46 protein-coding genes (1 of these 46 running past the window's edge) are annotated in these 57,671 nt (G+C 46.6%); 16 read left to right on the forward strand and 30 right to left on the reverse strand.

Annotated elements, in window-relative coordinates; all coding sequences use genetic code 11:
* Window positions 1–697: 697 nt before the first annotated feature.
* Together infC and ACEW9O_RS19160 are read right to left on the reverse strand one after the other, a co-directional pair.
* On the reverse strand, window positions 698–1,357 hold the full coding sequence (gene infC, locus ACEW9O_RS19155) for a translation initiation factor IF-3 (protein WP_373551803.1): 660 nt from the start codon (window positions 1,355–1,357) through the stop codon (window positions 698–700).
* Between the two features lie 123 nt (window positions 1,358–1,480).
* A complete protein-coding gene (locus ACEW9O_RS19160) occupies window positions 1,481–4,072 on the reverse strand; it encodes an ATP-dependent Clp protease ATP-binding subunit (protein WP_373551804.1) in 2,592 nt (863 codons plus the stop codon).
* Between the two features lie 517 nt (window positions 4,073–4,589).
* Here ACEW9O_RS19160 and ACEW9O_RS19165 point away from each other — a divergent pair.
* On the forward strand, window positions 4,590–4,982 hold the full coding sequence (locus ACEW9O_RS19165) for an STAS domain-containing protein (protein ID WP_373551805.1): 393 nt from the start codon (window positions 4,590–4,592) through the stop codon (window positions 4,980–4,982).
* Window positions 4,983–5,047: 65 nt separating this feature from the next.
* Here the strand turns inward: ACEW9O_RS19165 and ACEW9O_RS19170 are convergent, their stop codons facing one another.
* The gene (locus ACEW9O_RS19170) at window positions 5,048–5,737 is read right to left on the reverse strand and encodes a Crp/Fnr family transcriptional regulator (protein WP_373551806.1); all 690 of its coding nucleotides are present in this window, start codon (window positions 5,735–5,737) and stop codon (window positions 5,048–5,050) included.
* Window positions 5,738–6,048: 311 nt separating this feature from the next.
* Window positions 6,049–8,400, reverse strand: coding sequence for a carboxypeptidase-like regulatory domain-containing protein (locus tag ACEW9O_RS19175; RefSeq protein ID WP_373551807.1), 2,352 nt, complete (start codon window positions 8,398–8,400; stop codon window positions 6,049–6,051).
* A 459-nt stretch (window positions 8,401–8,859) separates the two neighbouring features.
* Here ACEW9O_RS19175 and ACEW9O_RS19180 point away from each other — a divergent pair, with 459 nt between their 5' ends.
* The 6 genes from ACEW9O_RS19180 (at window position 8,860) to ACEW9O_RS19205 (ending at window position 17,981) form a co-directional block, all read left to right on the forward strand.
* A complete protein-coding gene (locus ACEW9O_RS19180) occupies window positions 8,860–10,998 on the forward strand; it encodes a sigma 54-interacting transcriptional regulator (protein ID WP_373551808.1) in 2,139 nt (712 codons plus the stop codon).
* 912 nt (window positions 10,999–11,910) lie between these two features.
* A complete protein-coding gene (locus ACEW9O_RS19185; RefSeq protein ID WP_373551809.1) occupies window positions 11,911–12,639 on the forward strand; it encodes a GntR family transcriptional regulator in 729 nt (242 codons plus the stop codon).
* Complete coding sequence (locus tag ACEW9O_RS19190; RefSeq protein WP_373551810.1) at window positions 12,636–14,111, forward strand: CoA-acylating methylmalonate-semialdehyde dehydrogenase; 1,476 nt, start codon at window positions 12,636–12,638, stop codon at window positions 14,109–14,111. The genes ACEW9O_RS19185 and ACEW9O_RS19190 overlap by 4 nt, the downstream gene beginning before the upstream one ends.
* 323 nt (window positions 14,112–14,434) lie before the next feature.
* Window positions 14,435–15,481 (forward strand): alcohol dehydrogenase catalytic domain-containing protein, encoded by a 1,047-nt coding sequence (locus ACEW9O_RS19195; RefSeq protein WP_373551811.1) that lies wholly within the window; start codon window positions 14,435–14,437, stop codon window positions 15,479–15,481.
* Window positions 15,482–15,485: 4 nt separating this feature from the next.
* Window positions 15,486–16,955, forward strand: coding sequence for an aldehyde dehydrogenase (locus ACEW9O_RS19200; RefSeq protein WP_373551812.1), 1,470 nt, complete (start codon window positions 15,486–15,488; stop codon window positions 16,953–16,955).
* Between the two features lie 27 nt (window positions 16,956–16,982).
* The gene (locus ACEW9O_RS19205; RefSeq protein ID WP_373551813.1) at window positions 16,983–17,981 is read left to right on the forward strand and encodes a class II fructose-bisphosphate aldolase; all 999 of its coding nucleotides are present in this window, start codon (window positions 16,983–16,985) and stop codon (window positions 17,979–17,981) included.
* On the opposite strand, the gene ACEW9O_RS19210 is transcribed toward ACEW9O_RS19205, so the two are convergent.
* Both ACEW9O_RS19210 and ACEW9O_RS19215 read right to left on the reverse strand, forming a co-directional pair.
* Window positions 17,971–19,347 carry a hypothetical protein gene (locus tag ACEW9O_RS19210; protein WP_373551814.1) on the reverse strand — a complete coding sequence of 459 codons (1,377 nt, stop codon included), beginning with the start codon at window positions 19,345–19,347 and terminating at the stop codon, window positions 17,971–17,973. The genes ACEW9O_RS19205 and ACEW9O_RS19210 overlap by 11 nt on opposite strands.
* A 173-nt stretch (window positions 19,348–19,520) precedes the next feature.
* The gene (locus ACEW9O_RS19215; protein WP_373551815.1) at window positions 19,521–21,008 is read right to left on the reverse strand and encodes a sodium:solute symporter; all 1,488 of its coding nucleotides are present in this window, start codon (window positions 21,006–21,008) and stop codon (window positions 19,521–19,523) included.
* A 298-nt stretch (window positions 21,009–21,306) separates the two neighbouring features.
* On the opposite strand from ACEW9O_RS19215, the gene ACEW9O_RS19220 reads away from it, so the two are divergent.
* Window positions 21,307–22,302, forward strand: coding sequence for a GRP family sugar transporter (locus tag ACEW9O_RS19220; protein ID WP_373551816.1), 996 nt, complete (start codon window positions 21,307–21,309; stop codon window positions 22,300–22,302).
* A gap of 12 nt (window positions 22,303–22,314) precedes the next feature.
* A complete protein-coding gene (rbsK, locus tag ACEW9O_RS19225; protein WP_373551817.1) occupies window positions 22,315–23,211 on the forward strand; it encodes a ribokinase in 897 nt (298 codons plus the stop codon).
* A gap of 59 nt (window positions 23,212–23,270) precedes the next feature.
* Here rbsK and ACEW9O_RS19230 read toward each other — a convergent pair whose 3' ends face one another.
* The 8 genes from ACEW9O_RS19230 to ACEW9O_RS19265 form a co-directional block, all read right to left on the reverse strand.
* Window positions 23,271–23,726 carry a 3-oxoacyl-ACP synthase gene (locus ACEW9O_RS19230; protein WP_373551818.1) on the reverse strand — a complete coding sequence of 152 codons (456 nt, stop codon included), beginning with the start codon at window positions 23,724–23,726 and terminating at the stop codon, window positions 23,271–23,273.
* Window positions 23,727–23,742: 16 nt separating this feature from the next.
* Window positions 23,743–24,960 carry a proline dehydrogenase family protein gene (locus ACEW9O_RS19235; protein ID WP_373551819.1) on the reverse strand — a complete coding sequence of 406 codons (1,218 nt, stop codon included), beginning with the start codon at window positions 24,958–24,960 and terminating at the stop codon, window positions 23,743–23,745.
* Window positions 24,961–24,965: 5 nt separating this feature from the next.
* Window positions 24,966–25,763, reverse strand: coding sequence for a shikimate dehydrogenase (locus tag ACEW9O_RS19240; RefSeq protein ID WP_373551820.1), 798 nt, complete (start codon window positions 25,761–25,763; stop codon window positions 24,966–24,968).
* Window positions 25,764–25,824: 61 nt separating this feature from the next.
* Window positions 25,825–27,012 carry a nitric oxide synthase oxygenase gene (locus ACEW9O_RS19245; protein ID WP_373551821.1) on the reverse strand — a complete coding sequence of 396 codons (1,188 nt, stop codon included), beginning with the start codon at window positions 27,010–27,012 and terminating at the stop codon, window positions 25,825–25,827.
* 75 nt (window positions 27,013–27,087) lie between these two features.
* Window positions 27,088–27,786 carry a DUF1080 domain-containing protein gene (locus ACEW9O_RS19250; RefSeq protein WP_373551822.1) on the reverse strand — a complete coding sequence of 233 codons (699 nt, stop codon included), beginning with the start codon at window positions 27,784–27,786 and terminating at the stop codon, window positions 27,088–27,090.
* A 49-nt stretch (window positions 27,787–27,835) separates the two neighbouring features.
* Window positions 27,836–28,735: a DUF4097 family beta strand repeat-containing protein gene (locus tag ACEW9O_RS19255; RefSeq protein ID WP_373551823.1), complete on the reverse strand. Its 900-nt coding sequence runs from the start codon at window positions 28,733–28,735 to the stop codon at window positions 27,836–27,838.
* 30 nt (window positions 28,736–28,765) lie between these two features.
* Window positions 28,766–29,377, reverse strand: a complete 612-nt coding sequence (locus tag ACEW9O_RS19260) for a hypothetical protein (RefSeq protein ID WP_373551824.1) — start codon at window positions 29,375–29,377, stop codon at window positions 28,766–28,768.
* A 2-nt stretch (window positions 29,378–29,379) separates the two neighbouring features.
* Window positions 29,380–29,910 (reverse strand): RNA polymerase sigma factor, encoded by a 531-nt coding sequence (locus tag ACEW9O_RS19265; RefSeq protein WP_373551825.1) that lies wholly within the window; start codon window positions 29,908–29,910, stop codon window positions 29,380–29,382.
* A gap of 298 nt (window positions 29,911–30,208) precedes the next feature.
* Here ACEW9O_RS19265 and ACEW9O_RS19270 point away from each other — a divergent pair, with 298 nt between their 5' ends.
* A complete protein-coding gene (locus tag ACEW9O_RS19270; protein WP_373551826.1) occupies window positions 30,209–32,134 on the forward strand; it encodes a carboxypeptidase regulatory-like domain-containing protein in 1,926 nt (641 codons plus the stop codon).
* Window positions 32,135–32,251: 117 nt separating this feature from the next.
* On the opposite strand, the gene ACEW9O_RS19275 is transcribed toward ACEW9O_RS19270, so the two are convergent.
* On the reverse strand, window positions 32,252–33,913 hold the full coding sequence (locus tag ACEW9O_RS19275) for a choice-of-anchor B family protein (protein ID WP_373551827.1): 1,662 nt from the start codon (window positions 33,911–33,913) through the stop codon (window positions 32,252–32,254).
* Window positions 33,913–34,560 carry a YigZ family protein gene (locus ACEW9O_RS19280; protein ID WP_373551828.1) on the reverse strand — a complete coding sequence of 216 codons (648 nt, stop codon included), beginning with the start codon at window positions 34,558–34,560 and terminating at the stop codon, window positions 33,913–33,915. The genes ACEW9O_RS19275 and ACEW9O_RS19280 overlap by 1 nt, the downstream gene beginning before the upstream one ends.
* 344 nt (window positions 34,561–34,904) lie before the next feature.
* On the opposite strand from ACEW9O_RS19280, the gene ACEW9O_RS19285 reads away from it, so the two are divergent.
* Window positions 34,905–35,471, forward strand: coding sequence for a DUF1599 domain-containing protein (locus ACEW9O_RS19285; RefSeq protein WP_373551829.1), 567 nt, complete (start codon window positions 34,905–34,907; stop codon window positions 35,469–35,471).
* A 106-nt stretch (window positions 35,472–35,577) separates the two neighbouring features.
* Window positions 35,578–37,035, forward strand: coding sequence for a MauE/DoxX family redox-associated membrane protein (locus tag ACEW9O_RS19290; RefSeq protein ID WP_373551830.1), 1,458 nt, complete (start codon window positions 35,578–35,580; stop codon window positions 37,033–37,035).
* A 90-nt stretch (window positions 37,036–37,125) separates the two neighbouring features.
* Here the strand turns inward: ACEW9O_RS19290 and ACEW9O_RS19295 are convergent, their stop codons facing one another.
* The 7 genes from ACEW9O_RS19295 to ACEW9O_RS19325 form a co-directional block, all read right to left on the reverse strand.
* Window positions 37,126–40,041: an SDR family NAD(P)-dependent oxidoreductase gene (locus ACEW9O_RS19295; protein ID WP_373551831.1), complete on the reverse strand. Its 2,916-nt coding sequence runs from the start codon at window positions 40,039–40,041 to the stop codon at window positions 37,126–37,128.
* Window positions 40,042–40,101: 60 nt separating this feature from the next.
* Complete coding sequence (locus tag ACEW9O_RS19300) at window positions 40,102–41,448, reverse strand: TlpA disulfide reductase family protein (protein ID WP_373551832.1); 1,347 nt, start codon at window positions 41,446–41,448, stop codon at window positions 40,102–40,104.
* 2 nt (window positions 41,449–41,450) lie between these two features.
* On the reverse strand, window positions 41,451–41,984 hold the full coding sequence (locus tag ACEW9O_RS19305; protein ID WP_373551833.1) for a hypothetical protein: 534 nt from the start codon (window positions 41,982–41,984) through the stop codon (window positions 41,451–41,453).
* A 104-nt stretch (window positions 41,985–42,088) separates the two neighbouring features.
* Entirely contained in the window at window positions 42,089–43,669 is a 1,581-nt protein-coding gene (locus ACEW9O_RS19310; protein ID WP_373551834.1) for a YdiU family protein, read from the reverse strand.
* Between the two features lie 81 nt (window positions 43,670–43,750).
* Window positions 43,751–44,629, reverse strand: a complete 879-nt coding sequence (locus tag ACEW9O_RS19315; protein ID WP_373551835.1) for a family 16 glycosylhydrolase — start codon at window positions 44,627–44,629, stop codon at window positions 43,751–43,753.
* 46 nt (window positions 44,630–44,675) lie between these two features.
* Complete coding sequence (locus ACEW9O_RS19320) at window positions 44,676–47,819, reverse strand: glycoside hydrolase family 2 TIM barrel-domain containing protein (protein ID WP_373551836.1); 3,144 nt, start codon at window positions 47,817–47,819, stop codon at window positions 44,676–44,678.
* A gap of 47 nt (window positions 47,820–47,866) precedes the next feature.
* On the reverse strand, window positions 47,867–49,138 hold the full coding sequence (locus ACEW9O_RS19325; protein WP_373551837.1) for a DUF2264 domain-containing protein: 1,272 nt from the start codon (window positions 49,136–49,138) through the stop codon (window positions 47,867–47,869).
* A gap of 143 nt (window positions 49,139–49,281) precedes the next feature.
* Between ACEW9O_RS19325 and ACEW9O_RS19330 the strand changes: the two genes are divergently transcribed.
* On the forward strand, window positions 49,282–49,974 hold the full coding sequence (locus ACEW9O_RS19330) for a hypothetical protein (protein ID WP_373551838.1): 693 nt from the start codon (window positions 49,282–49,284) through the stop codon (window positions 49,972–49,974).
* Here ACEW9O_RS19330 and ACEW9O_RS19335 read toward each other — a convergent pair.
* Entirely contained in the window at window positions 49,971–50,855 is an 885-nt protein-coding gene (locus ACEW9O_RS19335; protein WP_373551839.1) for a nucleoside phosphorylase, read from the reverse strand. The two genes, ACEW9O_RS19330 and ACEW9O_RS19335, sit on opposite strands and share 4 nt — an antisense overlap.
* 111 nt (window positions 50,856–50,966) lie before the next feature.
* On the opposite strand from ACEW9O_RS19335, the gene hemF reads away from it, so the two are divergent.
* Genes hemF through selD form a run of 3 tightly spaced genes read left to right on the forward strand, consistent with a single transcriptional unit; the run spans window position 50,967 to window position 53,975 of the window.
* Window positions 50,967–51,890 carry an oxygen-dependent coproporphyrinogen oxidase gene (hemF, locus tag ACEW9O_RS19340; protein WP_373551840.1) on the forward strand — a complete coding sequence of 308 codons (924 nt, stop codon included), beginning with the start codon at window positions 50,967–50,969 and terminating at the stop codon, window positions 51,888–51,890.
* 26 nt (window positions 51,891–51,916) lie between these two features.
* Window positions 51,917–52,948, forward strand: a complete 1,032-nt coding sequence (mnmH, locus tag ACEW9O_RS19345) for a tRNA 2-selenouridine(34) synthase MnmH (RefSeq protein WP_373551841.1) — start codon at window positions 51,917–51,919, stop codon at window positions 52,946–52,948.
* On the forward strand, window positions 52,932–53,975 hold the full coding sequence (selD, locus tag ACEW9O_RS19350; RefSeq protein ID WP_373551842.1) for a selenide, water dikinase SelD: 1,044 nt from the start codon (window positions 52,932–52,934) through the stop codon (window positions 53,973–53,975). Before mnmH ends, selD begins: the two co-directional genes overlap by 17 nt.
* Before the next feature lie 56 nt (window positions 53,976–54,031).
* Here selD and ACEW9O_RS19355 read toward each other — a convergent pair whose 3' ends face one another.
* The 6 genes from ACEW9O_RS19355 to ACEW9O_RS19380 form a co-directional block, all read right to left on the reverse strand.
* Window positions 54,032–54,685 carry a hypothetical protein gene (locus tag ACEW9O_RS19355; protein ID WP_373551843.1) on the reverse strand — a complete coding sequence of 218 codons (654 nt, stop codon included), beginning with the start codon at window positions 54,683–54,685 and terminating at the stop codon, window positions 54,032–54,034.
* Between the two features lie 165 nt (window positions 54,686–54,850).
* Complete coding sequence (locus ACEW9O_RS19360) at window positions 54,851–55,345, reverse strand: nuclear transport factor 2 family protein (RefSeq protein ID WP_373551844.1); 495 nt, start codon at window positions 55,343–55,345, stop codon at window positions 54,851–54,853.
* A 54-nt stretch (window positions 55,346–55,399) separates the two neighbouring features.
* Window positions 55,400–55,789: a nuclear transport factor 2 family protein gene (locus ACEW9O_RS19365; RefSeq protein WP_373551845.1), complete on the reverse strand. Its 390-nt coding sequence runs from the start codon at window positions 55,787–55,789 to the stop codon at window positions 55,400–55,402.
* Window positions 55,790–55,930: 141 nt separating this feature from the next.
* On the reverse strand, window positions 55,931–56,344 hold the full coding sequence (locus tag ACEW9O_RS19370; RefSeq protein ID WP_373551846.1) for an RNA-binding S4 domain-containing protein: 414 nt from the start codon (window positions 56,342–56,344) through the stop codon (window positions 55,931–55,933).
* A 3-nt stretch (window positions 56,345–56,347) separates the two neighbouring features.
* Entirely contained in the window at window positions 56,348–57,085 is a 738-nt protein-coding gene (locus ACEW9O_RS19375) for a PPK2 family polyphosphate kinase (protein WP_373551847.1), read from the reverse strand.
* Between the two features lie 104 nt (window positions 57,086–57,189).
* On the reverse strand, window positions 57,190–57,671 hold the 3' portion of the coding sequence (locus ACEW9O_RS19380; protein WP_373551848.1) for a DUF58 domain-containing protein. 445 nt of this gene lie beyond the right edge of the window; only the last 482 of its 927 coding nucleotides appear in the window; its start codon lies off the right edge, out of view; the stop codon is at window positions 57,190–57,192.

Consider the following 57,671-nt stretch of genomic DNA (forward strand, 5'->3'; position numbering starts at 1 on the left):
AGTCGTTCTAGTGCATTAACTCATGAGTTGAAGTACACTAAAGCGCAGCTATTTTGCAGTAAGAAGAGGCGTTAAAAAACGCGCATAGCCTAAGCTCTGTAAGTTTTTTACAACGAAGTCTTACTGTAAAAGAGCAAGCTAGAGTGTGGTGAAACTTATGAGTTAATGCACTAGTTTTAAGGAGTTTTGCCACCTGCGGTGGCGGGAGTTCGTAGGCTGTTAAAATTAGATTGTTTCGTACTGACGCTTATTCAATGCGGCCTCTGGGTACTCTTCACCACCGAAGGTGGTTCATACTCCGTGAAACTCCGTGTGTACTCTGCGAAACTCTGCGGTAAAAAAATTGAGCATAAAGGCAACTGTTAATAACTCAAGAAGCATTATAGCACTGGATATGATTTTATTGCGCAAATTAATTTTGGGCATCGATACAAAGTTTGCGAACAATCGCTCTTGGCGCTTTGTCGATGCAGCTTATGTTTTTTCAAACCCTACTAAGCCCTGGCAGGTTAGCTTTCCAGAATCTTCTTCAATCGCATCCTGGAGACCTACAGCGTCAAGCAACTTTGTAGCCATCAAAATCGGTGACATCAACGCTAGCGCCAAAGTTACAACTTCCGAGTAGGAGAAGCGCACCACGAAAAAGGGAGATACTGGCGCACCAGCATCTCCCTTTTTTATCTTCCAAAAGAAAAAATTACTTCTTCTTCTTCGGTGCAATCATTACAATCATCCGGCGACCTTCCAACTTGGGCAGGGATTCAGGTGATCCGAACTCTTCCAGTTCTTTCAAAAACTTCAGCAACAACAATTCCCCCCGATCCTTAAACACGATGGTCCGGCCCCGGAAGTTAACGTAAGCTTTTACTTTGGCGTTTTCTTCGAGGAAGGTTTTGGCGTGGCGTACTTTGAATTCAAAGTCGTGATCATCCGTATTGGGCCCAAAACGGATTTCTTTGATCACCGTTTTAGCCGCTTTGGCTTTGATTTCCTTCTCTTTCTTCTTCTTCTCGTACAGGAACTTGTTGTAGTCGATGATGCGGACTACGGGAGGGACTGCATTAGGTGAAATTTCTACCAGATCTAGTTCTGACTTTTCAGCCCATTGCAATGCATCGCGGGTGTTGTACACCTCCCCCGATTTAATTTCTGTTCCAACCAATTCACTGATTTGTTCCATGTTGTCACCTACCAAGCGAATTTGGGGTACCCGAATTTGATCATTGAGGCGGAACTGACCTTTGTCATCCTCACTGGGGTACCTTGAGTCTCTGCGATTGTTGCGGTTGCCACCACCACCGAAGGGAGGTCTGCTCCCACCACCGGGACGATTGCCGCCAAATTGATTCTTTGCCAAATGAAATTTATTTTGTTAAAAAAATGAATGCCCAGAAAGGCAATTTAGTTCCACAAACATAAAAAAAATAGAGACGCATAGTAATACGTCTCTATGGATTGAAACAAAAATACGAATATTTTTTTATTCTTGAGAACCTGAATTCAATTTTGGCATATCTGGATTGGGATCTTCTGCTTCAGTACCCAGCACAGTTGTAGCCAAGACAACCCGCAAGTTGTCTTTTTCATCGGTCAAAATGGCCTCCAAGAGGGAACCTTCCTGTGGTTGGTCATTCAAAATGAACTCTGCAAGGGGATCTTCCAGGTACTTTTGAATGGCGCGATTCAAGGGGCGGGCACCAAATTGGGGGTCAAAACCTTTTTCTGCGACAAAACTCTTTGCTTCATCGCTGATGACCAGTTTGAAGTTCATGGTCGCCAAACGGCGGTGTAAATCCTTTAAGGTAATGTCGATGATCTTGTAGATTTCTTCTTTACCCAGGCTGTTGAACACCACTACATCGTCGATCCGGTTGAGGAATTCGGGCGAAAAGGTACGTTTCAGCGCGTTTTGAATAACCGCCTTAGTGGTATCTTCTGCTGCTTCCTGCCGTGATTTGGTAGCAAATCCCACGCCCTGACCGAAGTCTTTCAACTGACGAACCCCAATGTTGGAGGTCATGATGATCAAGGTGTTTTTGAAGTCGACTCTACGACCCAAACCATCCGTCAATTGACCATCATCCAGCACTTGGAGCAGGATGTTGTACACATCGGGGTGGGCTTTTTCAATTTCGTCGAGCAAAACTACAGAGTAAGGCTTGCGTCGTACTTTTTCCGTCAACTGACCACCTTCTTCATAACCAACGTATCCTGGAGGCGCACCAATGAGGCGGCTGACCGAGAATTTTTCCATGTATTCACTCATGTCGATGCGGATCAGGGCATCTTCCGAGTCGAAGAGGTAACGCGCCAGGGCTTTGACCAACTCCGTTTTACCTACGCCGGTTGGGCCCAGAAAAATGAAAGAGCCAATGGGTTTGGTGGGGTCTTTCAAACCTACCCGGTTGCGCTGGATGGCTTTAGTAATCTTTTTCAGTGCTTCATCCTGGCCGATGATGGTTCCTTGCATGTCTTTCTCCATGCTCACCAGTTTCCGGTTTTCACTTTGAGCCACCCGCATTACCGGGATATTGGTCATCATGGATACGACTTCAGCAATGTCTTCTTCGCCGACCGGGTAACGTTTGGTTTTGGAGTCTTCCTCCCACTGAACTTTTGCAAACTCCAGTTGGCGTACCAGTTTGGATTCCCGATCGCGCAAATCGGCAGCTCTTTCGTACTGCTGATTTTTGACGGCCTGGTTTTTCTGTTCTTTCAGCTCTTCGATTTGTTTTTCCAAATCTTCGATGTGCTTGGGAACGTGGATGTTTTTCAAGTGAACACGGGCTCCCACTTCGTCCAATACGTCGATGGCCTTGTCGGGCAAGAAGCGGTCGGTGATGTATCGGTCGCTCAAGCGTACACAAGCTTTGATCGCATCATCGTCGTAAATCACGTTGTGGAACTCCTCGTATTTGGACTTGATGTTGTGCAGGATGTGGATCGCTTCTTCCGCAGAAGGTGGATCTACCATTACTTTTTGGAAGCGACGATCCAGGGCACCATCTTTTTCGATGTGCTGACGGTATTCATCCAGCGTGGAGGCACCAATACATTGCAATTCACCACGCGCCAGGGCGGGTTTGAAAATATTGGAAGCATCCAGGGAGCCGGTTGCGCCACCTGCACCAACGATGGTATGGATTTCGTCGATGAACAAAATGACATCGCGCGATTTTTCCAATTCATTCATAATGGCTTTCATGCGCTCTTCAAACTGGCCGCGGTACTTGGTACCAGCTACCAAAGCAGCTAGGTCAAGCATCACGATGCGTTTGTTGAAGAGGGTACGGGATACCTTGCGCTGCATGATGCGCAGGGCTAGCCCTTCCACGATAGCCGTTTTACCCACCCCAGGCTCTCCAATCAGAATGGGGTTGTTCTTTTTGCGGCGGCTAAGGATTTGGGATACCCGTTCGATTTCATTTTCCCGGCCGATGATGGGGTCTAATTTGCCCTCTTCGGCGAGCTTGGTAATGTCGCGGCCAAAGTTGTCCAACACGGGAGTGCGGGATTTGGCGCTACCTTTACGTTGCTGGAAACCACCCTGACGGTCGTCGTCATAAGGGTCGTCACTATCTTGCGGTGCCTGATTATAAGGCGGCTCTATGCTGGAGAAATCTTGCTCCTGCTTGACGTACTCGAGCTCAGCTTTGTAAATTTCGTAGTCCACGTCGAATTGGTTGAGAATTTTGGAAGCTGGATTCTCCTTGTGCTTCAAGATGGAGAGGACCAGATGTTCTGGGCTGATCTCTTCACTTTTGAGCATTTTGGCTTCCAAAAAGGTGACTTTGAGTACTTTTTCAGCCTGTTTGTTCAATGGTAAGGTACCTACGCTCAAGCTGGTGTTGCTGGCAGGAATCTTTTGCACTGAATCTTCCAGGGTTTGTTTTAATTCAGCGAAGTCTACATCCAAGGATTCCAGGACGCGAACTGCCAAACTGTCTTTTTCGGATACAATCCCCAAAAGAAGATGCTCTGTACCGATAAAGTCATGACCTAAGCGGAAAGCTTCTTCCCGGCTTTTTTTAATGACTTCCTTTACCTTAGGTGAAAATCTTCGGTTATTCATAGTGTAGAGAAATTCTAAAGTGCTGACAGAACTACCAATTTTGCTGCAAGAATCGAGCCATCTTTTGACGCTGTCTGGTGTAGAAAGTCATCGCGGATCGTTCGTTTAATTCATTTGAGCAATAATAAGCTTTCTGTTCAAAGTGTCCAAATCAAAAATCTGGCAAAATTTAACCCTATTTGGGCTAAAAAACAAGTTCTCTTTTGGACAAAATGTGAAATTCAAAAACATTAACGTTGTAGTGGGGCAAAAACAAGTGCTCATTTTTCTTGAGCCTAAGGATTAGACAAGACACTTGAAATAAAGCGTTTACTCATCTAATCCTTTCGCAAAATGAGCACTTGTTTTTTTCGTCCTATAGCTAACAGCAAAGGAGGGAATCTGGTTTAAAGACTTGTAGTGAGCAAGCGAAACTTTTATTTATGGCCCTCCTGTTGGATAAATTCCAAATAACGGCTGATGCTTTCGCAGGTAATGCTTATATTTGCCGGGAAAATAGATCAACTACCCTTAGCACATGAAATATTCAGTTGATAAACAAGACCGTTATACGGTTTTTCAGTTGGAGGAGGAAAACTTGAATTCAGTTGTTGCTCCAGACTTGAAGTCAGAGATTGTTATCCTGCACAATGAAGGTGTAAATAATTTAATTTTTGACCTCTCCAAAGTCAAATATGTCGATTCTTCAGGTTTAAGTGCCATTCTGACAGCCGACCGATTGTGGAAAAGCAACGGTAGCTTCGTTTTGACAGGTATCGACCAAGTAGCAGTGAAAAAATTATTCGAGATTTCTCGCTTGGATAGCGTTTTGTCCATGGCTCCTACCAAACAAGAAGCGGTAGAATTCGTCTTCATGGAAGAGTTGCAGCGGGAATTGGAAGCAGAAGGAGACGGGGACGAGGAAGAATAACTTTAAGGTTCCAAGGTTCCACAGTTCCAAGGTTAACCGAACCCTGGAACTGTGGAACCTTGAAGTTAGCTTAAGCGCTCCAGGTCCCGAATCAAAATACTTCTGCGATTGAAGTAAATGAGGTTGGATTTGCGCAATTCATTCAATACCGAGGTAACCGTTTGTCGGGAGGTTCCGGTGTAATTGGCTATATCCTGCTGGGTCATGCTGTGTTTGATCAGCAATTCAAACCCGATTTTTTTCCCTTGGTGTTCTGCCGAGTCTTTCAAAAAATCAATAATCCTTTCGCGGGCATCTTTAAACATCAGGGCTTCCAAACGAGCTTCGGTACGCCGCAAGCGGCTGCCCAGCCAATCTACAATGTCCATCGACAATGCGGTGTGTTTGCGAATCAACTTGCGAAAAGCTTCATTGGGAATGCGCAACATTTGCACATCATCCTGCATTGTAAACGCGTTTTCCTGGCGTTCTTTTTCGCCCACCAGGCCCAAGTCTCCGAATAGGGTAACCGGGCCCAACATTTCTTTAATGATCTCTCGGCCATCGTCAGAAAAAGAACAAACCTTCACCGAACCGCGCAACAATAAAAACAAATGGCTGGATACCTCCCCTTTGTGGTAAATGGGGCTGTTGCGTTGAATTTGCTCTGACTGGCAGAGCATCGCCAACTCAGTCAGGTCAGAAAGAGGAAGCGATCCCAAAAAAGGAATTTGCCTTAAAAAAGCCAGTGCTGATGTTTCCCGAGTCGTTGTCATTGGCTTGAATTGGTTTTATTGCTAGCTAAATATTACTTGAGCCAAAATCCTAGAGCAGTGTTAAGGCTATAAAGTAAATAATGCAAGCAAATAAATTGTTCACTTTTCCAAAGCACTGAATGCCAGACTACGGAACTTCGAAGGTATACGCCGTTTTTTTGATGCCAAATAAACTTAAGCAAGCGCCTAAATATGACGCAAAAAATTACTTCCCGATTTTTTTTGAGGCTTTTGAATAGGAAGCTCACTTGAAATGAACCGTTCGACTTCCTATTCAAAACCCAAATCGGGAAGTTAGTTTTTCTGCGTTACTAGAATTCTACCCGATAACTCAGAATAGGAATGATTCCTAACTGTTTTTTCTCCAAAATCTGCTTTTGCAGGTGATCGTAGTAGAAAAAACCGGCGTTTTCTTGGTTGCTGGCATTCTGGATATCCAGGGCAAAAGTGTTGTTTCGACCTGCGGTATTCCACTTGAAATACAAACGGGTATCCAAACGGAAATAAGTACTGCTCTTTACAGAAAATGCAGGATCAACCTGTTCATTGCCATCCAGGCTAGTGTAGAGCGGTACAGTGATGCCTTCGCTTTGGGAGAGGCTAGCATCGATGGGGGTTTGGCGCAAATTGCCCATCACGACTACCCGACCATTCAATCCCCATAGTTTGACCTTACCCGGTTTGCGTTCTTTGCGCCATTCCTTACCTGCAGTGGTGTTGAATACATAGCGGCCATTGAAATGGCTGTCACGCCAATCGTTGTTGCCAAAAGTTTGTAGATAAGCACTGCTGTTGTTGCGGTATTCGGATTGGTAAATGGAGCTGTTGGCCAGTAGGTAAAATCCTTTTTCCAGATAACGGCGCAAGTTGAGCTCTAGGCCATAATTCCGGGCTTCGCCATCCGCGTTGATGGTTTCGGGATTGTTGAAGTCGCTAAGTAAAACGGGAACCCGCTCATTGCTAAAATTGCTAGACAAGAGCTGGAAAGAGTAGGGGAGTACTGCTACATTTTTTTGTTTTTGATAGTAGGCTTGTACTTCTACACTCGTGGATGGGCTGGTTTGAATTTGAAACCCGATGCTACTTTGCTGACTTTGGACCAAGGCAGTTGGTAGTTGTTCGCCACCGTAAATCGGCAGGATCGGTTTTTGGCTAAATTCACCAAAGGATAAAGTCAGTTTTTTATTGGCATCCAGGCGGTAAGCGAAGTTTAAGCGTGGCTCAAGATTGTTAATTTGACCACCCTCCAGGGCAACAACATTGATCAATTTAATGTAATGTAACCCAAGCTCTAACTCCAGGTTGCCAAAGTCCAATTTGGTAGAGGTATATGGTTGGATCAAATCTCCTCCATTGTAAATTACCCCTGCCTTGAAAGTTTGCCGTGGATTCGGTTTGATGTACCAGTAGGAATGCAAACTACGACGTGATTGCCCGATTTGGTCCGCCAAAGTAGGCCCTGCTCCGCTGAAATAAGTCGAAAGTCGGGCACTTTTATAGCTGGAATAAGCAAACGCAGTATGCCACATGCCTTTTTTACCCGTAGGCAAGCGGAAAGTACCACCCAAAACCTGGGTCGAAGATTCAAAATCGATATCCTGCCGATCTTTGTCAAATTCCCAGGTGGTAGAATCGCGATCCCCGGTAAATACATTAGAGCTATTGCCCGCCATGCCGAACAAAGTAAATTTCCCACCTTTGGCAAAAGGAAAAACCAGATTTACGGCCAAGTCTTTAAAACCAATGGTTTCACCCCCTACATCTACCCCCAAATCACTCAACAAACCGAGCGTAGAATAACGGGCATTGACCAGATAAGAAGCGCCCCCAGCTTTCCCAATGGGGCCTTCCGCAGCAACATCCAAGCCCAATAAACTAGCTTGTAAAGTATATTCCTGTTGTTCATTGTTTCCTGTGCGCAAACGCATATCAAAAATCCCCCCCAGCGCATTGCCATAACCAGCCGCATAATCTCCGGACAAAAACGCCGAGTTGCCCAACATTTGAGTACTCAACATGTTGACTCCACCCCCGGTAAAAGTGGGCAAGTCACTTTGTGAACCCGCATTGGGGGTATGGTTGGGGTTGAGAATGTCTACGCCTTCCAAACGCCAGAGGTTGGCATTGGGCGTATTGCCGCGTACCGACAAAAAATTGGCTTGATCATTGGTGTTGACGACTCCAGGGAAAGCACTGGCAGTACGCGCCGGATCAAAAAATACCCCAGGGAAACGCAAGGTCGTTTCATTGCTGATGCTGCGTACAGACGGGTTGAGTGATTCTATTTCCAGCGGTGCAGCGGTGATGTTGAGCTCGCTCAAGGTCGTATAGGCGATATTGAGGGGCAATTGCAAGACCGTTTCACGACCTGCTTCCAGCAGCACCTCCGGTACCACCAAGGTATCATAACCCACAAAAGAAACCCGCAAACGGTACCTACCTACCGGAAGGTTTTCAAAGCGAAATTTTCCATTTTCATCCGTACTCGTTCCCGAGGTACTTCCTTCCAAAAGCACGGTTGCTCCCGATAGTGCTTTTTGCGCCACTGCATCAAATACCTGACCTCGTAGCGTTTGCTGAGGGTTTTGAGCATGTGCTACACCGAAATTAAGTACAATACAGGTGAAAAAAAATAAATTTTTGATGGTAGTATTGCTTCTCATCTAGCTCCTGATTTTGGCGAAGAACATCTCCGCGGGCCAAATATACAGGACTACAACGAAAAAAACAGGGGATGCTTAAAGTGTATTAAATAAAGGAAATATGCATGTGTCGATTTGAGGGCATCAAAAAAACATACAATTGTTAATTTTGCTGAAATATCAGAAAAAAAAAGTAGGATACCTTGCTTTTTTGGAAAATCTTGCTAAATTTGAGCGTCTCGTCATGATGGAGTTTTTGATCACTTACCTATAAACAGCTGTGAGAGCACTGAGCCAAATTTCCCCCGGCTCCATACCAAGTGGTAATCTTGCTTTTTTTACAAAAATGTGAACCTGTGTTTGTGTGCTCAAAGGCCTGCTTCAGCTAGCAAGTTGAATGGAATCGGCATGTCGATTGTACACAACCGAAAAAAATTACTTAGGGTATTTGTTTCATCTATTCATTAAGAATTATTTTCTATGAATGAAACTAAAATGCTGGAGGTTTATTTGAGTGCCTCTGAACTTTTGCAAGCCGCAGCGGTATGGTTGGCTTCAGATGGACGAATTCTGGGTGTAAACACTTTGTTTTCCAAAGAACTGGGCTATTCTCAAGAGGCATTAAAGGGAAAATCCATTTTCCAAATTAATCCACACATCAACCTGATGGATTGGAAAAAAATTTGGAAATCGTTGGAGGCTACTGGCTCCTCCGATATCGAATCGGATCACATCACCGCTGATGGAAAGCTTTACCCCATCAAAATGACCGCAGTAATGGTGGACATTGGTGAGGAAAAAGTTTGTATCGGGATCGTCAAAAACCTGCTGGAACTCACCCGCTACAAAGACATGTTGGAATTGGTGACCAGCATGACGAAAATTGGTTCCTATGAATTGGATTTGGTGGCGGATGAGCTCATTACCACTAAGGAATTTTACCGAGTATTGGAAATGGATGAGGCTACTCAACCATTGTCCCGAGAATGCTTTCGAGCCTTGATAAAAGCCCAAATCAGCCCGGATGAGCTCTCTAATCTGGATGAAATCACCGATACTGCGATCAGAGATGGTGTCCCTGTCGAAACGGAATTTGCCGTCATTGGTAAAAATGGCATAGACAAGCATCTTAGATTTTATGTATACCCGCTTACAAAAGAGGGAGTTACCTACAAAATATACGGCGCCATTCAAGACATTACCCAGCAAAAAGCCACCGCCCAGCCTCTTGAATTGACGAAATATTTGATTGACAATGCTTCCGAAATGATTTATTGGGTAAAGGAGGATGGACGGATTCGGTACTCCAACCAGGCATTCTTCTCTCGAATGGGCTACACTGAAGAAGAGATCACCCAATTGCACATTGTTGATTTGGTTCCAGATGTGCTGGAAATTGGTTGGGACAATGTATTTGCGCTCATAAAAGAAAACAAAACTTTGGTCTTAGAGCGCAATAAGCAATGCAAGGACGGATCTTTGTTTCCAGCTCAGGTTTTTGCCAATTTTGTGGAGTTCCACGGAGATGCTTTTATTTGTAAATATGTACGGGATTTAAGCGAGATTAGGCAAGCAGAGTCGGAATTGCGCCGTGCTTTTGATGAAATCTCAGCATTGAAAGGGCGGCTGGAGTTGGAAAACAGCTATTTGCAAAGTGAAATAGAGGTTGAGTACAATTTTAATAATATTGTCACGACTAGTGAATCCTATAAGTCTGTTTTACAGCAGGTTCATAAAGTAGCCAATACGGATGCCACGGTTTTGATCACCGGAGAAACGGGAACAGGCAAAGAATTGCTGGCTCGAGCTATCCATAGCAATAGCAATCGCGGCAAAAGGCAAATGATCAAAGTAAACTGTGCAGCTTTGCCAGAGAATTTGATTGAAAGTGAATTGTTCGGGCACGAAAAAGGTGCATTTACTGGAGCAATACAGAGAAAGCCAGGGCGATTTGAGCTGGCTCACCGCAGCACCATTTTTTTGGATGAAATTGGGGAGATGCCTTTGGAATTACAAACGAAACTACTTCGGGTGCTCCAGGAAGGAGAGTTTGAACGAGTGGGTGGCTCCGAAACCTTACATTGCGACGTACGGGTCATTGCTGCGACCAACCGGAATCTGGAGCAGATGGTTCAAGAAGGAAAATTCAGGCAGGACCTTTACTACCGGATTAGTGTTTTTCCCATCCACAATATTCCCCTGCGGGAAAGAAAAGAAGACATCGCCTTGTTGATTCGGCATTTCGTGAAAAAGTTCTCCATCAAAACGGGTAAAAACATCGATAAAATACCACGCAGGGCATTCGAAATCCTGGAAGAATACTCCTTTCCAGGTAATATTCGGGAACTAGAAAACATCATTGAGCGTTCGGTGATCCTTAGTCATCAGGATGTATTGAATTTTGATGCCATTCCTTTTAAGGCCAAAGAAAAGATACATCTCGAAGGTAACGGCAATGGTCATTTCAAATCGCTGGAGGAAATCCAACGCGAACACATCCTGAATGCGCTCAAAAAAACTCAGGGCCGGGTTAGTGGTCCCGCAGGAGCTGCTCGATTGTTGGGTTTGAACGATAAAACCTTGTTTTCAAAAATGGCAAAACTGGGGATTCACGAATAAGCAACGCAGAAAAATTAACTTCCCGATTTTGGGTTTTGAATAGGAAGTCGAACGGTTCATTTCAAGTGAGCTTCCTATTCAAAAGCCTCAAAAAAAATCGGGAAGTAATTTTTTGCGTCATACAGAATAAAATTTCCTTCATGTAATCATTTTCTCGTATTTAGGAAAAAGCAACACTTAGTCAGTGTTGCTTTTTTTGTTGTAATGGTTTGATTTTCAGATAAATAAAAATAAAAAAGAATTTGGCACGCGGATTGCAATAGATAGAGTAGCACTATTTTTTCGATGGTGCCATAAGAATCAAATAATCACTTTCCTAGGTATTGGAGACATTACTTAGATTACCTTGTTGTGTAATCATACAAGATAATCAGTGTTTCTAATCTCGAAATCACATTTTCACAACCCTCAATAGAGGCACTACCAATTGTTGCGATGGCTGTGGGAGCTGTGCACAATACCTGTTGGAAAGAGATGATGTTTGATGCAAAATCTAAAAAAATGGGTATAAAATGTACAGATACCGCTAGCCGCCTTGATGTAAAAACGGTGGGAGCCAACAGAACTGTAATACTGTATTGTTATTGACACTGAACACTCGCCATGGACATCCATGAGCAAAGATTATGCCAAAAGAGGGCATTTCAGAACACTATGTAATTGCACGCAACTCCACCACGTATTTTTTAGGTACGTGGTGGAAGTTCTTTCCATTACTAGGTTCAATCTAATTTGACAATTCATGTTCTAACCGATAATCTGTAAAAAGACGCATTTTAGTTTATTTATAAGGTTCACATTTTCTTATGAGGTTGTCTAGTAGGTCTTTGACAGCCTCTTTTTTTTATTCTAAAATAAACTTGTACGTACAAGTTGAGTTTTGTAACTTTGTCTTACGAACAATCCAATCGTATGGAAAGCAGTACACAATATCAACTTTTATACCATCGACTCAAAAAAGAAATCCTAGCAGATGTATACCCAATTGGAAGCATTTTGCCATCGGAGAATGACCTTTGTTTTGCTGCAAACCTTTCAAGATCAACGGTTAGACAAGCTTTAAGTCAATTGGAAACCGAAGGTTACATCACCAAGCTGAAAGGCAAAGGCAGCATTGTCAAATCTAAAAGCCGATCCTTAAATTTACTTTCCTTTCATGGTTTTTCCGCAATGGTCGACAAAACGAAAATGTCGACCTTGTCCGTACAAGAGCCGATGTTTATGCCATGGCCGGAAGAATTTCCTTTTGAACTTAGCGAGCTTGAAAAAGGGGCGGGCTGTATCCATTTTGCCAGGGTACGTGCTGTAGAAAGACGCCCGGTGATGTATGAACTTACTTTTGTGCCCAATCTCAATTTGCCCCGTTTTGTACGTCAATTTAAACTGAATCAATCCTTTTTTGAATTCCTAGCAAAAGAATACCAACTTGAAATCACGGGCATGGAACAACAAATCTGGGCTGTTGCAGCCAATTCCTTGCACACCCAACATTTGCAAGTTGAATCCAACACTCCCTTGCTAAAAATCAATCGAAAATACCACAGCAACCGCAGCCACCTCAATTTGTACAGCACCCTTTATTGCAATACCGAAAAGTATGCACTAGGCAATACGAGTGGTATTTTAAATCAGTCCATATGACCAGCAAACCCATTCCCGTACCCCAAATTCGTGGACATTACACGGGAGGCCACGAATGGATTCCTGCCGGGGAATCCAACCTTGAAGTATATTCTCCACTGGATGGCACCCGCTTGGGAGGGGTACCTATCGCTATTCCTTCAACCATCGATGAGGTGGTAAAAAATGCCAATACCGCTTTCAAAACCTGGTCAACGACACCCTTAAAAGACAGAGTGCAAGTCCTTTTTCGCTTTAAAACCTTGCTCGAAAAGCATCATGCTGAATTGGCAGATTTGATTCAGGTCGAAAACGGCAAAACCTGGACAGAGGCCAAAGCGGAAATAGATAAGGGCATTGAAGTATTGGAGTTTGCCTGTTCTTTACCCCAAATTTGGGATCAGGGCCTACTGGAAGTCAGCACCGGGGTAAGTTGTCAATACGAACGCTACCCGCTTGGGGTGGTTTTGTCCATTGTACCCTTCAACTTCCCGGCCATGGTGCCCATGTGGACAATTCCGATCGCCATTGGTTGTGGCAACACGTTTATCCTCAAACCTTCGGAGTTGGTTCCCTTGACTGCCGTCCGCCTGGCCGAATTGTTTAACGAAGCTGGCCTGCCTCCCGGCGTATTTAACGTGGTACATGGCACCCGAGAAACCACGGAATACCTCATCGATCATCCAGGCATCACTGCCCTGAGTTTTGTAGGCTCCACCAAAGTGGCACGTATGGTCTATCAACGCGCCGCAAATCTGGGCAAAAGAGCACTAACCTTAGGTGGCGCAAAAAACCACCTGGTAGTAGTACCCGACGCCGACCCCGAAATCACCGCTAAAAATGTGGTCGCATCGGCAATGGGCTGCGCTGGCCAACGCTGCATGGCGGCTAGTGTCCTTATTTTGGTAGGTGACACCGGAACCATCCTGGATCAAATTGTTGAAGAGGCCAAAAAAATCAAGGTTGGGGAGGACTTAGGTGCGGTGATCAGCGCTGCGGCCAAAGAGCGGATTGAAGGCTACATCAATCGTGCCGAAGGTGCCGGGTATACCATTTTGCTAGATGGCCGAGGCGCTTCTGTAAAGGGTAAAGAAGCTGGCACCTACGTAGGGCCAACCTTGATTGAAGGAGTTCTCCCCGGTGATGAGTGCGCCTGCGATGAAATTTTCGGCCCGGTACTCTCCATCATCCACACCCAAACCCTGGATGAAGCCATTGCCATCGAAAACAGCAATCCCTATGGCAACGCCGCTTCCATTTACACCAGCTCCGGCGCAGTAGCCCGCTATTTCAGCGAAAGAGCCAATGCTGGCATGGTAGGAATCAACATCGGAGTCCCGGTTCCCCGCGAACCCTTTTCTTTCGGGGGCTGGAACGACTCCAAATTTGGCCACGGCGACATCACCGGCATGGACGGCGTCCGCTTTTGGACCAAGCTCAAAAAAATCACCACCAAATGGACAGCCTCCGCATCCCAAAACTGGATGAGCTAGATAGTGTTTGGGTGTGAGGTGTGATAGTGTGAGTGTGTTGGCCTTCCACCGCCTGAAAGTTACCGCCAACCCACAAGAAAGGGTGTGAGTGTGAAGTGTGATAGTGTGAGTGTGTTGTCGCCAGTGCGCAAAACCTTACTTAAGCTTAAACAAAAAATCCTGCGTTACCCGCCAACCCACGGAGTTATCCGTGGGAGGCCACCCATAGACTCAACCCACGGATTTATCCGTGGGATGTATATCCGTGGGCGATATATCTGTGAGAGATATATCCGTGGGCGATATATCTGTGAGAGGTATATCTTGGGAGACATACAAACATCATGAAAGCAGCCATCTACCACGGCAAAGAAGACCTCCGCGTCGAAAACATCGCCGACCCCAGCCTAGCCGAAGGCGAAATCCTCCTCGCCATCGAGGCATGCAGCGTCTGTGGCACGGACCTGCGCACCTACCGCAATGGCGATAAAAAAATCACTCCGCCTCGGGTCCTAGGCCACGAGTTTTGTGGCAAAGTCATCGAATCCCGCAACCCCAGCGCCAATGTCCAGGTCGGCGACCGAGTAGTCATGTACATTGTACTCTCTTGTGGCGAGTGCAAATATTGCCGTGCCGGGCGCGAAAACCTCTGCATCAGCCGCACCACCATGTCCTACCACTACGATGGTGCCTTTGCACCTTATGTGAAGGTTCCGGCTCGGGCAGTGCAGCGGGGTAGCCTCTTTAAAGTCACCACAGACCAAAGCTCCCAACAGATGAGTCTAGCGGAACCATTGGGTTGTGTGACCAATGCCCACACCCACCTGGGCATTGGTTTACAAGATCGGGTAGCCGTTATTGGTGCTGGCCCGATTGGTGCCATGCACGCTGTGTTGGCTCGCCTCCAGGGTGCCCAATCGGTGCATCTATTCGACATCAATCAGAAGCGCCTGGATATGATGACCCGTTTTGACATAGACGGTACCATCCTGAGTGATCAGGAAGGCTCTCATCTTGCTGAGGCATTGGAACTTACCGCAGGAGAAGGTTTTGACGTGGTCATTGTCGCCGTCAGTAGTGCCTTGGCCCAGGCTGATGCTTTGGAAATTGCGGGCAAGGGCGCTCGGGTGGAATTTTTTGGCGGCTTACCCAAATCCAATCCTACTGCGCTGTTGAACACCAACCACCTGCACTACAAAGAATTGATGGTTAGTGGTTCTTACTCTGAAAAAATCAGTGATTTCCGCACAGCTTATCACTTGATCCAAAGTGGTCGTTTTCCCGCTGATCGCTTCATCACGCACGAACTGCCCCTAGACCGTATTCACGAAGCCTTCACCATGATGGAATCCGGTGAAGCCCTCAAAGTATGCATCAACCCTCAATTGTAATCCCATGAACCAAACTACGATCGATTCCTTAGTAGGTAAAGAATGGGGGCTTTTCATCGATGGCCAGGTTGTATCTGCTTCCAACGATGAATTGGATGCTGTTTATTCCCCTGCCAATGGCAAGTTGATTGCCCAGGTCGCTGTCGCCAGCCCCGGTGATGTGAATACAGCTGTACAAAGCGCTAAACTCGCTTTTAAAAGCTGGTCAGCACTGCCTGCTCAGGAACGGGAAAAAATCATGCGTCAGGCAAGTGCCTATGTGCGCACCCAGGCGGATCGCATTGGTGCCTTGATGGCTTTGGAGCAAGGCAAACCCTTTGCCCAAAGTCGTAGTGAAGTCCTCTCTTCTTGTGATCTTTTGGACTATTATGCTGCTGAAGCAGTACGTGTAGAAGGTTACGTCAACCCTACCGAAAAAAACAGCTTATATTCCTGGGTAACCTATCAACCCGTCGGGGTATGTGGCCTGATTACGCCTTGGAACTACCCGGTCAGTTTACTTAGTTGGAAATTGGGGCCTGCCCTGGCTACGGGCTGTACGGTTGTGGTGAAACCAACGGAAGTAACTCCACTATCGCCTTGGGCTTTTTGTCAGGCTTTGACGGAGGGTGGAATCCCGGCTGGCGTCATCAACGTCATCGCGGGTGCTGGGCAGGTAGGTGCTGTTTTGATAGACCATCCCGACGTGGCCAAAATTGCCATGACTGGCTCGACTGAAACCGGGAAAAAGATCATGCAGGTTGCGGCCAGGCAACTCAAAAAAGTCTCTCTGGAATTGGGCGGCCACTGCCCAGCCATTGTTTGTGCAGATGCCGATTTAAATCTTGCTGCGGAAGTGATTTCCTACAAGGGCTTTCGCAACATGGGGCAGTCTTGTAGTAGCGTCAATCGGGTGTATGCCCATCAATCCATCCACGATGAATTATTGGAAAAAATTTGTGCCAAAGCCCGGCAGTTCAGCATTGGTGATGGCATCAGCGAACCCAACTGCGACCTTGGCCCGATGACTACTGCTGCAACGCTCGAAAAAGTGGAACGGCATGTTGCTGACGCCCTGGCTAAAGGGGCAGTATTGCACGAAGGTGGGAAACCCCCTGAAGGAGAACAATATCAAAAGGGCCATTATTACTTGCCCACTGTGCTCAGCAAGGTTAGCCCTAAAATGTTGTTGATGCAGGAAGAAACTTTTGGGCCAGTGGTACCTCTAGATACCTTTGATACCCTGGACGTAGCCATCCAAAAAGCCAACGACAGCGCCTACGGCCTTTGCGCCTACCTGTTTACCCGGGATTTTGCCACTACGATGAAAATGAGTCAAGCCCTTGAATCCGGCACAGTCTGCGTCAACAATGGTGCCGTCAATACGCCATATGCCCCTTACGAAGGTTGGAAAGATAGCGGCTTTGGCTCTGAGCTTTCCCGTAAGGCCATTTTTGAGTACCTGAAAACCAAACACGTTAAAGTAGCTTTTTAAAAGGCTGTGAACCCAAAAAACAGAACCATGCTCCTTTCTCCTACCCAATCCCGGCAATTGCTCAACCATGCTTTTGAACACAATTACGCCATCCTAGCCATCAACGCCGATAGCCACGCAGCAGTGACCGACTGCCTGGAAGCCGCCCGCCTGGCCGATGCGCCAGTGATTATCGAAACCAGCCTTTGGCAAATCAAGGGGCACAGTTACGGTTTTGGTGATCCAATCCTGGGCGTAGCCCGCTATTTGGCCGATTTGATGGTCTTGGCCAACAGTGAACGGTATCAACACATCCCGGTGATTTACCATACCGACCACATCAAAGGGCCGGAGACGATTGGGATACTTCAGGCCGCCATTCAAGGCATCGAAGTAGGCCTGCATGGTCAAAGTTTGAAACTCTGTGCTTCGACCATTTCCCTGGATGCTTCGGATATGAGCGAGGAGCAGAACATTCGATACATGTTGCAATTGTGCCAACTCGCTGAGGAAGCAGGGGTGGATGTGACCCTAGAAATGGAATCGGCAGTAGATGATCGAATCACACCCGCTGATGAAACAGAGCGATTGATCGGTGCGGTAGAGGCAAAATATCCCGGCAAAATTGTCCTGTGGGCACCGGGCGTAGGCACTCAACACGGCTTTACTTCGGATGATGGGTATGCAGGTTTTCAAACCAAAACCATCGAGACCAATGTGCGTTTATTGCAACAACTGACTGGCCGGAACATTGGCATCGCCCTGCATGGATCTACCGGACTGTCTGCCGAAAAATTGAGCGCCGCGGCCAAATGTGGGGTGACCAAAGTGAACTGGTCCTCGGAGTCTTTGTTCCTGCGTTCAATGGCCGCGAAGCAATATTACCTGGAAAATGCGGATAAACTAGAACGTAAACACCCGGACTGGAAAAATACGGTGATGGACAATGGGGTGAGTGGGTTTGTGTCGGAGCGTTATGTACCGAAGGTGGTGGAGCGGATTCAAATATTAGGTGCTCAGGGTAAGGCCAGTTTCCTTAAGTTTTAATTAAAACATCCGTTTCCGTTTCATTATTTTCGTTATAGGGCGAAATACATGAAAAATCACTACCATGAAAAAGTCCAATTAACAAAAATAAGGTGGAGAAACTCAACAGTCGGGAATCAAACTCAAGATCATGGATAAAGCCTAACGCTGCGAAAACAATGTTTAGACAGATCCAGCCCAATAAACCCCAAAGTACCTTCGGGCGGACTAAGTAAAAGATTACCAGGATGCTATATGTGAGTTTGTCAAGCAGGATAAAATTTGTCAACTCTTTTTTTGCTGGATTAGTTACCAAGTAGACTATGGCTAAAATTTGGAAAACCACCATGAGACCTCGGATAATTTTTACATCGTTCGCACTCTCTTCATTGTGGTAAAGAAAGACTTGATACTTGTCTTCATCATCTCTTTTTTTGAGGAAAATCACCATAAAAGTAAAAATCACAACCTCTACAAAAGGTATCTGTAGCAGCCAATAGCCCCATGAAGGTCGCTCGCCTCTTTCAAATAAAAACTCCATTAAAAAACGACGATAATACCACAAGGCAGCAATTAACGCAGTCATTGCAGAAATAAGGTATAGGAAATATACAAGTTGGAGATTGAGTTTGCCCAAAGCATCATTTGCAAATCGGGTAGGATTGAAAATTTCAGTTATGGTACTGTTTACGCCCAGAATACAGGAATAAATGCTGAGGCGCAAGAAAATAAACAAAAAAGCAGCCCCCAATCGGGAGTAGGGCATAGTTAGGTCGACAACTGATGGATTAAACCTGCTTTTTTGAGCAAATAGAAGCGAAATCTCGGCAAGAAAAACGTAATAAACCATGGGTGCAATCAAACCAGACAACTTAAATTCATCACCCAGCGGCTCCAAATAATTTTCCCCACCTAATTCATTGTAAAAAAGGCTGATAAAAAAATTAAAATCCTGGCTGAATAATTTATTCGCCATCTCCAAGGGGGAATCTAAAAAAATGGGAACAATCATCAGTATCCAAATCCACAGTCGTTTTGGGCCAAATGCTAAAAAACCAAAGACAAAAAAAGGTGCTAAAGTGATGGGCAAGTGAAGCAGGAAAAAAGGTAGCCTGATATTTATAAGCGTAAAAAACAATACAAAAAACAGATTAACTGAAATGGCAATTAAAGCTTCTTTTCTTTTGTTAAAAACGAATCCAACGAAAAGAAAGGCTAACCAATCAGGAAAAGCTTTAGCCAGCCTAAGAATTAAACCTTGAATGGTTGATAGCTCCAGGATGGAGCCACTTTTACTCAGTATGTTTTGAAAATAACTATCCCACAATAAAAGAGGAATAACTGCTAAAACCATGAAAGGTAAGAAACGTAGGTATTTAGTCCGCATAAACTAATTTGTTAAAAGCAATTGATTTGGCTATGGCATAAAAATAATGTTATTTAATATTATTTAGGCATGGATCATATTGCTTTTTTTAAAAAGCAGCTTTGCTTCTACTTGTAATTTACTTTGCTAAGCATACTTTAAAGCCTCTAAATCTATTTTTTGCAAAAAAACACTCACTTTTTTTGTTTCCTAGTCAACCCATACCCCAGCAAGCCCACCCCCAGCGCCCCCAAAATCCCAAAGGTCGACGCCACTGCCGGGTTCCTCACCGTCCCTTGCAAATACGGACTAATCCCCCCAAAATAAGTCCCAAAATGCAGTACAAAAGCCGTTAAAGCCGCCATCACCACCACCCAGCGGGGGACATCCTTCAAAAAAATCCCAAACAGCACCGGAATAAAGGCCGTAGAAAAGAAGCCATACACGCCCAATTGCGCAAAAATGCCTACGCTCAAATTGGGGTGCTGCAATTGTTGCCAGGAAACGGTGATTGCCACTGCGGCTAACCCTACAATCACCAGTCGATTGAGGAAAATATAGGTCCGATCATTGGGAATAAACTGGCCAAACAGCGGCTTGATAATATCCGAAGTTACCGTCGTCGACAACGCCTGAATCAAGGCCTCCAAAGTGGAAAGCCCCGCACTCAATAGCCCCAAAATCACAATCAAACCCGCCCATACTGGAAACTCCCGCACCACGTAAGCGGACATGATGGCGTCCATTTTGATGGGCTGTCCATCCACTTGTAAATCAGGAAACATCAGGCGGGCGTAGAACCCCGCAAAAACCACCAGGAAAAAAGTCATTTGAGCTAGAGAGCCTACCCACAAATAACGGTTCACATCTTTGTCATCGCGCAACAACAGCGACTTGGTGATGAGGTGTGGTTGACAAACGATAGCCACCCCGATCACAAAATTACAAATGACAATCTCAAAAAAATCGCGGTAAAGGGGGCTGCTCGCATTGGGAAACTGGGCCAATGTAGGTGAAATCGCACCCAATTGCTCCCAAAAAGAATTGACTCCTTTGGACAGGTGATCATAGCCCGAAAACAACAACATCACCGCCACCAATAATTTGATCAAGGCCTGTAAGGTATTGGTGTACACCATGGAATTGGCCCCGCCGAACATCATGTAACTGAATACAAACACCACCATCCCCACCAAAACTTGAAATTCTCCCATTCCCAACGCCTGAGCCAATACTTTGGTGAGCCCCACACAAATGAGCACGATGAAACTGAGCAAAAGCAAAGATAAAAAAGCAAAAAACAGCGCAAAGCCCTTGCTTTCATACCGTTGACCGATCCATTGCGCCATCGTCAGTGCTTTTACAGTTTTGCCATAACGTCGAAAACTTTTGGTCAAAACGATTTGGGATAAAAACAAGCCCGCTGGCATACACAAGCCAAAGGCCACAAAAGCACTCCAGCCGTACAAGGAAACAAATCCAGGATTGATGATAAATGTAGCGGCACTCGTCGTGGCGGTGGCCAGCGACAATCCCACTGCGTAAGGCGAAAATCCTTGCCCGACTGCATAATCAGCCATGGATTTGGTGCGCATCGCCCCACGAATCACAAAGAACAAAATGACTGCGGTATAAGCGAGTAGCAGACCAACGGTGGCCATGAACCAGGAACTATTGTGCATGATGGCAGTTTTTTTAAGTCAAGCAGCAGCAAGCCTGAATTTTATTGGGCTGATTGCCGATTTTTCCAAATCAAAGAAAGGTAAGCGAATAGGCATTCAATAGTTAGTACAAAAAGTCACTGCCCTTGACTTAAACTTTTTTAAGGAAAAATATTTGTTTAAAAAATTGATTGTTAAGTTATTAAGATGCCATTTTTGTAATGAGACCGTAATGATGAAAAACCAGGAATAGCATTAGCCTCCGAACAATTGATGAAAAAATTTTACTTTTAGTCAAACACTCCTTAAAACCTGCGTCATGTTCATCATTGAAACCTATCCAATTGCAGTATTTTTCTGCATAATCACCATGTTGTGCTGGGGTTCCTGGGCCAATACCCAAAAATTGGCTGCGGCCAACTGGCGTTTTGAGCTCTTTTATTGGGATTATGTGTTGGGTATCTTGCTCTTATCCCTGCTCTTCGCTTTTACCTTTGGCAGTATGGGCAGTGAGGGCCGCTCGTTTATGGTTGATGTACAGCAGGCCGATTCGGCAAGTATTCGCTCGGCCATTTGGGGCGGAATCTTATTCAACGCCGCCAATATTTTGCTCGGCGCGGCCATTGCCATAGCTGGCATGTCGGTTGCTTTTCCCGTAGGGATCGGTTTGGCGCTGGTGGTGGGTGTGATTGTCAATTACCTGGATGCTCCAGTGGGCAACGCACTGATGTTGTTCGGAGGCGTAGGATTGATTGGGGTGGCAATTTTACTCAATGCCAGTGCCTATCGCAAGTTGTCGAGTAGCACCGGAGGTGTTTCAACCAAAGGGTTAGTGCTATCGGTGATTGCTGGAGCTTTGATGGGCTTGTTTTACAAATACGTAGCCAATTCTATGTTTCCCGATTTTACCCAACCGCTGCCGGGCAAGTTGAGCCCTTATTCAGCGGTAGTCCTTTTTTCGATCGGTATCCTGCTGAGCAATGTGCTGTTCAACAGCTTGTTGATGTGGCGTCCTTTTGTAGGTGCCCCGGTGACGTATGCCGACTATTTTCGGGGTAACCTCAAAAATCACCTGACCGGAGTACTAGGCGGTATAATTTGGTGCATTGGGATGTCATTCAGCATCATCGCTTCAGATAAAGCCGGACCAGCCATTTCTTATGGCCTTGGGCAGGGCGCAACCATCGTGGCAGCACTTTGGGGAATTTATATTTGGAAGGAATTTAAGGGAGCACCCGCTGGTACCAATATCTTGCTGAATAGTATGCTCTTGTGTTACATTATTGGCCTGGGCTTGATCATCGCGGCCCGCTAAAATTAAAATCAGATGCCCAAAATACTCGTTATTGGCAGTTCGAACACCGACATGGTGGTCAAAACCAGTCGTTTCCCTCAACCCGGCGAAACCATCATCGGGGGGGAATTTTTCCTCTTTCCAGGTGGCAAAGGGGCCAATCAGGCGGTAGCGGCAGCCCGGATGGGTGGCCAGGTGGATTTTATCGCCAAAGTGGGCCAGGATATTTTTGGCCAACAAGCCATTGAGGGCTTTGCCCACGAAGGCATCAATATTGCCTACATCATGAGCGACCCCAAACTGGCCTCCGGTGTAGCCCTCATTACGGTGGATGCTACTGGCGAAAACGAAATTGTGGTAGCTCCCGGTGCCAATGCCGCCCTGAATCCTGGTGATCTAGATCGTGATGACGCAGCTTTTGCGGAGGCGGATTTGGTGTTGATGCAATTGGAAACACCCCTGGATACCCTGCTGCATGCGGCTCAAAAGGCTCACGCACTGCAAAAGAAATTTGTGCTCAATCCAGCTCCCGCCCAGGATTTACCCGCCGAGTTGTATCCATTACTCTTTTTGATTACCCCCAATGAAACCGAAGCCAGCCTATTGACTGGGATTGCCTTGGACAATGATGATGCGCTACCACAGGTCGCTGAAGCATTGTTGCAAAAGGGAGTAGCCAACGTCATCATTACCCTGGGGGCAAAAGGGGCCTATTTTCACAATGCCAGCCAGCAGTTTAAAATCCCTGCGCTAAAGGTACAGGCCGTGGATACTACCGCCGCTGGCGACGTGTTTAATGGTGCCCTTGCCGTTGCCTTGGCTGAAGGGATGGACTGGCCCCAGGCCATCGATATGGCTTGCAGGGCAGGGGCGATTGCGGTGACGCGGATGGGGGCGCAGGCGTCGGCACCTTTTAGGGAGGAGCTTTGATCATTTTTTTTCACCACCTAAGAAACCTAAAACACTGAAGAAACACCTTAGTTATGGCATTACCAAAGCTCTAATATTTCAATTCTACGTCCTTGAAATTGAATTTTGTCGCCAACTTTTTTTCCCAATAGAACTTGTCCTAGTGGAGCGGCGGCAGACAAAACGTACACCGCTTTGCCCTCGTGCATGATTTTACCCAAACTTACCGCCAGGTAGTAATAGCCTTCATTGCTGCGCAATAAAGATCCGAGCTGAATGCTGCTGGAGTAACCATTTGAAGGATTCAATTGCTCCAATTGCAAGCGCAGTTCCTGCGATTGAGCCAATTGTTGGGCAAATTTGTCTTTTTCCAATTGCATCATGGCCCGCCCCGTTTCGTATTTATCACCAACACTGCTTTTGGTTTCCTGATTGGCAGAGTTTTGGGCGTCTTCCATAGCCTGTGTGGCGGCAGCAATGCTTTGATCAATGCGCGCCAGGCAGGCTTGATGCAAGGTTATTTTGAATGTGGACATACCTAGCATGGTGCAATTACATCTTCAGTCCCCGTCGTTTGATCTCATCTGCCACCAGGCGATACTCGCGGCTCATGTCACCCGTTACCGAGCTATTTTCCTGAGCCCGACGGATCAGGTAGGGAACCACCTCGCGCACAGAACCGTACACCACGTATTTAGCAGCGTTAAAACCAGCAGCGGCCAGGTTGAAGGTCAGGTTGTCGCTCATGCCGTACAGTTGGCAAAAGTACAAATTGGGGTGATTGCGGGGAATGCCACGTTCTACGATTAATTGTGCTTGCAAATAGGCGCTCTCCGCATTGTGGGAAGCGTTGCAAGACGCAATCCGATCGTAGTGCTCGATGCAAAAGCGCAAGGCGGTATTGTAAGCGTCATCGCTTGCTTCTTTGGTAGGATGAATAGGGGAGGCGTAGCCCATTTCTTCGGCACGTTCCCGTTCTTTCTCCATGTAGGCACCTCTGACGAGTTTAACGCCCAAAAGGTAACCTTCATTTAGCGCCCGCTCGGCTAGGTCGTACAAATATTGCAAACGATCGTGGCGGTACATTTGGCAAGTGGTGTATACCACAACCCGTTCGCTATTGTAACGCTTCATCATCATTTCCGCCAAATGATCAATGGTTTCTTGAATCCAGGACTCTTCAGCATCAACAAATACTGCCATTCCTTTGCTGGAAGCAGCGTGGCAGATTGCGTCCAAACGACGGAGGATACTTTTGTACTCGGCTTTGGTTTCGTCCGTAAAAGCGACTCCAGCCTGAATGCTCTCCAGGAGTTCAAAACGGCCCAAACCACTGACTTTGACACTGATGATGGGCACGGCATCCTGCGTAGCTGAAAATTCGATGCTGCGCAGGTTTTCGTTCATGCTATGATTCAGTTCAGCTTCTTCCTCTTTGGCTTCGGCACCGTAGTCCAGGATAGACTTGATGTTGGAGCGTTTGAGGCGGTCGATGGTTTTTTGTACTTCGAGTAGGGTAGTGCCTCCACAAAACTGTTCAAAGATGGTGTTTTTGATGGCACCCGTTACAAATGGCAGGTGGAGTTTGATGGCGGCCAGTCCAATTTTGGAGCCAATTCCTACCAGCCATTGTTTGTTCATCATGCCGAATAACCAGGCTGTTTTATTCAATTCTTTGTCAGTACGGTCGGCAAAGGCAATTTCAGTATTGGAGAAATCCAATTGTAAGTCCTTGGTTAGGTTGAGCATATCTTTTATGAAATTTGGCATTTGGTCTATTGATTTGCGGGTTGGTCCGCTGGAGTTTTCCATATTTCCCAAGCTTTTTCGGCCTGACCATAGAGCATTTCCAGTCCATTTTTCACCGGAAGGCCTCGGGCCAGTCCACGTTGCATAAATTCAGTCGTTTCAGGATTGTACACCAAATCGTACAATAAGTGTCCTTGATTTAGTTGATCGTAGGGCAAATCCGGGCAGCTCTCCACTTTTGGGGCCATCCCGAGTGGGGTTGTATTGATGATGAGCGGAAAACGCTCAATGTGGGCATACACTTCTTCATAACTCACTTGCCCATCCTGCGGTTGGCGGGAAGCGATGGAATAAGGTATATTTAACTTTTGCAGGACAAAAACAACTGCTTTGGCCGCACCACCGGTTCCCAAAATCAAGGCATGCGTTGGTGCTGAACGATTTTCCTGCAAAAAAGACAACAGTGAAGATTCAAAACCAAAAACATCCGAGTTATAACCGATGAGTTGAGTACCGGAAAACTTAATAACGTTTACAGCCCCCACTGCCGCTGCGCTCTCATCCAAAGAATCTAAAAAAGGAATGATTTGTTGCTTGTAAGGGATGGTGACGTTCAGGCCTTGCAGGTTGGGGAATGCGGCCAGTAACTCCGGCAAACGTTCGATGCGCTCGATGGGAAATAACTCATATTGGGAGTCAGAAATGCCCTCCCGGACAAATTTTTCAGAAAAATACTTGCGGGAAAAAGAATGACTCAGTGGATAACCAATTAAGCCATACAGCTTCTTAATGCTGCGGAGATTTGGATCAGGTTGCCAGTGCATATTTGTTTGGAATACGCGCTAAAGGTAAGGCTTTTTTGGAAATAAGCAATTTTAGGTGAAATTAGCTGAGTTCCAACTCTCTAGTTTGATCAGCAATTTGTTTTTGGCTTTTAATGTGAAAAGGACAGGTTTTGCTGGAGATTTCCGCTTTGGCCGCAGTTTTCCAGACTGGCGTATTGTAAAAATAATTGGGCGTCAATACCTCATTGTCCCATTCCTGGTGAAAGACGGTCATGCTTGAACCTGACATTGGTGGGACAATCCATGCCCAATCCGCTTGGACGGTTCGCCCTTCCTGTTCTTCATGCTCTGTAAAACGAATGAATTGTTCCGCCGCAGTATGGTGATCAACCAAACTGACCCCAGCGCTTTTGAAGGAATGTAAAACGGCGAGGTTTAACTCCAACATGGCCCGGTCTTTCCATAACTGCTGATTGGAACGGATATCCAGCTTTAGCTTTTCTGCAATAATAGGAAGCAGATTATACCGGTGGGTATCCCCGAGATTGCGAGAGGCTATTTCAGTCAGCATGTACCAACCGTTGAAGGGCGCGCAGGTGTAGTGGAGGCCCCCAATTTCCAGTACCATGTCGGCTATGAGCGGCACGGCGTACCATTTTAGGCCTAGTTGGGCAAACCAGGCATATTCGGGATGGGTAAGTGCGACTTCAAGAACGGCGTTGCGAGGAATTTCAAATAATTTGGGACTTTGTTCATTCACTTGGATCACCAAAGGCAAGACATCAAAGGCGCTGCCCTGCCCTTGCCAACCCAACTCCTGACAGATTTTGGTGAATTCAATTTCGGCAGGATCACCTACTACTTGTCCGTTTTGCTCATAACCTGCATAATGGACGATTTTAGAATTCCACAAGCGGATGGACTTCCCTGGGAGTAGTAGCTCCGCTCTGAAAATACTGATGTAAGGCCGAATTTTGCCCTGATTACTAGCCAGGTGCAGGTGTTCTACAATGGCTTCGAAAATGTCCTGTTCATCATTGAGGTGCCGTAAGTCACGCACTTTCAGAGATTTCCAAAAGAGGCGGCCAATGCAGCGATTGCTGTTGCGCCAGGCCATTTTGGCTCCGTATTCCAGTTCGATTGTTGTTTGCCAATAAGTTCCCTTACTGTCAATTTCAGCTTTGATTTGTGCGAGGCGAAACCCAGGATCACCCAGGCCTTTTTCAAGGTAATAATCACGGTAAAAGCTTTGCGCTTTTGCCCACAGGTTGTCCGGGTATTCTACCATTGTTCTTCAGCTACTTGGTTCAATAGCTTTGCACAACGACGCTGTAGCGTAGATTGTTTACCAAACCAACCTGGATTATTTGGAAATTTTGCGAATTGGTGTCAACATGACTTTGCGAAATTCTACTTCGGAACCTTCAGCCTGGAGCGCAATTTGCCCTTTGGTAGCAGTGGCGTTGGAGCCATGATTGACCAAATCCCCATTCAGCCATACTTTTACTTCGGCATTCAGGCATTCGATGGTCATGCTGTTCCATTCACCCAGGGGTTTTTCGGAACCATCGGTGAGGTTCACAATGCGCCGTTCTTTGCCTTCAGTGATGCCCCATTTTTCTTTGGGCCCACGTCTTTTTTCCATTTCGGGCACGCTGATGTCTTCCACAATGCACCAGAAGTCGCCAGCATTTTGGTGCATCATTTGCACTTCGATGGATTTGGGAAACATGCTGTACAAAGCGCGTGGGGTAGAAGCATGCACAAGCGCGCCGCAGTTGCCGGGTTTGCCAGCAAAGCGGTATTCTATCTCCAGTCGATAATTTTGATGAATGGCATCGGTAATGAGGTGCCCACCCGGAGTACCCATACTCACCAACAGTCCATTGCGCATCAGAAAGGGGCTTTTTAGGTTAGGATCCTTGTCCATGTCAGGCACATCGACGTGCCAACCACTGAGGTCTTTACCGTTGAACAGGCTTCGAGCCTTTGAATTGGAGGTGTTGGCCGATTTGCAACAAAACAAACCACAGGCCAGGGCAATGATGATGAAAGGTTTCATAATGCGTTGTACAAGTTAAGCTAGCTATTCTCAGGTGAAAAGTAGCACTTTACTTGCCAATGAACAAATCTCCAAACGTAATACTGATGGTGACATTGGGATAATATTCCTTGTTGGGTTTAAAGGTGATCTTTTTAATGCCCGTATCCTTCATATCCAAGAGTTTGAATTTCAGATCGTTGGGGTAGTCAACCCGCCCATTTTGTACGCTAAGGTTATATGAAAAGGCACCAGGTTGGAGGGTATGGATAAACACGTTTGATTTGTCTGCTTTTAGATTGAAATCGAGGAGTTGATCGGTTGCGAAAAAGTTGAGGATGCCATATTGAGCATTGATGTCGTAACGGCCACGCATGTGTTTGAGGGTGATGTCGGAACGGCGCGAAACAACTTTGATGTTGCCGTCCAGATTGTCGGCAAAAAGATCTCCAAAAGATGTATTGATGTCGATGTCGCCGATGATGTTTTCCAGACCAATGCGACTGAAGCGGGTATTCAGCTTTAAACTGCTCATCAGGTCTTTGGCATCAATCAGCCCGTAGTTGTTTTTGATGTAAATGGGGCAATCCTCCGGCATCATGATGATGTAAACAGCCTTCATCTGTGATTGGGGCTCAGGGCTGCCTTCGGGTACATCGAGGTAATTGCGGAGGTAAATTTTATTCTTTTCCTTGTTGGTGATGTAGCGCATTTTTTCCAGGTCTTTTTCGGCCTGTTCTTTTTTGCTGTGTTTGGCACTGAGCTCGATTTGGACCTTGATTTCGGGTTTGCTCCAGGTTTCAACGCGTACTTCGGCCCGTTCACCCTCTATATTCAGGGAGTAACCATCGCGGTAACTGAAACTTTTGTCGATGCGTTTGGTAACCACTTGCAGGGCAGCGCTACTTTGAGCCATCACCAAATGTAAAATGCTCCAGAAGCCAAGACTCAGAAAAATACGGAATTTCATGAACTGCATATTTACTCGTTACTTAACGGTTTAGGAGGTTTGAATTTTTTCGACCATGGCTTTGACCACCCGGCTGCGATCCTGCTCCAGCTCGCTGAGTTCGCGGATCAAATCCGGGTCTTCGCCATACCGTGCCATTACGTCCTTGAGTTCAGTTTTAGCGGCGTTGAGTTCTTTGAGCTCGTTCTCTAGCGCACAATCCTCCTCGTTTTGAGCCTGGTACTTGCAGAAGTTAGCAAAGAGGGTTTGCACCTCTTGTACATCTGCCTCGGCGTCATCCCAGTCGCGGGGAGAATTGATCGGAGCAACTTTTTCTTCACTGTAGGCGTAGCTGACTTGGCCACGGGTTTGATTCCATTGATAAAGTCCCAAAGCCGCAGTGACCACTATGGCCACTCCTGCTGCTACACTCCAGCTCCAGGTAGACAAACGGCGGATTTTACCACCGCGTGCCAATTCAGCCTCAATGCGCCCCCAGATGGCATCGGGAGCAGTATAAGTAGGCAACTCCGCGATGGCCTGATGAAGGTACCCATCCTGCTCGAGGTGTTGCTCAATGCGGTCCCAGACGAATTCTGGTGCCCGGTGTTGGGGCAATTGCCGCAAAGCGTCTTTTAGGTTTTTTTCATTCAAATGTTCCATCGTTATTCGGGTTTACCCAGGGTTTCCCGCAGGCGTTTTTTGGCATAAAACAATTGTGACTTGGAGGTACCCACGGTGATGCCCAACAAATCGGCAACATCCTGGTGGCCATAACCTTCTACTTCGATGAGGACGAACACGGTACGATAACCAGTAGGCAGAGCCAAAATGGCTTTTTCAAGGTATTCGGCATCCAGGCGATGGCTCCAACTGATGCTGATGTCGGGTGGGACTTGATCCAGTGAGGCAGTGTGCTGCTCTTTTTTGATCTTACTCAAGGCGGTGCGTACCACAATGGTTTTGATCCAGGCCCCCAAGGTTGATTCTTGACGGAACCCACTGAGGTGCCGAAATACCTTAATGAAGGCGTCCTGAAGTACATCTTCTGCGAGATCATAATCCCCTGTTACGCGATAGGCCACAGTGTACATCGCGTTTTTGTAACGCTCGTACAGTGTTTTCTGCGCCAGGCGATTCTGCTCCAGGCATCCTTGAATGAGGTCGGCTTCCGTCATACTGATTGTGTAGGGCATCGGCTCGGTATCCTTTTGTTTTGTGATTAAAGAGTCGATCGATGGAATGATGGTTGTATCTGGGGCTAAAAATAGCGAGATTTGCTTGGCTTTGATACTGCGGCTTCAATCTATACGTTTATTTGCCATCTTCCTTCCCAAATTTCCCCTTTTCCTGTCCCGCAATAAATTTTGTACAAGCTGTATATTTAACTACCTTTACTGTACAAAATTCACTACACTGCGTTAGGACCTGCACACAAGTCATGATGGAAAACCTTTAGAAAAGAGTTTACAGGGTTTACTTAATTTTATCGCTATGCAACGCAAGGTTTTGGCAGTATGGTTCAGCGCGCTGGCGTTGATAATGACGACGACCGCACTATCCGCTCAAGAGCGCTTGAACAATGCCCCCATGAGTGCCCGTTGGGCAAACATTACTACGGAAAAATTACCACGCTTCTCGCTCAACAAAACGCTGAAAGAAGATCGCCTCAAACCGGGCAATCGCTTCGCAGCGCCCTTATCCATTGATTTGGGTTTGGAAAATGCAGGCACTTGGGAAAGCGCCTCCGATGGTGCCAGCGTATGGCGCATGAAAGTACAGTCCAAATCAGCACTGGGTTTGATGTTGCTTTTTGACGAGTTTTTTATCCCGCCTGGAGCGCTGCTCCACGTTTACCATGCCGATGGGCAATTGATGCAAACCTACAATGGGCTGGACAATCAGGCGAATGGTAAATTCCTCATTGGTTTGGTGCGCGGAGAATCGGCGCAATTGGAATACATCGAACCGCCAGAGTTCAAAGGCCAGGGGCGCTTGCACCTGTTTCGAGTAGATCATGCTTACCATCAGGACAATCTGGAAGCAGCCAATTTTGACGTTTCTGGAAAACTGAGCATTGAGTTGGGTTTCGGATCTTCGGCACCTTGCAATGTCAACGTCAACTGCGAAGAAGGTACTGATTATGCGACCGAGAAACGTGGCGTTTGTCGCATTGTGGTGATTGTCAAGGAAGGAACCGGGGTTTGTACCGGTAACCTGATGAACAATACCAAGCAGGATGGTCGCCCCTTGTTGCTGACCGCTTTTCACTGTCAGGATGGATATACCCCACTTTACGACCTATGGCGCTTTGATTTCAATTACGAAAGCAAAACTTGTGACAACCCTAGCAAAGAACCACAATGGCAAACCTTATTGGGGGCAAAATTGCTGGCCGGGCGGCAAATGAGCGATTTCCTTTTGCTCGAATTGTCCAATAGTATTCCACAATCCTTCAAAGCTTATTTTTTGGGTTGGGATCGCCAACGGGAAGCCCCTAGCTCCGCAGCGTTCATTCATCATCCACAAGGTGACATCAAAAAAATCTCGATCGATAAAGGGCCACTCATCGTGAACCCTACGGCTATACAGTGGAACAACAATGTCAATACTCCGGCCAATTTCCATTTGCGTATGGACATTGACAAAGGGGCTTTTAAAGTTGGATCTTCGGGGAGTGGACTGCTGAATGAGAAAAAAAGGGTAGTGGGCCAGTTGCACGGTGGGAAAGACACCTGTGATCAGCCGATCGGTTATTTTGGTCGTTTGTTCGTATCCTGGGATGGATCAGATCAGGCCAATGCTCGTTTGAAAGATTGGTTGGATCCCTCAGACCTGGCCCCGGATACGCTGGATGGTATCGAAAATCCGGTTAAAGGGGGGGGTACTATCAGTGGCACCGTAAAAACTGAAAAGGGCATTGCGATTGCCAATGCGCGGGTTCAAATATTGGGCTCCAGTGGAGTGACCATTACTACTTTGACCGATGATTTGGGCAATTTTTCAGTGGATAATATTCCGATGGGAGAAACCTATGAAATTGGTGCAGGCAAAGCTGATGAGTACGACAATGGATTGTCTACCCTGGATATGATTCGGGTGCAAAAACACATTTTAAATTTAGAAACCCTACCCAATGCCTATCAAATGATTGCAGCCGATGTCAACAACTCCGGCTCCATCAGCACCTTGGACTTGATTCAAATGCGCAAAGTGATTTTGAACCTGGACAACAAGTTCTCCTCTCCAATCTGGCTTTTTGTGCCCGCCACAAAGAATTTTGTGGATGCAAACGACCCCTTCAAGGGACTTGCCTCCGGCATTTATACCATTCCCGCCTTGAGTAATAAAAACACCACTTTTGACATCATCGGCATCAAATTTGGGGACATCAATGGGAATGTGGATGGAACGTATTGAGTGAAGAGTGAAAAGTGAAAAGCAAGTACACCATTTGGATTCCACCGTTTGGTATATTTTTTTCAACTCTTCACTCTTCACTCTTCACTCTTCACTCTTCACTCTTCACTCTTCACTCTATTGTTTCACCACACTCACCGTCTTACTACTTCCCTCCGCACTTTGCACTTGCACCCAATAATGACCTTTGGGCAGGTTTTCTCCAATTTGGATTTGGCCACTACCCGGTAGGAGTTGATACTTTTCAACGACCTTGCCAAGGGAATTGTATACCTGTAGTACTGCCGCATGCCCTTGATTTTGCCAATTGTAATTCAGGCGTAGAGACTGAAAAAATGGATTGGGGCTGGCACTCAGTTGTAAGGGCAATTGTTTGAAGTCGTGAAGGCCAGTGGTAAAGCCATCTGGGCGCAACTTTACATTTTGAATAGTTACTTTACCGTTGACAAAAATGACAGATAGGGTATCGGGTTGGTAACCTTCCTTGTAATATACTACCCGGTAGGTGCCACTTTGGGCAATACCTGTAGCATATTCTCCAGAAGTTTTGGAACGTTCAAGATTTACTTGTGGGGCTAATATTTGTACTTCCACCTCAGTTACCGGGTTGTTGGTGCGGGCGTCGGTGATCAGACCTTCCAAAAAGCAGGCTTTTTGGTAATTGGGTTTGAACACCCACAAACCAGTTTGAATATCCGAAGCAATCAACAAGCCACTGGGGAAATAAGGATAGATGCCCCAAACCCCGGCGAATCCACCATCAGGCCCAGGATAGGTATCGTAACTACCAACTTCGACCAGGTTAGTCGGGCGGCTGGCATCCACTATTTTTACCCCATCGGTATAATAGGCGGTTGGTAAAAATCCTTTCAAGTAATGGGTATTGTGCGGAACGACTCCGCGCCCGCGTGTAGCTGCTGCAGTGAATACGTCCAGCAATTCGATGTTGTTAAGGTCGCTCACATCGTATGCGTCAATGCTGGCATTGAGGCGTTCATCGGTGGTGAACAAGTACTTGCCATTATCGGATAACCAACTGTTGTGGGTGAAGCGAGAGGTGGTGGTAATGCTGTTCAAAAGCACCGGATTGGCTTTGTTTTTGGCATCTACAATACTCACCTTGCCATCGTAAATATCTGAACTCCAGACGGTATCTCCCCGGGCAAAGTTGTCGTGGGAATAGCCCGTCTTGAGTGCGCCCAGGTATTTTGGCGACTCCGGGTTGGCCTTGAGGTCGTACATTACCACGGCACCCCGGTTGACATTGCAACCAGAGAGGTACATTACCCCATTTTCATCAATCCAAATGGTATGGCAACGTTCGACGAGCCCTGGCATGAGGGGATCAATCGGCGCCTGGGGTTTGATGAGGTTCCAGGTAATGTTGTCTGGGGCGTTTTTCATGTTGATGATTAACAATCCGTCAGGTACGTTGTCGATGGTGACGTATACGTAATCTTTGTAAGATTTCATTTCGCGCCAAATGCTACGGGAACCAGGAATGAAGGCTACTTTTCGTGGCTTTTTGGGGTCTTCCAGCAAATAAATGGCCGTGCCAATGCGGGTACCAATAACTGCATACTCACGACCCTGTCCATCCACATGCCCCCAGATGGCACTATAGAGATCCGTTGGGTATTCATTGACATTGGCCTGAAGCTCCAGATTGAAATTAGGTTGTTGGGATTGGGCTAAACTTTGATTTGAAACCAAAATCATTGCTCCAAAACTGAAAATAAAAGGAGTTAAAAAGTTGTACAGCGGGTATTTCATCATCATTATTTTATTTGTTCAATGTCCAAACCTGGCACTTTTTCCAGGTTTAGGGCTTCTTCCAGGCGCATTCCTGCTACCCAGGCTTTGAGTTTAAAGAGGGCATCTGCTACCTCACTTTTGGGAATGGCGATGGTGACTTTGCCTAAATCACCAAAATCTTGCTCCAGCATCGGAAGACCCAGTTTTTTGATGGCATTCATCACATCACTCATGATGGCATAATCAAAAGTGATGCGGTAAAAATCTTCCACCGTTTTTTCAATGATTTCGGCTTTTTCGAGGGCGTCTGCAGCGCAGAGTCGATAGGCATTGATGAGCCCTGAGGTGCCCAGCAAGGTGCCGCCAAAATAACGAACTACTACGATGAACACATTGGTCAGGCCAAAACTGTCGATTTGGCCTAAGATAGGTCGACCAGCGGTACCACTGGGTTCACCGTCATCATTGGCTCGGTAATTGTTTTTGTCCAAACCCAGCCGAAAGGCAAAACAATGATGTGTGGCCTTGGGATGTTCCTTGCGGAGGGCCTCCAGGTGTGGTGGCCAGTCTTGTTCCGAGGATATTGGAAAGGCGTAGGCAATAAATTTACTGCCTCGATCCCTGAATTCACCTACACTCGCCTCCTTAATCGTCAAATACTCATCACTCATTTCACATACTCGTAACTCGTTGTCAAATATTCACAAGCCATTAACAGGCATTCTCCAAGTTGCTGTTGATCTTTGTAACGCACAAACCGGGGATCAGTGTTTACCCAAAGCGGTACTATTCGTGTCAACTAAACGTCGATTCCCGGATACAGCAAAGGGCTATAAAAAACAAGTGTTTCATTTTGACAAAGAATTAGATAAGTAAACGGTTCACTTTAAGTGTCTTATCTGGTTCTTTGGCTCAGAAAAAATGAACGCTTATTTTTGCCCCACTACTGAGCAGATCGATGGTTTCAATTTACTGCATTTGTTTACTTTTGTGCCGGAAACATACACCAAGTACAATGAAGACCTTAGCACAGTACGATGCCGTAATGGCGAAATGTAAGGAGATTTTTTTGAAAAAAACGCGGGATTATGGCACCGCGTGGCGGATTTTGCGCCCTACCTCGCTAACGGATCAACTGTACATCAAGGCCAAACGTATTCGCAATCTGGAGGAGACCAAAACCCAAAAAATTGCCGATTCCATTGATTCTGAATACCAGGGCATCATCAATTACGCCATCATGGCGCTGATTCAACTGGAACTGAATAAAAATGCTGGGCTGAACGAAGAAGTCGGTTTGGAACTGGAAATCCAAAAAGTGGAAACCTTGTACGACGAACAAACCCAAATCATTCGGGACCTATTGGCGCTCAAAAACCACGATTACGGAGAGGCCTGGCGCGACATGCGCATGAGTTCTTTTACGGATATGATCCTGATGAAGTTGTTGCGCATCAAACAAATCGAAGAAAACGAGGGTCAAACCTTGATTTCGGAAGGTTTGGATGCCAATTATCAGGATATTGTGAATTATGCGGTATTTGCATTGATTAAAAAAGTTGAGGAGGTTGAGAAGGTTTAGGAAGGTTGAGAACGGTCACTGAGCTGTTCGCTGAGCGAAGTCGAAGTGCCGATCTAAACCTTCCTAAACCTTCCTAAACCTTCTCAACCTGCTCAACTTAACAAACATGACCATTTTTACCCTCGTCCTTTACGTCGCCATTGTAGCGGCGCTGTTTACTGGGATCACCCAATTTGTATTGAAAAAGGTAAATAACCTTTTAGTGAGCTTTTTGCAACACTTTTGTGGGGTGCTTTTTGTGTTCTCCGGCTTTGTCAAAGCCATCGACCCACTGGGTACTGCCTACAAGATGGAGCAGTATTTTGCCAAATTTGAAAGCACCTTTGAAGGCACCTGGTTTTCTTTTGTGGCACCCATGTTTCCATTGTTGACCAAGTACGTCAATGGTTTTTCGGTGTTTATGATCGTTTTTGAAATCCTGTTGGGCGTCATGTTGATCATTGGTTCTAGTCGTCGTTTTACGGCTTGGGCCTTTTTCCTGCTGGTGCTGTTCTTCACTTTCCTGACCGGGTTTACCTATTTATCTGGTTTTGTATCCCCCGAAGACAATTTCTTTGCCTTTAGCAAGTGGGGCGAATTTGTAGAAACCAACATGCAGGTAACCGACTGTGGTTGTTTTGGCGACTTTTTGAAATTGAAACCCAAAGTTTCTTTCTTAAAAGACCTCTTATTGATGATCCCAGCAATCATTTTTATTGTGGGTTTCCGCAAGATGCACCAGTTGTTTACGATGCCGACGCGCAGCATTTTGAATGTAGCCACGGTGGCTGGTCTTACGCTATACTGCTTCAATAACTACATTTGGGACATCCCCGCCATCAACTTCCGCCCATTCAAACCAGGTGTAGATGTGGTGAAACAAAAAGAAGCGGAGGAAAAGGCTTTGCAAGAAGTGAAAATCCTGGCTTACCGCCTGACCGATAAAAAGACCAAACAGGTCATCGAAGTACCGTATGATCAATTCCTCAAAGAGTTGGACAAATATCCTGGTGAGAAATACGAATTTGATCAGGTCAAATCCGAGCCAGCTATTCCGATCACCAAAATCAACGATTTTGACTTGACTGGCCCCGATGGCAGCAGTGTAACTGAAGACTGGAAAGGCATCAAGGGTTACCACTTTATGGTGGTTGCGTACAAACTTTACGGTGAGGAGTCAGGCACCAAAACGGAAACGATACAGGATACCATTTACAAAATGGGACCCGATTCTACCAAAGTGGTCGATTCCATCGCTACGCGCACCATCACCAAAAAGTTGTATACCTGGGATGAGGAGTATTTGGCCAAGTGGAAAAAACTGGTCGCAGAAATGACCAAGGCCAAAGAGGATGGCGCGATGGTGTATGCCATCACCAGCCCTTATGACCCGGTGATGATCGATGCGTTTAAAGAAAAAACGGGCTTTAACTTCCTGGTACTCCGTGCGGATGATATTTTGTTGAAGACAATTATTCGTTCGAATCCTGGGGTGCTGTTGTTTAAAGATGGAACGATTGTAGAAGATTGGCACATTCGGAAATTCCCTAGCTTCGAAGAGGTGAAGACGAAGTACATGAAGTAGGGGCAACCCTATGTGGTTGCCCTACAGCGGGCAACCACATAATTTTACAGGCATAATCACCGTAGGGACAACCACACAGGGTTGCCCCTACTACGGCCGCCCCGAACGATCAATTACCGTCGCACTCGCCTGTTGTGTCCCATAAATCACCACATCCTGGATATTGACGTGGCCTGGCTGGGTAGCCATGTAAAAAATAGTATTGGCCACATCCTGCGAAGTCAGCGGTTGGAAATCGTTGTAAATTTTGGCTCGATCTGCATCGCCATCAAAACGCACCAGTGCAAACTCCGTTTCTTCCACGTGACCCGGGGCAATTTGACTCACCCGAATGTTGTATTTGTGCAAATCCAGGCGCATGGTCCGGGTCAACATGTCGACTGCTGCTTTCGATGCGCAATAGACATTTCCCATTGGGTACGGTTCTTTGCCTGCAATGGAACCAATGTTGATGATATGGCCGCTGTGTTGTGCAACCATCAGCGGGCTAACGCAACGGGTGAGGTACAACAAACCTTTGATGTTGGTGTCGATCATTTCTTCCCAATGCTCCAGTGAGCCTTCCTGAATTTCGGACAAACCTTTCGCTTTACCCGCGTTGTTGACCAACAGGTCAATGCTGCGCCATTCTTCAGGCAAGTTCTGGATGTTTTCGGCTACACTGCTGTAGTTGCGCACATCAAAGACCAGCCCCAGCACTTCAGTGCCAGCCTCAATCAACTCCTGTTTGATCACTTCCAAACGATCTTCCCGGCGTCCGGTAATGATCAAACGCCATCCAGCTTGGGCAAAGGTGCGTGCAGTAGCCAGACCAATTCCCGAAGTGGCTCCAGTAATCAGGGCTGTTTTCGCGGGCGCTTTTTCAACAGGCTCTTCTTCGATTGGTGCTGCTTCAACCGCCGCTGCTTCCACCTGAGCTGCCTTGGCTTTCAGCAATTCTTCCAGGCGCATGATGTTTTGTTTCAGGGCCTCGATGGTATCGTGCTCGATGGAAAGCAGGGGGGAAAGTGCCGGAATGCTGAGTTCTTCGGCTACTGCAGCAATTTCTTCTACCGCTTTAGGTTCTTCCACAGAAATTGGCTCTTCCTCAACAGTTGGTTCTTCAATTGTGGTAGAAACCTCTTCGTTGCTTTCCTCTTCTACTGGCTCAGCGGGAGTGCTCAAACCCCGGAAGGCAATTTCATTTTCTGGCGTTTGTAACTCTGGATTGTTCGTGATGGCTGCTTCGTAGTATTCCAACGCTTTGGCGGCATCACCTGCAGTGTGGTATATCAGCGCCAGGTCATAATTGGCAAAAGGATGTTTGCTTTGAATGGCCAGGGTTTTGAGGAAATATTCCTCGGCTTTGGCGGTTTTTCCCATCACATCAGCCAGGATAGAGGCATATTGGTAATGGGCGTCGGCATTGCCAGGATTGCGTTTGGCGGCTTTTTTGAAACATTTCGCCGCGTACTCCACCTCTTCTGGGAAGTCGGCTTGTAGTACAGTGCCTAAGCGATAGTACACATCCGTAAAATCGTCGTTGATGTCGATCAGCCGCTCGTAGTGTTTGCGGGCCGCGTTGAAATCGCCCTGGAGTTCGGCCAATTCGCCCAATAGGAAAAAGGCGGCTTCGTGATCGGGGTCAATTTCGGTGGCCAGTGCCAGTTGTTCGAGCGCCCCGTTGAGATCGCGGGTATTTTGTGCCAAAATCAACCCATAGAAGTAGTGCAATTCAGCACTGCCTGGGTAGATTTTGATGGCTTGTTTCATGTAATTGATGCCTGGTTCAACTTGGCCGGAAGCAACCAAACCGCGGGCCTCACGAATGAGGTCACTTACTTTATCGCTGCTTTCTTCCTCTTCATCGTCCTCATCCTCGTCGGCATCATCATCATCATCATCATCATCATGTTCGTCCTCTTCTTCTTCAGAACTGGAGGCTTCAATCGCTACCTCTTCATTTGCCTGAGCATCAGGAGCATCCAACGGAGCATCGGTTTGGGTGTCAGCAATTTCGGCGGTTTCAGGTTCAGCCACTTCGTCAAGGCTTGCTTCAGCGCTGACTTCTATTTCTGGTTCAAGTGCAGGGATTTCCAGCGGAATTTCTTCATTGGCAATCGCTGTGTGTTCCGCAATGACTACGCCGAGGTCTTCCAGGTTTTCGGCCAGTTCGGCACCCGACCATTCTTCCTGGGTTTCGGCGGGCTCATGGCTGCTTTCTACCGCTTCGACGGGTTCTTCCACAGGAACAACAGGCTCCTCTGGGGTGCCCTCTATTTCTGGTTCTTGGAATAATTCAGCAATGGGCGTATCGATAGTCGAGGGTTCAGCTGGTGCTTCTACGCTGATTGTTTCTGTTTCAGTTTCCACCTCTGCCGACGCATCTGCTTGAAAATTCAAGTTGGGTACATTGGCTTTAAAAGTAGACCACTCAGCCGCATCGTCCACAAATTCAAAGAAAGCACGGAGATGGTTTTCAATAAAATCGCTGAATTGGTAGTAGCGCATGTTGCGCAGTACGCGCAGAAATTCACTGGCCTCACTGGAAACCTGGCGGAGGACGCGCAGGTTTTCGTTCAATTCATCCCGTTTGTCAGCCTCATTTTCAGCTTCAAACTTGCGCTTTTGGCTGCGCAGATCAAGGTATTTGTTTTGCCAATAATTGATATAGGGAATGATGTCGCCAATCCGTTCAAACTTGGTGGGAGTGCTGACCCATTGCCCCGTGGCATCATCCTTAGTGCGGCCATCAATGACCAGGGGAAGGATGCTACCCGTTTTTTGTTGTACCAATTGCAGGGCGCGATTCATACAATGTTCAGAGCGCAGGAAATTGTCGCTGATGAGCAGCAGAATGGTGCCATCAAAGTCGCGTAGTTGTTCAGCCAGGGTGGCCTCATCCACATTTTTTTTGCAGTAATAGTGGCTTACGCTATAAGAAGTTTGGCTCAGTGCCTTATAAAGCGATTCTGCAACCGGAAGGTTGTCGATACAATAGGCTAGTGCTATTTTTTTAGTTGCCATGGTTTTCTTTCGGTTTCTAGGTTGTTTGGTTTTAAAAATAGACAGTAAATGTTCCGTTTACTATTGCTGTACGGATTTATTGGTCAAAAGTTGCGATATGAAACGGCTAAATTCCGTTTTAAATTGCCTGTATTCGCTGGTGGCTGGTCCTGCAAAGCCCGTATGAATGAGTTGCACCCGATCATTTTGGTCAACCACGATCATCGTTGGAAAGGCCAAAACAGCATTGAGCATGGGCAAAACCTGGGAGGCTTCGGCTTTATTGGAGTTTCCGGCCAGGAGCAATTCATAGTCCATTTTGAAATGTTGCTTGTACGTGCGCAGGGCACCCATGGCCTTTTCTTTGTCTTTGTAACGTTCAAAGCCCAGGGCAATCACCTCGACGTCCTGATCGGAATGTTCCTTGAGGTATTCCACCAAAAACGCGGTTTCGTCGCGACAATTGGGGCACCAGGTGCCCATCAACTGGATGATTTTGACCTTGTTTTTGTACCGGGCATCTCTAAGGCTGACTTTTTTGCCATCTGGATTTTCAAAGGAAAAATCAAAACGGTCGTAACCGGATTTGAGGTAAGTCAGGCTATTGGCATCGGCCAGTTTGGCCTTGGGGTTGAACTTGGCTTCCCAGCTGGTTTGGTACAAATGCCCGGAGCGGAAAGAGCCAATCATGCTGCTGTCTTTGGGATCAATTTTGCCCTCAAACAAAAAAGCATGGGTACCGTCGAAGCAGGAAAGGTAAAGTTTATTGGCTTGTACGGTGCCTTCCAAAAAACGGTAATCGCCCGTTTCAGTCAGGAAGGTGCCGGTCAGGTGATTGCCATTTTGTTTGAACTCCCCAATGCCCTTGTATTCATCAGGAGTGCCAATTTCAAAGGTGGTTTCCCAACGCCCACTTACATCCATTACGGGTTCTTTGCGCAAATTGGTGAAGCGGTAATCGCGTCCGTGTCGGGCTACAAAGGGGATGCTGTAATTCTCCTTGTTGCGCACCACCCACTGGCCATCAATGGCATTTTCCAAAAAATATCCTTTAATATAGGAATCGAAGACCGGGAAGTTGATCAGGATGGTGTCCTTGGCCTGGCTTTTGTCGCGCCCGATCTGGATGTCATCCACCACAATCCGCTCCTCACCATTGATGATTTCGATGTAAAAACTATCGGGTGTAACGTATTTTACTTCAAAGAGAAAAGGCAATTCCCCATTGCTGACTTCTTCAAATTTTAAATTGACCTTATCGGGTAGGGGTTCGCCGCGGGGGTTAGGGTTAATGGGGTTGTTTTCCAGTTTAAGCACCGCCCGCCAAACGCCAGGGGGCAAACCCGTGTAGGGATTTTCTGCCGAAAAAAAACAGGAATTCAATCCAAAAACTACCAGCAAATACAGAACGGTATGGGCGATTTTCATTGTTAACTTTTTTCTCCAGTAAAGTAATGCTCTTTATACCGAAAAAGGACGTTGAAAGTTGTCAAACTGCCGTAAATTTTAGTGATGTACTGCTGCAGGTTGACTTTTTCGGCGTCGCTGAGTTGAGCATTGCCGTTGATGCGTTGTTCGAGTACGCGCAGGCGGTCGCGGGTCATCACGATTTTGTGGAAAAAATCTTCAATGGGAAGCTCCTTGGCTTTGAGGCTTTTGTCGGCGGGTTGCAGGATCAGGGTGCCCCCTTCCCAACGGTCGCCAATGGCTACTTCTTCCATGCCTTCGAGGTAGGTACGCAGGATTTTGATCAGCGATTTTTCAGCGGCGCTGAAACTCACTGCATCTTCGGCGGGAATGGCTTCCACAATTTCCATTTTCTCGTAATCTTTGCCCACCAGTTTGATGCCATAAAGGCTGAAACAAATGTCGTAGGCCACGGCGTGTAGACGAATCACCACCCCATCGCCGTAAGCAGGGTGTTTTACACGGGAACCGACTCCCAGTAGCGTTTGCTCTGACATGGTACTTTGTATTTGCGGCGGAAATTAAGGAAGAATTGTGGAAAATGATGAAACTGAGGGGTCTTGATTTGTAAAATTTGTTATATTTTGTTTTTTGTATGGGTTTAGGAGCTACACGACAACATCGAACACCCCACCTTATTCCGCGCCCATTCCGGCCGCTTCACAAACCATTTTTCTTCCATCTCCAGCTGCTCATCATAAGGCCTCTTCAGCAATTGATACAGCTCATCCACCGTGCTGAAGTCGCCTAGATCCGCCTGATCAATGGCCAATTGGGCCATGTAATTGCGCAATACATACTTTGGATTGGCGAGGTTCATGGCGCTGCGGCGCTCCTCATCCGTTGCGGTTTCGAGTTGGAGTCGTTCTAGGTAGCGCTTGAGCCAGTCCTCCCATTTTTGTTGCATTGCTGCATTCAGTTCTTCAGGTTGGTACATGGCCCCCCGCAAATTATCAAAGAAGATTTCGTTCGCAGGCAGGTCGCCATTTTTGACGACCTTTGACAAGTTTCGGAAAAAAATGGTCATGTCCGTTTCGGCAGAGGTGAGCAACTTTTCCAATTCTTCCGCTAATTCAGCGTCGTTTTCTTGAGTGGAGACCAGACCAAGTTTACTGCGCAGCATGGCCAGGTATTTTTTAGGAAAATTTAGTTGAAAGGCCTCCAGAGAAGCTTCCAATAGTGCGGTATCTTTAACCAGCGGCATCAGCGCATTGGCCAATTGCACCAGATTCCACAGGACGATGCCCGGCTGCTGGCCGTAGCGGTAACGGCGCTGGGCCCGATCGGTGGTATTGGGCGTCCACTCTGGTTCGTAGCCTTCCAGCCAGCCGTAAGGGCCGTAGTCAATCGTCAAGCCCAGGATAGACATGTTGTCGGTATTCATTACACCATGTACAAAGCCGACCCTTTGCCAGTGGATGACCATATCAAGCGTCCGTTGGGATACTTCCTTGAAAAATTCGGCGTAACCCTCTGGTGTGCCCGGCTCAATGTGTGGGAAAAAATGGCGAATGGTATAGTCCGTTAAACTCCGCAAGGTTGCTATTTCATCGCGGGCAGTGAAAATTTGGAAATTGCCAAAGCGGATAAAACTGGGTGCTACCCGGCACACCACAGCCCCTTTTTCATAAGCAGGGTTGCCATTGTAGAGCATGTCCCGTATCACTTGATCGCCGGTGAGCACTAGTGAGAGTGAACGGGTTGTAGGTACCCCCAGGTGGTACATGGCTTCGCTGCACAGGTGCTCGCGGACGGAGGAGCGCAGTACAGCCAGCCCGTCGGCGGTTCGGGAATAAGGGGTTTCGCCGGCACCCTTCAGTTGGAGTGCCCAGCGCTGGCCTGCGTGGACGACCTCGGTCAGGTTGATGGCTCGGCCATCGCCTAATTGCCCGGCCCAGTTGCCAAATTGGTGGCCGCCGTAACACATGGCATAGGGATTGGTGCCTTCCAGGGTGGCAGCGCCAGAGAAGATGCGGAGAAATTCTTCGGATTGGGTGTCGCCTGCAGCCAGGCCGATGGCCTCAGTCATTTCAGCGGAAGCGTGGATCAATACCGGGTTGGAAGGCTGTCGCGGGGTGACATAGGAAAAACACGCAGCCCTGACTTGCCGACGGGTGTTGCTCAAATTCGGATCGGCAGGCAGCTCCTGATTGAAGGTATCTTGTATGTTAAGTTTGTTCATTGCAATTTTTTTAGAAAACGCTTCAATTGGATGCTTGTTCAATGCTGGTGAATTGTAGCATATTTTAATCCTGCATTTAAACTATTCCCGCTGATACACCCGCACATAATCCACCTCGTAAAAGATTTTTGAAGTGCTTGGCTTTGGCGTTCCACCATTCCGACCCACCGCCAGATTCAGCAACAAAAATTGCGGCTTCAAGAAGGGATTATCGCCATTTGGATTCAGGGACTCTTTAAGCGATTGGGTATTCAACAACTCATCATCCAAAAAAACTTGGATGCTTTCCGCCGTCCAATCCATGCGCCAGGTGTGGAATTTTTTGACCCAATCCTTGTCCTTGTCGGTGAAATGGGTGAGCGGAAGTTTTTTCTCATTCCATTTGGTTTTGCGACTGACTTGATCGCCCAACCAGGCAAAATTGGCCAAAATGGTCGGCGTTTCTTTGACCTGATAAAACTCCATGATGTCGATTTCGCCAGCCATGGGCCAGGGGCCATTGCCTAAAGTCCAGATGGCGGGCCAGGAGCCATAGGTGGTATCAATGCGCGCCCGGATTTCAAAACGGCCATACTGCCATTGCTGCAAGCCACGGGTTTGAACACTGGCGGAGGTAAATTCCGAGGCGGGGCGATTGGTTTTCCAGTTTTTACTGCCCGCCTGGTAATTGGGATTAGTGATGGCTTCTCGTCGGGCTTCGATCAGCAAAACGCCGTCTTTACAATTGGCATTGTCACTCTGGTACCATTGTAGTTCTTCGTTGCGCTCGAAGCCCGTTTCATAGCGCCAATTGGCTGGGTTGGGTTTACCGGGTTCGTTGAATTCATCGTGCCAAACGAGTTTCATGCCGGGGATGACTTTAGGTGTAGAGCTATCGGGACCCCGCGCATCGATCTGGCCTGCTCTTGGAGAAGAACAGGCCATCAAAACAATCAACAATAGCGTGCAAAAGATTCTCATGTTTTAGATTTTAAGAGCTTGTCTAAAGGAAGGTTTAACGCTATGTTCAATCTTGCTGTCCTGGCTTGGTTTCGGTTGCTCTAATGGTGAAGCCATAGCTGTATTTTTTTGCGAGAAGCCGATAGGCGTCATGCGTTTGAGCCCCCCAGCTGTTGTCCCCACCTACACCACGTTGCGTGAGGTCTACGTGCAAGGTCACAAAACGCCGTTTGACAATATCCGTTACATGTCGATTCTTTTTGATGCTGCCTTCGTCAAAATCTTCGGTAAGTTGCGACATCGCGCTGAAAGACAAGGGCTGAGCACCTTCCACTTGCAAGCCAAGCCCCTCCGCATTGCTCAATTTGACCCAGCGGGTATCGGTCCGGTAACCACTTTCTTGCGGACGAACGTAGGTGCGCTCCCAGCCCTCATCGGTGTGATGGTTATAGATACCCAGATGAGCCGCATTGTGGCGGTCATTGTAATTTTCAAAAGGCCCACGCCCGTACCACTGTACCTGATTATAGTTGGATGGCAGGGAAAAACGCATCCCCATCCGTGGTAGTTCAGGCGCTTCGCTGTTTTGTGACAATTCAAGTGAGGCGTTGAGCTTGATCGAACCATCATTTTGGATCAAATATTCCAGGGTATAATCAGCCTGAACATCGGGCAGGTGATAAACAATGGTAAAGGGCAGCCCCTCTGCCGTTTGTTCACCAAGCTTGGTGCTTTTTACACTGCGACGTACATGAGCACTGGCCCATACCCGGGCATAATTGGTGAAATCGTTCCCAAAATCATTGTCAGTAGGCGCACGCCAAAAATAAGGTTCGGGGAAAAAGCCTTCTTTGAGGTTTTTTCCATTGATCGAATACTGATTGATTTGGCCATTGCTGAGGTTGATTTCTCCGGCTATTTCTCCAGACTTGAACTTGAGGGAGTTGTTGGTTTTTTCAATACTTAAGGTTCCTACAGGATTGCTTAGGTTTTGTGCAAAGCCGAAAGGACTCAAGACCATTTGCTCGCTGGCCAATGCATGTCCAGCCGGGATGGAGGTGCTCGCCGTGCGCTGGGTGGCATATACATTGAGCAAGAGCTCGGCACCTGCGGCCAGTTTATAGGCAGGAAGGTTGAGGTTTACGACTTTAACTTCCCCTGGATTGGCTTCGACGCTAAAACTGCCTTCAGTCAGTTTTACCCCATTGTTCAACATTTCCCAACGGAAGTCGAGTTCGCGTAGATTGGTAAAAGAGAACTCATTGTGCACCTTGATCTGCCCCCAGGCACTATTGTCTTTGCTGAACTGTACGTTTTGGTAGAGCTTTTTTACCTCGTAAATTCCAGGGTGTGGGACACGGTCAGCATTCACCAATCCATTGCACACAAAGTTCTGGTCATTGTAAAGGTCTTGGCTACCCAGGTCGCCCCCGTAGGCGAAGAAACTACGCCCATCCGGGGTTTGGGTGCGGATACCCTGATCTACCCAATCCCAAATGCAGCCCCCTTGCATATTATCCGAAGCCCGGATGATGTCCCAGTATTCTTTAAAATTGCCATTGGAATTGCCCATGGCATGGCTGTATTCACACATGATGTAAGGCCGGGTTTTGGTCTTGTCGGCCGCATAGCGATTCATGTTGTCGATGGAAGGATACATCGGAGAAACCACATCGGTGTTGCGTGCCTCACCCGATTGCTCAGAAACCACGGGGCGGGAGTTGTCGCGTTGTTTGATCCAGTCATAGGTTTCAAAAAACACTTCACCGTTGCCGCATTCGTTGCCCAGCGACCACATTACCACACAGGCGTGGTTTTTATCCCGTTCCACCAGTCGACGGGTACGGTCGTGGTGAGCAGCTTTCCATTGGGGATCGTAAGCGGTATGTCTGCTTTTGGGTACACTAAAAGACTGAAATTCTGCACCCAAGCCATGCGCCTCAATATTGGCTTCATCAATGACGTACAAGCCGTATTCATCACAAAGGCGTAGCCATAATGGATCATTGGGGTAATGCGAAGAGCGGCAGGTGTTGATGTTGTATTGCTTCATCAGAACAATGTCTTTGATCATCAAATCACGGGTAGGTACCTTGCCCAAATCTGGGTCATGCTCATGTCGGTTCACGCCCTTGACCAGCACCCGCTTGCCATTGATGAGGAAGTTTTTGCCTTTGATCTCGCTGCGGCGGAAACCGATTTTACTGCCCGTCGCTTCAATGGTTTGCCCTTTTTCATTTTTTAATACCAAAATGGCCGTGTACAAATTGGGGCTTTCGGCCGACCACTGAGCAGGAGCGAGTACTTTCCCTTCAAAGGTGACTTTGGCTTGCCCAGGTTTATTTTGACTAAAAACCACTTTTTTATTTTGATCAAAAATGCTGAGTTCAATGCTGTAGGATCCTGTAGCAGGGGAGGGGACTTTCAGGTCAACGGTGGCGGCAATTGTACCATCGCGATAAGCGTCATCCAGCCCCGCTTTGACCCAAAAATCGGCAATATGTGTTTTACTTTTGGAAGTTAAAAATACTTCTCTTTCGATGCCCGACAGGCGCCACATGTCCTGGTCTTCGAGGTAGGAACCATCATGCCAACGGAAAACTTGTACCGCCAGGGTGTTGCTTCCTTTTTTTAGGAAAGGGGTGATGTTGAATTCGGCAGGCGATTTGGCCACCTTGGACAAGCCGACTGCCTGGCCATTCACCCACACATAAGCACAACCCGAAATTGAACCAAAGTGCAGAAATACCTCCCGCCCGGTCCAGTTATCGGGCACCGTAAAAGTGCGTCGATAAGACCCCACCGGATTGTAAGCGTGGTTGATAAAAGGTGGATTGACGGGGAAAGGGTAAATTACATTGGTGTAAATCGGGATGCCAAAACCTTTTATTTCCCAATTGGAAGGCACCGTAATGTCTTTCCAATTCCAATCGTTGAAATCGGGTTGGTAAAAATCCTGTGGCCGTTCTTCCGGGCGGTTGACGTAATAGAATTTCCAGGAACCGTTTAAGGACTGATAATAAGGCGATTTGGAAAAATCATTTTCAAATAGATCCACAGCGTTGGGGTAGGACATGGCATAGGTATGCGCAGGTTCTTTACCCAATTCAACAATAGCAGGGTCTTCCCATTCTTTAAAACTGAATTTCACCTGACCCCAAATTTGAGCACTTAAGGTGCAAAAAAATAGGAATAAAAAATTGATTTTCATTGGTTTGAATTTATTGTTGCAGAGAGGAATGGCAATTCAAAAACAGCTCAAAAATCCACCTTGTAGTCTTTTTTGGTGACTTGCCCCGACCAAGCCTTTTTTGCCGTCCAATCCGCTGCCGGATCGGTCCAGAAGCGGTGGGTAGCTGGAAGACCGAGTGGTAAAAAGCCCAGGGTGGTCAGGTACAAACTACCAGTGGAGGTATACTGATCCGCGATAGCAGGTTGAGACCCATTAAAACCCAGAATCAACCAACCCTTTGAGTCAAAATTATTGGAATGGTCAAATAAGGTTTGCAAAACTTTGGTCAAGCCACAGCGCACCTGCGCAGGGCTAATGTGCTCCGGCAATTGCTCCATCAAAGCCACCTGGGCCAGCGCCTGAAAAGCTCCTGTCCGATAAGCCATGGACCGACCATACACGGGGAAAGTACCTTCTGGGGAGATCAAGCGCTCCAGGTACTCAGCGTGGCGCACCATCCGTTTGAGGGCCTCAGTGTATTCTGTTTTGGGTGAAAAATTCTTTTCAGAGGTAACTTTCAAAATGTCCACCAACATGGGCTGAATCACAAAGGAGTTGTAATAATCCATACAAAACTTGGGCCCATCGCTGTACCAACCATCACCCACGTACCATTCGCGGGTTTTGCGGATGGCAATGTCGATGCGCACCGGATCGTACTGCTCGCCAATTTGTAGCAAAAAACTCTCAATGATGCCCGAAAACAAAAGCCAATTGCTGTAATGGGCTTTGCGGTCGCGCAGGGCTTTGAACTCTTCGATGTAGCGTTTTTTGGTCAGCTCATCCAAAGGATGCCACAACGCATCTGGTGCACGCAAAAAGGCATGTGCCAAAAAAGCCGCATCCACAATGGGCTGTAGTTCGCTGCGGAAGTTTAGGTAGTCGGGACTTTGTGGATCCACGCAGTGGGCCAAACCTTTCAGCGCGTCGCTGCGCAATTCCGCCCGCCATTTGCCTTCTTTGGTATCATCGTCGGGCAAAGCCAACCAGGGCGCAACACCCGCCAGGGTTCTACCCACCGCCTCCAGATAAGTGACCTGTTCGGCTTTGAGGTAGTAGCCCGGTGCCAATTCCAGCGGCATGTTCTTTTTTAATTTGCCGACAGCGAGATTAGAGAGCACGGGTTGGGCGATTTTGTACAGGGTACTGGCCCAAAAAAGGCGGTCATCGGTGCCAGAGTTGGTAACTGCTGGACTTGGTTTGGTAGCTTGAGCAATGGCTGCGAAGGGTAGGCCTAAACTGCTCAGGATACCTGTCACCGAAAGGCTTTTTAAAACTTGACGCCGTGAGTTTTTCATGGTGCTTGCGATTGATTCCGTTTGTTGGGCTGAAATTTACAATTTAGTCTGTTCTTAGGATTTGTTTTTACCTGTGATCTGCTACTTATGTGTTAATGAATTATTCTAACAAAACAGTTTAGGGATTTTCTCGTGTTTATACCATGAAAAAAGAATACCTCATTTTTTTAGGGTTAATGTTCTTGGCTCGTATGCCAGTTTTTGGACAATTGTATCTAAGGGTTGAGACCAGCCCCAATTTTTCTTTGTCGCAAAATCTTCTTTACAATAGTGCAAGCAATTACATTAATCCTTCACAGTTCTACTACCGGAATGGGCAATTCTTACGACTCAAAGTGGGGCCTTACTTTCATGTTGGAATTGGACTTCAAGAGGAATGGTTGAACGCCTGTGCAAGCTGCTTGCGTTATAAAAGACCGGACTTTCTCCAGCTTACAGCAATAAGTTACGATTATTATCTTGTAAAGGATTCATGTACGGCCAGTTTACAGGCTAGAACGAGGTTGTTAGGCATTCCCGCAGAATTAGGATTTACTTTGCGTAGGAAAAAAAGCCCTTGGGCACTCACCGGCAATGTGCGACTACATACCTATACTTTTGGGTACCGTAGTGTGCAATTATTGGGCGATACTGTAAATATCCAGCGTAGTCATCGATTTAAAGGCAAAGCTCGTCCTAATTTTTCCAATTGGCAAGTCTCTTTAGGTACATCTTATCGCGTGAATAAACGCACATTTCTCTCCGCTGATTTAAGTTGGAGTAATTATCAAGGGTTTCAATCGCTTAAGTCCATTGGCCTAAACATTGGCTTAGATTACGCCCTGATAAAGCCTTAAACTCCCACAATCCTCGGCAACATCACCTCAATCATCTTTTCCACCACCCCAGCGGTACTCCCGGTGAAATTGCCATTCAGGCGATTGCCCAGGATGACATTGCAGGATACTGCCCGGTGCCCCAACAAGCGAGAGAGCCCAAAAATAGCCGAAGTCTCCATCTCGAAATTGGTCAAACGCACACCTTTGTATTGTAGTTGGCTCCAGGCTTCCAGTGTGGCGATGCTCATGCGGGCAGGCGTGCGCAGGCTGCGTGCCTGGGGGGCATAAAAACCGGGGCAGGTGATGGTGATGCCTTGTTCTATGTCACCTTGACTCAATTGGTCGGCCAAGGCCGCACTTCCTTCGCAGATGTAGGGTTGTACCGGAAATTTTTCGATGTGTTGTCCCAATTCCAAAACTACATCCATCAGCTCTACCTCAGCCAGATTGGGTTGGTATTGGTAAAAATGCATAAGGTTATCCAGCCCCATGCCGTAGCGGGAAACGATCAAAGCGCCGGGGGCGATGTCGTGTTGCAAAGCTCCTGAGGTTCCCAGCCGGATGATGTTGAGTGAGCGGTGTTCAGCCTTTGGCATCCGGGTTTGAAAGTCGATATTAGCCAGGGCATCCAGCTCATTGAGGCAAATGTCGATGTTGTCGGGGCCAATACCTGTGGAGAGGACTGTTAGTCGTTTGTTGCCAATCCTGCCTGTATGGGTCACAAATTCGCGGTGTGATTCACGGAATTCAATGGCATCAAAGTGTTTGGAAACTTCGGCGACGCGCCCAGGGTCACCCACTGTGATGACCGTATCGGCTAGTTCATCAGGGTGCAGATCGACGTGGTAAATTTTACCAGCAGGGGTAATGATCAGTTCGGTATCGGCTAGTGCTTGCATGTCACAATTTGGTTTTATTTTAACAATCCATTCATGGAGCGAAGTAAAAGGAGGAAAAAATAACAATTATCATTTTACTTTGCAACAATCTAACGAACAAAGGGAAGATAAATGAAAACTTTTTCTGCAAATGACGGAGTTGTTGATCGAGATTCCATCGCGGAATACTTTAAAGATTTGCAAGACGATATTTGCCAACAGTTGGAAACTGCCGATGGGACGGGCCGGTTTCAGGAGGATAGTTGGAGCCGCGAAGGTGGCGGCGGTGGCCGCAGTCGGGTGATCATGGGGCAACACATTGAAAAAGGTGGGGTCAATTTTTCAGCGGTACACGGCACTTTGCCCGATAAAATCGCTCAGGCTTTGAAACTGGAATCTGCCAATTTTTTCGCTACTGGGGTATCCATCGTTTTGCACTCCAGCAACCCTTTTACGCCCATTATCCACATGAATGTGCGCTATTTTGAAACGGATGGGGGCAATTGGTGGTTTGGCGGGGGCATTGACCTTACACCGCATTACATTTTCCCGGAAGACGCTACCTTTTTTCACCAAAGCCTAAAGGAAGTCTGTGATCAACACCATCCCGATTATTACCCCAAATTCAAAACCTGGGCGGATGACTATTTTTACATCCGCCACCGGGGCGAAACCCGGGGAATTGGGGGCATCTTTTTTGATCGTTTGCAGGGACAAAATGGCCAGAGCAAGGAACAGCTTTTTGCCTTTGTGCGAGGGGTAGGGGAGACCTTCTGTAAAGTTTACATCCCCATTTTGCACAAGCATAAAAATGATCCTTACACCGAGCGAGAGAAAAACTGGCAATACCTGCGCCGGGGGCGTTATGTGGAATTCAATCTGGTGTGGGACAAGGGCACCAAGTTTGGCCTAGACACTGACGGGCGTACCGAATCCATCTTGATGAGTTTGCCTCCAACGGCCAATTGGGTGTACAACCACCAGCCAGAGCCAGGAAGTCACGAGGCGCAAACCTTGGCTTGGTTGAAGGACAAGGGGAAAGATTGGATTGAGTAAAATGAACTAGTTTTTATTTTAGGGAAATGCATAAAATCACTGCTGATATTTTATTGGAAAACACCAAAGACCGGGTGCTGCTTGACGTACGTACCCCCGCAGAATACGCCATTGGGCATATTCCGGGAGCTTATAACCTGCCGCTATTTTCCAATGAAGAACGGGTAGTGGTGGGTACCCTATACAAGCAACAAAGTCCGGATAAAGCTTTTCTCAAGGGGCTGGAGTACGCTGGAGCGCGGATGCCCGATTATGTCAAAGAAGCTCGTTTACTGGCACCACGTAGTAAAATTGTAGTGCATTGTTGGAGAGGTGGGCAGCGCAGTGGCAGTTTGTCCTGGTTGTTGTCTTTTGCTGGGATGGATGTGCAGGTGTTGCAAGGGGGCTACAAAGCTTATCGCCAATTCATCCATCGGCAGTTTGGCGAACGCCCATTGCGCATGCTTGTTTTGGGGGGTCCAACGGGTAGCGCCAAGACCAAAATTTTACACGAACTGGCTGCTTTGGGCGAACAAATCATTGACCTGGAAAAACTGGCCCAGCACAAAGGCTCTGCTTTTGGAGCATTGGGAGAGGAAGCTCAACCTACAGTGGAACAGTTTGAAAATGAGTTGTATGCCACATTTGCCAACATTGACCCCCAACGCAGGGTCTGGATAGAAAATGAAAGCCGGGGAATCGGCAAGGTCTTTATGCCCCAAGGCTTTTGGGAGCAGTTTCGACAAAGCCCACTGATTGATTTGGTCATGCCATTTGAACAGCGGGTTGCGTTTTTGGTAGAAACTTATGCTTCTTTCGCTAAAGAAGATTTGATGGCCTCCTTTTATGGCATCGAACGCCGCTTGGGTGGCCAAAACCTGAAGCTAGCGCTGGCTGCCCTACAAACAGGTGACTTTGCCAGTGCTGCCGCGATTGCTTTGCGGTATTATGATAAGTCGTATCTACACGCCAACGAAAAATGCAACTTTCATCCCGTTTGGCCGTTTGAAGTCGGAAACCAATCACTGCGCGAACGCGCCGAACAATTGATTCAATTTGCCAATGCTCAACAATTATAAGTTGACCCAATACAGTCATGGCGCAGGTTGTGGCTGTAAAATTGCGCCCAGCGTGCTGGATCGCATCCTGCATCAAGTTGGTGCAAAAGTGCATTTCCCCACCTTGTTGGTGGGTAATGAAGAGCGTGATGACGCTGCCGTGATGGACCTCGGTGATGGCACCGCGATCATTTCGACTACCGATTTTTTTATGCCTATCGTGGACGATCCGACAGATTTTGGCCAAATCGCTTCGGTCAATGCCATCAGTGATATCTATGCCATGGGTGGAACTCCACTCTTGGCCATTGCCATTTTGGGTTGGCCAGTGAATAGTTTGCCGCCCGAAGTGGCCAATCAAGTGGTGGAAGGAAGCCGCAAAGCTTGCCAGGCAGCGGGAATTCCCCTGGCGGGAGGGCATAGCATTGACAGTCCGGAGCCCATTTTTGGGCTGGCCGTTACTGGTCGTGTTAAATTGGAGCACTTAAAGCGAAATGGTGGCGCGAAAGTAAAAAGCAAATTGTTTTTGACCAAACCCTTAGGCGTAGGCATCCTGACTACTGCGCAGAAAAAAGGATTGCTCCTGGATGAACACGCTCAATTGGCCCGCAATTCGATGTTGCAACTCAATAGTGCCGGAGCAGCCTTTGCTACCTTACCTTATGTGCAAGCCATGACGGACGTAACCGGATTTGGTTTGATGGGGCATCTTTTGGAAATGTGTGAAGCATCGGGTACGAGTGCGCGGATTGAATTGGCTAAAGTACCCTTGTTGGATGCGGATGCGATTGATTATTATTTGTATAACCATTGTGTTCCAGGTGGGACGAATCGGAACTTTGACAGTTATGGGCATAAAATCGGCCCATTAACCGATGCGCAACGAAACATATTATGTGATCCACAAACTTCTGGAGGCCTGCTGATTGCGGTAGAGCCAAGTCAGGTTCAAGCTTTTTTGAGCTATGCTGCCGAATTAGGTTTGGGAGGATTGCAACCCATCGGCGAGATGGTAAGTGAGGTAAGCAAACGGGTGGAGGTGTACTAAATTGGGGTTGGGTTAAAAGAACCCTGGGGGTTGGGGATTCTTTTAACCCCCGTAATTTACTTCAAGCTGTACATAAACCCTTTACCTTCAAACGATTGTTTGTTCAAAAGGTCGAGTTTATTGCCCAATTTGACCAAGGCTTGATTGAGCCGTACTTTCAATTGTGCTTTGCCTTCTTGCACCTTGTCGCGGTTGGCTACCAGTTGCATTGCTTCCATCAAATCTTCGTTTTTCAAAGGTTGATTGGCATTTCGCAGCATCTCCAAGATTGCCTCTTCCCAACGGTTAAAACCCGGGATACGGCCTCTTTTGCCTTTGTCACCATTGATTTTCTTAGCAACTTTGGCAGGTTTTTCTGCTTTCGGCGCTTTTTCTTTTTTTAATGGTGGAAGGTTAGGGTCAACTTTGATTTCATCAAGAGGAATGAGGCGGGGGCGACCTGGACCTTTTTTGCCAGTTTTTTCTGCATTGGGAGCTTTAGGTTCTTTTGCAATTGCAGAAACTTCAAGTATTTCTTTTTGTTTTGGAGGTCTTCCTGCCTTGCCTGCTTTTTTTTCTTTCGCAGGTTTTTCTCCTCCTTCCATCATTTCTTCCAGTGCCTGAATATTTGCTTTAATCGCAGAAGCCTGAAAGTCAAGTAGTTTAAGGTCAGTTGAATATTTGTCAATCAATGCCCTTAACTCATAAATGCTTAAATCCAATTTTGCCATTTCTTTAAAATTTACGCAAAGGTACAAATTAATATTGAATAAAAAAGACCCATTATTAATTATTTCCTGACAATTTTCCTTTTAATAGCTGAATGATGGCTATATGGAAATGGTTTTCAACGGCTTTGTGTATCAATTTATTGTCATTGGAATAAATATATCCTCTCACATATTTACATTTCGTATTCTTGATAATTGAGAAAAAAGTAAGCTCCACTTATTTTGTTGTTTGGCATAAATGTCACAATATCGCATTGTTAGGACGATAACTCCTTTGTTTTCGGATTTTTCGATGGTGTATATTCCATTGAGAATCGCTACTGTTTGTTCATTAAATAATTTGACCTGGGTTGACCTTGTATAATGTTTTTCACGGACACCAGCATTGATTTTTACTTTGAATTGTCGAATCAGCGCTGTAATGTCATTTAATTTGCCAAAACTGTCAATCATTTCAAATTCTGGATTAAGCCATTTTTTATACTGGGTTGTATCCAATTGATTAATGGCATCAAGCCTGGCCTTTTCTATTTGAAGCAATTCTTCAGTAAGGGAATTGATTTTAGGCGAGACTGTCTTGTTTGAAGGAGATGGTTTTGATTCGCATGCAATCAAACACAAGACCTGTATAATTATTGCAAGCGCAAAAATTGGTTTCATTATTGGTGTTTTTACAAAACCAAATATTGAATATTGGAATTATAGACGGAGGTATCAATATTTTTCTGCAAAATTCAAATTGGCTCTCCAGGCAGGTGCCTCGCCATTTTTAGACCAATACTCCAAGATCTCTATTATTCTTTCACCCGCGAAATTGAAGAAGGAGGTGATGAAATAACTTTCAGGAGTGGTATCGGAGTAAGCTTTGACAACAGTTACAATAGTTCCTTCTTTTATTTCTGAGAGAATATCAATCTCTTCGATGCGCCAAGGCTGTGGATTTGCCTCGTGCATGTTAATGAAAGCATCGCGAGAGCGAAAAACTTCTCTGGTGTTAGGTTCCCATACTACTGCATGTTCATGCATTAAGGTAGCTGCGGCTTTGAAATTTGCTTGGTCGAAGTGATCCCAGTATTTTCTGACTAACTCAAGTTTTGATAACATTCTAGTTGTGTTTTTTAGTGCTGATTGTGCTGCTTAGGTCTTGATCAGCTATCAAGATGGCATAAAATTAATGCTATTTGCTGATGAAATATTACTTCGCTGTGCTTTTTGTTTCAAAGGACAGATTTGAAATTTTTATTTTCATTCCAGGTCTCCTTCAAAGTCTACATCAAACCAGTCATCTTTAAAGCCATCTATTTCACGCCGATCTTTTTTGGTAGGTCGTCCAGTACCCCGGTCGCGAAACTCGGTACCACCTTTGCCTACAAACCATTCGTTGTATTTGTTCAGTTCTTCCTCCGGCGTCATGTTTTCGTAACAAGTAATGGCAATAGGTGCGGCTACCCGATTTTTGAGCAATTCGACCACCTTAAATTGAAAGTAAAAGCCATTTTTTTTCAATTCAATGATCTCTCCTCGGCCAATGTTGTAGGAAGCCTTGACGGGTGCTCCATTGATTTTGACCCGCCCCCCTTTAACGGCGTCGGAAGCCAGGGTACGGGATTTGAACATCCGTACAGTCCAGAGCCATTTGTCAATGCGGATTTTATCCATGTTTTATTCTTGCAATGGTGGGAACGCCAGGTCCAATTTTTCGAGGGTTTCCACCATGGTTTTAGCAATGAGGTAATCGCGGTACCAACGCTGATCGACGGGTACCACTGTCCAGGGAATGCTACTTTGATTCAGCACTTCATCGTAACAACGCATGTATTCGTCCCAATGTTCCCGTTCTTTCCAATCTCCAGCATTGTGTTTCCAAAATTTTTCCGGGTCGTTCAAACGTTGTTTGAGTTCTATTTCCTGTTGCTCTTTGGAAATGTGCAACATAAACTTGAACAGTACAGTATTGTTGTCATATACCAATAACTCTTCAAAGGCATTGATGGATTCCAAGCGTTTTTTTACCCGCTCATTGTCGATCCATTTGTGTACCTGTTGAATGAGCACATCCTCGTATTGCGAACGATTGAAGATGTGGACCATACCTTTAGGCGGTGCATTTTTGTGGATGCGCCACAAAAAATCGTGGGCAAACTCTTCTTCAGTGGGTTTTTTAAAGCTGATGACCCTTAAACTATTGGGGTGGCAATCTTTAAATACATTTTCCGCTGCGCCATCTTTTCCACTTCCATCCATCCCTTGCAGGATCACCAAAACGCTGTATTTCTTTTGAGCAATGAGCATTTTTTGCAATTCACCCAAACGTTCGACATAAACCTTTGTTTGTTCTTTGGCTTCCGATTTGTCTAAATCAGGAGGGGCGTCGGTAGAAATTTGATTCAGCTTGATCATTGAGTAAAAAATGAAGTGAAAAATAAAGACCTGCTTGTGACATTGGACACAAGCAGGCCTGTAAAAATAGAAATTACCTCTAAGAAACAAACTAATTTTTTGAACTATACTTTCATTTTGGCCCGTTTTACGAGGTAGGTTTGCAGGATATTCCGAAAGCCCTGATGAATGTCCGCTTCGACAAAATCAATTCGGTACTGCAAGCAACGCATCTTAAGCTCGTCCATAAACTTGGTCATTTGCTCCAGGTAATGCTTTTTGATTTGATTGGTTTGCAGGCGCAATTTTTCGCCCGTTTCCATGTCGATAAATAGGTAAGGGCGATTTTCGAATTCGAACTGGATTTCTTTCGATTTATCCACCGTATGGAAGATAACTACCTCGTGTTTGTTGTGCTTGAGGTGTTGCAGTGCGGAAAAAAGGGTGTCCATTTCCGCGTGGTGTTCGAACATGTCACTAAAAATAACCACCAATGAACGCTTGTGGACACTATCCGCGATCTGATGTAAGGCATCAGCCGCCGCAGTCGTTTTGTTGCGTTCGGGGTTGTTGATCAACTTATCGAGGTGCGACAACAACAAGCGGT

It is taken from the genome of Haliscomenobacter sp., assembly GCF_041740695.1.
Lineage (GTDB): Bacteria > Bacteroidota > Bacteroidia > Chitinophagales > Saprospiraceae > Haliscomenobacter.

Excerpts from the sequence above, each read along its gene's own strand:
- ACEW9O_RS19160 (WP_373551804.1), bottom strand. The coding sequence starts at position 4,072 with ATGAATAACCGAAGATTTTCACCTAAGGTAAAGGAAGTCATTAAAAAA.
- ACEW9O_RS19165 (WP_373551805.1), top strand. The coding sequence starts at position 4,590 with ATGAAATATTCAGTTGATAAACAAGACCGTTATACGGTTTTTCAGTTG.
- ACEW9O_RS19170 (WP_373551806.1), bottom strand. The coding sequence starts at position 5,737 with ATGACAACGACTCGGGAAACATCAGCACTGGCTTTTTTAAGGCAAATT.
- ACEW9O_RS19175 (WP_373551807.1), bottom strand. The coding sequence starts at position 8,400 with ATGAGAAGCAATACTACCATCAAAAATTTATTTTTTTTCACCTGTATT.
- ACEW9O_RS19180 (WP_373551808.1), top strand. The coding sequence starts at position 8,860 with ATGAATGAAACTAAAATGCTGGAGGTTTATTTGAGTGCCTCTGAACTT.
- ACEW9O_RS19185 (WP_373551809.1), top strand. The coding sequence starts at position 11,911 with ATGGAAAGCAGTACACAATATCAACTTTTATACCATCGACTCAAAAAA.
- ACEW9O_RS19190 (WP_373551810.1), top strand. The coding sequence starts at position 12,636 with ATGACCAGCAAACCCATTCCCGTACCCCAAATTCGTGGACATTACACG.
- ACEW9O_RS19195 (WP_373551811.1), top strand. The coding sequence starts at position 14,435 with ATGAAAGCAGCCATCTACCACGGCAAAGAAGACCTCCGCGTCGAAAAC.
- ACEW9O_RS19200 (WP_373551812.1), top strand. The coding sequence starts at position 15,486 with ATGAACCAAACTACGATCGATTCCTTAGTAGGTAAAGAATGGGGGCTT.
- ACEW9O_RS19205 (WP_373551813.1), top strand. The coding sequence starts at position 16,983 with ATGCTCCTTTCTCCTACCCAATCCCGGCAATTGCTCAACCATGCTTTT.
- ACEW9O_RS19210 (WP_373551814.1), bottom strand. The coding sequence starts at position 19,347 with ATGCGGACTAAATACCTACGTTTCTTACCTTTCATGGTTTTAGCAGTT.
- ACEW9O_RS19215 (WP_373551815.1), bottom strand. The coding sequence starts at position 21,008 with ATGCACAATAGTTCCTGGTTCATGGCCACCGTTGGTCTGCTACTCGCT.
- ACEW9O_RS19220 (WP_373551816.1), top strand. The coding sequence starts at position 21,307 with ATGTTCATCATTGAAACCTATCCAATTGCAGTATTTTTCTGCATAATC.
- rbsK (WP_373551817.1), top strand. The coding sequence starts at position 22,315 with ATGCCCAAAATACTCGTTATTGGCAGTTCGAACACCGACATGGTGGTC.
- ACEW9O_RS19230 (WP_373551818.1), bottom strand. The coding sequence starts at position 23,726 with ATGTCCACATTCAAAATAACCTTGCATCAAGCCTGCCTGGCGCGCATT.
- ACEW9O_RS19235 (WP_373551819.1), bottom strand. The coding sequence starts at position 24,960 with ATGCCAAATTTCATAAAAGATATGCTCAACCTAACCAAGGACTTACAA.
- ACEW9O_RS19240 (WP_373551820.1), bottom strand. The coding sequence starts at position 25,763 with ATGCACTGGCAACCTGATCCAAATCTCCGCAGCATTAAGAAGCTGTAT.
- ACEW9O_RS19245 (WP_373551821.1), bottom strand. The coding sequence starts at position 27,012 with ATGGTAGAATACCCGGACAACCTGTGGGCAAAAGCGCAAAGCTTTTAC.
- ACEW9O_RS19250 (WP_373551822.1), bottom strand. The coding sequence starts at position 27,786 with ATGAAACCTTTCATCATCATTGCCCTGGCCTGTGGTTTGTTTTGTTGC.
- ACEW9O_RS19255 (WP_373551823.1), bottom strand. The coding sequence starts at position 28,735 with ATGAAATTCCGTATTTTTCTGAGTCTTGGCTTCTGGAGCATTTTACAT.
- ACEW9O_RS19260 (WP_373551824.1), bottom strand. The coding sequence starts at position 29,377 with ATGGAACATTTGAATGAAAAAAACCTAAAAGACGCTTTGCGGCAATTG.
- ACEW9O_RS19265 (WP_373551825.1), bottom strand. The coding sequence starts at position 29,910 with ATGCCCTACACAATCAGTATGACGGAAGCCGACCTCATTCAAGGATGC.
- ACEW9O_RS19270 (WP_373551826.1), top strand. The coding sequence starts at position 30,209 with ATGCAACGCAAGGTTTTGGCAGTATGGTTCAGCGCGCTGGCGTTGATA.
- ACEW9O_RS19275 (WP_373551827.1), bottom strand. The coding sequence starts at position 33,913 with ATGATGATGAAATACCCGCTGTACAACTTTTTAACTCCTTTTATTTTC.
- ACEW9O_RS19280 (WP_373551828.1), bottom strand. The coding sequence starts at position 34,560 with ATGAGTGATGAGTATTTGACGATTAAGGAGGCGAGTGTAGGTGAATTC.
- ACEW9O_RS19285 (WP_373551829.1), top strand. The coding sequence starts at position 34,905 with ATGAAGACCTTAGCACAGTACGATGCCGTAATGGCGAAATGTAAGGAG.
- ACEW9O_RS19290 (WP_373551830.1), top strand. The coding sequence starts at position 35,578 with ATGACCATTTTTACCCTCGTCCTTTACGTCGCCATTGTAGCGGCGCTG.
- ACEW9O_RS19295 (WP_373551831.1), bottom strand. The coding sequence starts at position 40,041 with ATGGCAACTAAAAAAATAGCACTAGCCTATTGTATCGACAACCTTCCG.
- ACEW9O_RS19300 (WP_373551832.1), bottom strand. The coding sequence starts at position 41,448 with ATGAAAATCGCCCATACCGTTCTGTATTTGCTGGTAGTTTTTGGATTG.
- ACEW9O_RS19305 (WP_373551833.1), bottom strand. The coding sequence starts at position 41,984 with ATGTCAGAGCAAACGCTACTGGGAGTCGGTTCCCGTGTAAAACACCCT.
- ACEW9O_RS19310 (WP_373551834.1), bottom strand. The coding sequence starts at position 43,669 with ATGAACAAACTTAACATACAAGATACCTTCAATCAGGAGCTGCCTGCC.
- ACEW9O_RS19315 (WP_373551835.1), bottom strand. The coding sequence starts at position 44,629 with ATGAGAATCTTTTGCACGCTATTGTTGATTGTTTTGATGGCCTGTTCT.
- ACEW9O_RS19320 (WP_373551836.1), bottom strand. The coding sequence starts at position 47,819 with ATGAAAATCAATTTTTTATTCCTATTTTTTTGCACCTTAAGTGCTCAA.
- ACEW9O_RS19325 (WP_373551837.1), bottom strand. The coding sequence starts at position 49,138 with ATGAAAAACTCACGGCGTCAAGTTTTAAAAAGCCTTTCGGTGACAGGT.
- ACEW9O_RS19330 (WP_373551838.1), top strand. The coding sequence starts at position 49,282 with ATGAAAAAAGAATACCTCATTTTTTTAGGGTTAATGTTCTTGGCTCGT.
- ACEW9O_RS19335 (WP_373551839.1), bottom strand. The coding sequence starts at position 50,855 with ATGCAAGCACTAGCCGATACCGAACTGATCATTACCCCTGCTGGTAAA.
- hemF (WP_373551840.1), top strand. The coding sequence starts at position 50,967 with ATGAAAACTTTTTCTGCAAATGACGGAGTTGTTGATCGAGATTCCATC.
- mnmH (WP_373551841.1), top strand. The coding sequence starts at position 51,917 with ATGCATAAAATCACTGCTGATATTTTATTGGAAAACACCAAAGACCGG.
- selD (WP_373551842.1), top strand. The coding sequence starts at position 52,932 with ATGCTCAACAATTATAAGTTGACCCAATACAGTCATGGCGCAGGTTGT.
- ACEW9O_RS19355 (WP_373551843.1), bottom strand. The coding sequence starts at position 54,685 with ATGGCAAAATTGGATTTAAGCATTTATGAGTTAAGGGCATTGATTGAC.
- ACEW9O_RS19360 (WP_373551844.1), bottom strand. The coding sequence starts at position 55,345 with ATGAAACCAATTTTTGCGCTTGCAATAATTATACAGGTCTTGTGTTTG.
- ACEW9O_RS19365 (WP_373551845.1), bottom strand. The coding sequence starts at position 55,789 with ATGTTATCAAAACTTGAGTTAGTCAGAAAATACTGGGATCACTTCGAC.
- ACEW9O_RS19370 (WP_373551846.1), bottom strand. The coding sequence starts at position 56,344 with ATGGATAAAATCCGCATTGACAAATGGCTCTGGACTGTACGGATGTTC.
- ACEW9O_RS19375 (WP_373551847.1), bottom strand. The coding sequence starts at position 57,085 with ATGATCAAGCTGAATCAAATTTCTACCGACGCCCCTCCTGATTTAGAC.